This is a genomic window from Roseateles asaccharophilus, assembly GCF_004362405.1.
GTDB classification, from domain to species: domain Bacteria; phylum Pseudomonadota; class Gammaproteobacteria; order Burkholderiales; family Burkholderiaceae_C; genus Kinneretia; species Kinneretia asaccharophila.
Genome location: NZ_SNXE01000005.1, coordinates 1 through 55902 on the forward strand (window position 1 = coordinate 1; position 55902 = coordinate 55902).

At 68.0% G+C, this 55902-nt stretch carries 49 protein-coding genes and 1 riboswitch (1 of these 50 only partly in view); of the genes, 22 read left to right on the plus strand and 27 right to left on the minus strand.

The genetic code is table 11. From position 1 onward, the window contains the following. Positions 1-289: 289 nt before the first annotated feature. Positions 290-1375 (plus strand): integron integrase, encoded by a 1086-nt coding sequence (locus tag DFR39_RS11885; protein ID WP_133603794.1) that lies wholly within the window; start codon positions 290-292, stop codon positions 1373-1375. 139 nt (positions 1376-1514) lie between these two features. Here the strand turns inward: DFR39_RS11885 and glmS are convergent, their stop codons facing one another. Further along, positions 1515-3380, minus strand: coding sequence for a glutamine--fructose-6-phosphate transaminase (isomerizing) (gene glmS / locus DFR39_RS11890; protein WP_133603795.1), 1866 nt, complete (start codon positions 3378-3380; stop codon positions 1515-1517). A gap of 176 nt (positions 3381-3556) precedes the next feature. Between glmS and DFR39_RS11895 the strand changes: the two genes are divergently transcribed. Further along, on the plus strand, positions 3557-4045 hold the full coding sequence (locus DFR39_RS11895; RefSeq protein ID WP_133603796.1) for an Lrp/AsnC family transcriptional regulator: 489 nt from the start codon (positions 3557-3559) through the stop codon (positions 4043-4045). A 28-nt stretch (positions 4046-4073) separates the two neighbouring features. On the opposite strand, the gene DFR39_RS11900 is transcribed toward DFR39_RS11895, so the two are convergent. From DFR39_RS11900 to DFR39_RS11930, 7 genes are read right to left on the minus strand one after another with little or no spacing between them, the layout of a single operon-like run. Continuing rightward, entirely contained in the window at positions 4074-5258 is a 1185-nt protein-coding gene (locus DFR39_RS11900; RefSeq protein ID WP_133603797.1) for a class I SAM-dependent rRNA methyltransferase, read from the minus strand. 36 nt (positions 5259-5294) lie between these two features. Further along, on the minus strand, positions 5295-6854 hold the full coding sequence (locus DFR39_RS11905) for a hypothetical protein (protein WP_211343857.1): 1560 nt from the start codon (positions 6852-6854) through the stop codon (positions 5295-5297). Further along, positions 6854-7789 (minus strand): tyrosine recombinase XerC, encoded by a 936-nt coding sequence (locus DFR39_RS11910; protein ID WP_133603799.1) that lies wholly within the window; start codon positions 7787-7789, stop codon positions 6854-6856. The genes DFR39_RS11905 and DFR39_RS11910 overlap by 1 nt, the downstream gene beginning before the upstream one ends. Next, on the minus strand, positions 7770-8480 hold the full coding sequence (locus DFR39_RS11915; protein WP_133603800.1) for a DUF484 family protein: 711 nt from the start codon (positions 8478-8480) through the stop codon (positions 7770-7772). The genes DFR39_RS11910 and DFR39_RS11915 overlap by 20 nt, the downstream gene beginning before the upstream one ends. After that, positions 8477-9346, minus strand: coding sequence for a diaminopimelate epimerase (dapF, locus tag DFR39_RS11920; protein WP_133603801.1), 870 nt, complete (start codon positions 9344-9346; stop codon positions 8477-8479). Before dapF ends, DFR39_RS11915 begins: the two co-directional genes overlap by 4 nt. Positions 9347-9378: 32 nt before the next feature. Continuing rightward, entirely contained in the window at positions 9379-10266 is an 888-nt protein-coding gene (locus tag DFR39_RS11925; RefSeq protein WP_133603802.1) for a lysophospholipid acyltransferase family protein, read from the minus strand. Beyond that, positions 10266-11120 carry a lysophospholipid acyltransferase family protein gene (locus DFR39_RS11930; RefSeq protein WP_133603803.1) on the minus strand — a complete coding sequence of 285 codons (855 nt, stop codon included), beginning with the start codon at positions 11118-11120 and terminating at the stop codon, positions 10266-10268. Before DFR39_RS11930 ends, DFR39_RS11925 begins: the two co-directional genes overlap by 1 nt. 177 nt (positions 11121-11297) lie before the next feature. Between DFR39_RS11930 and metK the strand changes: the two genes are divergently transcribed. Beyond that, positions 11298-12479 (plus strand): methionine adenosyltransferase, encoded by a 1182-nt coding sequence (gene metK, locus DFR39_RS11935; protein ID WP_133603804.1) that lies wholly within the window; start codon positions 11298-11300, stop codon positions 12477-12479. Between the two features lie 144 nt (positions 12480-12623). On the opposite strand, the gene DFR39_RS11940 is transcribed toward metK, so the two are convergent. Continuing rightward, entirely contained in the window at positions 12624-12995 is a 372-nt protein-coding gene (locus DFR39_RS11940) for a response regulator (RefSeq protein WP_133603805.1), read from the minus strand. Positions 12996-13047: 52 nt separating this feature from the next. After that, positions 13048-14016, minus strand: a complete 969-nt coding sequence (locus DFR39_RS11945) for a chemotaxis protein CheX (RefSeq protein WP_162849507.1) — start codon at positions 14014-14016, stop codon at positions 13048-13050. Between the two features lie 181 nt (positions 14017-14197). On the opposite strand from DFR39_RS11945, the gene DFR39_RS11950 reads away from it, so the two are divergent. The 3 genes from DFR39_RS11950 (at position 14198) to DFR39_RS11960 (ending at position 17464) form a co-directional block, all read left to right on the plus strand. Next, on the plus strand, positions 14198-15214 hold the full coding sequence (locus DFR39_RS11950) for a GGDEF domain-containing response regulator (protein WP_133603807.1): 1017 nt from the start codon (positions 14198-14200) through the stop codon (positions 15212-15214). A 53-nt stretch (positions 15215-15267) separates the two neighbouring features. Continuing rightward, the gene (locus DFR39_RS11955; protein ID WP_133603808.1) at positions 15268-16284 is read left to right on the plus strand and encodes a GGDEF domain-containing response regulator; all 1017 of its coding nucleotides are present in this window, start codon (positions 15268-15270) and stop codon (positions 16282-16284) included. Between the two features lie 76 nt (positions 16285-16360). Then, complete coding sequence (locus tag DFR39_RS11960; protein ID WP_133603809.1) at positions 16361-17464, plus strand: DNA glycosylase AlkZ-like family protein; 1104 nt, start codon at positions 16361-16363, stop codon at positions 17462-17464. Here the strand turns inward: DFR39_RS11960 and DFR39_RS11965 are convergent. Further along, a complete protein-coding gene (locus DFR39_RS11965; RefSeq protein WP_133603810.1) occupies positions 17461-18252 on the minus strand; it encodes an HAD-IIB family hydrolase in 792 nt (263 codons plus the stop codon). The genes DFR39_RS11960 and DFR39_RS11965 overlap by 4 nt on opposite strands. Positions 18253-18334: 82 nt before the next feature. Beyond that, positions 18335-18424, plus strand: a riboswitch (S-adenosyl-L-homocysteine riboswitch). Between the two features lie 92 nt (positions 18425-18516). On the opposite strand from DFR39_RS11965, the gene ahcY reads away from it, so the two are divergent. The 4 genes from ahcY to DFR39_RS11985 all read left to right on the plus strand — a co-directional run bounded on the left by ahcY (position 18517) and on the right by DFR39_RS11985 (position 22418). After that, a complete protein-coding gene (gene ahcY / locus DFR39_RS11970; RefSeq protein WP_133603811.1) occupies positions 18517-19956 on the plus strand; it encodes an adenosylhomocysteinase in 1440 nt (479 codons plus the stop codon). Between the two features lie 139 nt (positions 19957-20095). Continuing rightward, entirely contained in the window at positions 20096-20830 is a 735-nt protein-coding gene (locus DFR39_RS11975) for a TlyA family RNA methyltransferase (protein ID WP_133603812.1), read from the plus strand. Next, complete coding sequence (gene metF, locus DFR39_RS11980) at positions 20827-21666, plus strand: methylenetetrahydrofolate reductase [NAD(P)H] (RefSeq protein WP_133603813.1); 840 nt, start codon at positions 20827-20829, stop codon at positions 21664-21666. The genes DFR39_RS11975 and metF overlap by 4 nt, the downstream gene beginning before the upstream one ends. Positions 21667-21800: 134 nt before the next feature. Continuing rightward, the gene (locus DFR39_RS11985) at positions 21801-22418 is read left to right on the plus strand and encodes an OmpW/AlkL family protein (RefSeq protein ID WP_133603814.1); all 618 of its coding nucleotides are present in this window, start codon (positions 21801-21803) and stop codon (positions 22416-22418) included. Positions 22419-22508: 90 nt separating this feature from the next. On the opposite strand, the gene pepQ is transcribed toward DFR39_RS11985, so the two are convergent. Genes pepQ through DFR39_RS12000 form a run of 3 tightly spaced genes read right to left on the minus strand, consistent with a single transcriptional unit; the run spans position 22509 to position 25064 of the window. Further along, entirely contained in the window at positions 22509-23876 is a 1368-nt protein-coding gene (gene pepQ, locus DFR39_RS11990; protein ID WP_133603815.1) for a Xaa-Pro dipeptidase, read from the minus strand. 51 nt (positions 23877-23927) lie between these two features. After that, positions 23928-24581, minus strand: coding sequence for a LysE/ArgO family amino acid transporter (locus tag DFR39_RS11995; RefSeq protein ID WP_133603816.1), 654 nt, complete (start codon positions 24579-24581; stop codon positions 23928-23930). Between the two features lie 48 nt (positions 24582-24629). Next, the gene (locus DFR39_RS12000) at positions 24630-25064 is read right to left on the minus strand and encodes a response regulator (RefSeq protein ID WP_133603817.1); all 435 of its coding nucleotides are present in this window, start codon (positions 25062-25064) and stop codon (positions 24630-24632) included. Positions 25065-25332: 268 nt separating this feature from the next. Between DFR39_RS12000 and DFR39_RS12005 the strand changes: the two genes are divergently transcribed. The 3 genes from DFR39_RS12005 to DFR39_RS12015 all read left to right on the plus strand — a co-directional run bounded on the left by DFR39_RS12005 (position 25333) and on the right by DFR39_RS12015 (position 27263). Continuing rightward, positions 25333-26292 (plus strand): fasciclin domain-containing protein, encoded by a 960-nt coding sequence (locus DFR39_RS12005; RefSeq protein WP_133603818.1) that lies wholly within the window; start codon positions 25333-25335, stop codon positions 26290-26292. 81 nt (positions 26293-26373) lie between these two features. Beyond that, the gene (locus DFR39_RS12010) at positions 26374-26835 is read left to right on the plus strand and encodes a fasciclin domain-containing protein (RefSeq protein WP_133603819.1); all 462 of its coding nucleotides are present in this window, start codon (positions 26374-26376) and stop codon (positions 26833-26835) included. Positions 26836-26981: 146 nt separating this feature from the next. Next, positions 26982-27263, plus strand: coding sequence for an HU family DNA-binding protein (locus tag DFR39_RS12015; protein WP_133603820.1), 282 nt, complete (start codon positions 26982-26984; stop codon positions 27261-27263). Between the two features lie 45 nt (positions 27264-27308). Here the strand turns inward: DFR39_RS12015 and DFR39_RS12020 are convergent, their stop codons facing one another. The 4 genes from DFR39_RS12020 to DFR39_RS12035 form a co-directional block, all read right to left on the minus strand. Continuing rightward, on the minus strand, positions 27309-29354 hold the full coding sequence (locus tag DFR39_RS12020) for a DEAD/DEAH box helicase (RefSeq protein ID WP_133603821.1): 2046 nt from the start codon (positions 29352-29354) through the stop codon (positions 27309-27311). Between the two features lie 72 nt (positions 29355-29426). Beyond that, a complete protein-coding gene (locus DFR39_RS12025; protein WP_133603822.1) occupies positions 29427-30908 on the minus strand; it encodes a PepSY domain-containing protein in 1482 nt (493 codons plus the stop codon). A gap of 2 nt (positions 30909-30910) precedes the next feature. Beyond that, positions 30911-33112 (minus strand): TonB-dependent receptor, encoded by a 2202-nt coding sequence (locus DFR39_RS12030; protein WP_133603823.1) that lies wholly within the window; start codon positions 33110-33112, stop codon positions 30911-30913. A gap of 154 nt (positions 33113-33266) precedes the next feature. Further along, positions 33267-33671 (minus strand): DUF2946 domain-containing protein, encoded by a 405-nt coding sequence (locus DFR39_RS12035; RefSeq protein WP_133603824.1) that lies wholly within the window; start codon positions 33669-33671, stop codon positions 33267-33269. 99 nt (positions 33672-33770) lie between these two features. Here DFR39_RS12035 and DFR39_RS12040 point away from each other — a divergent pair, with 99 nt between their 5' ends. Continuing rightward, entirely contained in the window at positions 33771-34382 is a 612-nt protein-coding gene (locus DFR39_RS12040) for a YitT family protein (protein WP_133603825.1), read from the plus strand. On the opposite strand, the gene fdhD is transcribed toward DFR39_RS12040, so the two are convergent. The 5 genes from fdhD to DFR39_RS12065 form a co-directional block, all read right to left on the minus strand. Continuing rightward, a complete protein-coding gene (gene fdhD, locus DFR39_RS12045) occupies positions 34367-35206 on the minus strand; it encodes a formate dehydrogenase accessory sulfurtransferase FdhD (protein WP_419789838.1) in 840 nt (279 codons plus the stop codon). The two genes, DFR39_RS12040 and fdhD, sit on opposite strands and share 16 nt — an antisense overlap. Positions 35207-35223: 17 nt before the next feature. Next, positions 35224-35532 carry a hypothetical protein gene (locus DFR39_RS12050; protein ID WP_246030808.1) on the minus strand — a complete coding sequence of 103 codons (309 nt, stop codon included), beginning with the start codon at positions 35530-35532 and terminating at the stop codon, positions 35224-35226. Further along, positions 35522-37876, minus strand: coding sequence for an FdhF/YdeP family oxidoreductase (locus tag DFR39_RS12055; protein ID WP_133603827.1), 2355 nt, complete (start codon positions 37874-37876; stop codon positions 35522-35524). Before DFR39_RS12055 ends, DFR39_RS12050 begins: the two co-directional genes overlap by 11 nt. A gap of 92 nt (positions 37877-37968) precedes the next feature. After that, positions 37969-40551: a cyanophycin synthetase gene (cphA, locus tag DFR39_RS12060; RefSeq protein WP_133603828.1), complete on the minus strand. Its 2583-nt coding sequence runs from the start codon at positions 40549-40551 to the stop codon at positions 37969-37971. 33 nt (positions 40552-40584) lie between these two features. Next, a complete protein-coding gene (locus DFR39_RS12065) occupies positions 40585-42756 on the minus strand; it encodes a cyanophycin synthetase (protein WP_133603829.1) in 2172 nt (723 codons plus the stop codon). A gap of 182 nt (positions 42757-42938) precedes the next feature. Between DFR39_RS12065 and DFR39_RS12070 the strand changes: the two genes are divergently transcribed. Both DFR39_RS12070 and DFR39_RS12075 read left to right on the plus strand, forming a co-directional pair. Beyond that, on the plus strand, positions 42939-45233 hold the full coding sequence (locus tag DFR39_RS12070; protein WP_133603830.1) for a cyanophycin metabolism-associated ABC transporter: 2295 nt from the start codon (positions 42939-42941) through the stop codon (positions 45231-45233). Next, positions 45233-45718, plus strand: a complete 486-nt coding sequence (locus DFR39_RS12075) for a cyanophycin metabolism-associated DUF1854 family protein (RefSeq protein ID WP_133603831.1) — start codon at positions 45233-45235, stop codon at positions 45716-45718. The genes DFR39_RS12070 and DFR39_RS12075 overlap by 1 nt, the downstream gene beginning before the upstream one ends. Here the strand turns inward: DFR39_RS12075 and DFR39_RS12080 are convergent, their stop codons facing one another. Next, the gene (locus DFR39_RS12080; RefSeq protein ID WP_133603832.1) at positions 45719-46138 is read right to left on the minus strand and encodes a PACE efflux transporter; all 420 of its coding nucleotides are present in this window, start codon (positions 46136-46138) and stop codon (positions 45719-45721) included. A 113-nt stretch (positions 46139-46251) separates the two neighbouring features. Here DFR39_RS12080 and DFR39_RS12085 point away from each other — a divergent pair, with 113 nt between their 5' ends. After that, entirely contained in the window at positions 46252-47133 is an 882-nt protein-coding gene (locus DFR39_RS12085; protein ID WP_133603833.1) for a LysR family transcriptional regulator, read from the plus strand. On the opposite strand, the gene DFR39_RS12090 is transcribed toward DFR39_RS12085, so the two are convergent. Next, the gene (locus DFR39_RS12090; protein WP_133603834.1) at positions 47099-48133 is read right to left on the minus strand and encodes a TerC family protein; all 1035 of its coding nucleotides are present in this window, start codon (positions 48131-48133) and stop codon (positions 47099-47101) included. The genes DFR39_RS12085 and DFR39_RS12090 overlap by 35 nt on opposite strands. Positions 48134-48385: 252 nt before the next feature. On the opposite strand from DFR39_RS12090, the gene DFR39_RS12095 reads away from it, so the two are divergent. Genes DFR39_RS12095 through DFR39_RS12110 form a run of 4 tightly spaced genes read left to right on the plus strand, consistent with a single transcriptional unit; the run spans position 48386 to position 53356 of the window. After that, positions 48386-49564, plus strand: coding sequence for an isovaleryl-CoA dehydrogenase (locus DFR39_RS12095; protein ID WP_133603835.1), 1179 nt, complete (start codon positions 48386-48388; stop codon positions 49562-49564). A gap of 49 nt (positions 49565-49613) precedes the next feature. After that, positions 49614-50273, plus strand: coding sequence for a carbonate dehydratase (can, locus tag DFR39_RS12100; protein ID WP_133603836.1), 660 nt, complete (start codon positions 49614-49616; stop codon positions 50271-50273). Between the two features lie 28 nt (positions 50274-50301). Then, positions 50302-52185 carry a bifunctional isocitrate dehydrogenase kinase/phosphatase gene (gene aceK, locus DFR39_RS12105; protein WP_133603837.1) on the plus strand — a complete coding sequence of 628 codons (1884 nt, stop codon included), beginning with the start codon at positions 50302-50304 and terminating at the stop codon, positions 52183-52185. Further along, positions 52175-53356 carry an acetyl-CoA C-acyltransferase gene (locus tag DFR39_RS12110; RefSeq protein WP_133603838.1) on the plus strand — a complete coding sequence of 394 codons (1182 nt, stop codon included), beginning with the start codon at positions 52175-52177 and terminating at the stop codon, positions 53354-53356. Before aceK ends, DFR39_RS12110 begins: the two co-directional genes overlap by 11 nt. A 234-nt stretch (positions 53357-53590) precedes the next feature. On the opposite strand, the gene DFR39_RS12115 is transcribed toward DFR39_RS12110, so the two are convergent. Together DFR39_RS12115 and DFR39_RS12120 are read right to left on the minus strand one after the other, a co-directional pair. Beyond that, on the minus strand, positions 53591-54235 hold the full coding sequence (locus DFR39_RS12115) for an MAE_28990/MAE_18760 family HEPN-like nuclease (protein ID WP_133603839.1): 645 nt from the start codon (positions 54233-54235) through the stop codon (positions 53591-53593). Beyond that, the gene (locus tag DFR39_RS12120; RefSeq protein WP_133603840.1) at positions 54232-55347 is read right to left on the minus strand and encodes a DUF262 domain-containing protein; all 1116 of its coding nucleotides are present in this window, start codon (positions 55345-55347) and stop codon (positions 54232-54234) included. The genes DFR39_RS12115 and DFR39_RS12120 overlap by 4 nt, the downstream gene beginning before the upstream one ends. A 312-nt stretch (positions 55348-55659) precedes the next feature. Between DFR39_RS12120 and DFR39_RS12125 the strand changes: the two genes are divergently transcribed. After that, positions 55660-55902, plus strand: the 5' portion of a protein-coding gene (locus tag DFR39_RS12125) for a nuclear transport factor 2 family protein (protein ID WP_246030810.1). Its footprint extends 330 nt past the window's final position; only the first 243 of its 573 coding nucleotides appear in the window; it begins with the start codon at positions 55660-55662; the stop codon falls past the right edge of the window.

Genomic DNA, 55902 nt, shown 5'->3' on the forward strand with positions numbered 1-55902 from the left:
GAGCTCTGGAAGTAAACAACGCTTACACCAGCGGCGACGAGTGGCGCCCACAACCACTGGAGAAGCGCGGCGAGATAGCCCATGAGTTTTAACGTGATATGGGGCGACAGGCGCTGCGCCCGAACGTCGGCGAGTGCTGCATAACGTCGGGCACGGGCGTGCCCCTAAGTGCTTGATGCAAAACGTTCCCCCTGGGTTTGACTGTATGTTCATACAGCACTAAATTTGCCTGCAAGTCCGGCAGCTTGTTACATCAGCCTTGGTGTTCGCCGGAGTGCAGGAGGGCCCTATGTTGCCATCAGTTCCTGGCCCTTTTCCAGCGCGCGGCACCCTGCGTCCGCCCGCGGCCGCGGGCTCCGCCTTCAAGCTGCCGCCGCTGCAGGCCGTTCGGCTGCTGGACCAGCTGCGCGAGCGCATACGCTATCTGCACTACAGCCGGCGCACCGAAGATGTCTACGTTTTCTGGTGCCGTGCCTTCATTCGCTGGCATGGCTTGCGCCACCCGGCCGAGATGGGCGGGCCGGAGGTGGAGGCCTTTCTGTCCTACCTGGCCGCCGAGCGCGGGCTGGCGCCGTCCACCCACAAGCAGGCGCTGTCGGCCCTGCTCTTTCTCTACGGCAAGGTGCTGGGCATCAACCTGCCCTGGATGCAGGAGATCGGCCGGCCGCGGGTCTCGCGGCGCCTGCCGGTGGTGCTGTCGGTCGAAGAGGTCACTCGGCTGCTGGCGCAGATACCGCCGGGTGAGCACCGCCTGCTGGCGCGCCTGCTCTATGGCACGGGGCTGCGTATCAGCGAGGCCCTGCAACTGCGGGTCAAGGATCTGGACTTTGCCCAGCGCGCACTCATCGTGCGGGCCGGCAAGGGCGGCAAGGACCGGGTGGTGATGCTGCCGCAGGCCCTGCTCACCGAGCTGCGTGAGCAGCTGGGGCGGGCTCGCCTTGTCTGGGCGGCCGATGTCGAGGCCGGCCAGGCCGGCGTGGAGATGCCCTATGCGCTGGAGCGCAAGTACCCGCGCGCCGGCAGTGCCTGGACCTGGTTCTGGGTCTTTCCGCAAGACCATCTCTCCACCGATCCGCGCAGCGGCCTCATCCGCCGCCACCATCTCTACGACCAGACCTTCCAGCGCACCTTCAAGCGGGCCCTGGCGGCGGCGGGCATTGCCAAGCCCGCCACGCCTCACACCCTGCGCCACTGCTTCGCCACCCACCTGCTGCAAAGCGGCAGCGACATCCGCACCGTGCAGGAGCTGCTGGGGCACTCAGACGTGGCCACCACCATGATCTACACCCATGTGCTCAAGCTGGGCGGCGGCGCCGTCAGGAGCCCCTTGGATTCCCTGCCTGGCGCCATGCCGCCGCAAAGCGGCTGTTGGTGAACTGCAGCTGTCAGCCTATTGCGGCCTCCGCTGCGATGCGTCAACAAACAAACAGGCTGGCCGTTACGGCGGCACGCGCTGCACCTCTTGAGTGCTGGACTTCAATCGCAAGAGACTGAAGACGGGGTCAGGTCTTGCCTCACTCCACCGTCACGCTCTTGGCCAGGTTGCGAGGCTTGTCCACGTCCGTGCCGCGGGCGCAGGCGGTGTGATAGGCCAGCAGCTGCAGGGGGATCACGTGCAGGATGGGGCTGAGCGCGCCGTAGTGCTCGGGCATGCGGATCACATGCAGGCCGGCTTCGCTTTCGATGGCGGTGTCGGCATCGGCAAACACGAAGAGCTGGCCGCCGCGGGCGCGCACTTCCTGCATATTGCTCTTGAGCTTCTCCAGCAGCGCGTCATTGGGCGCCACGGTCACCACGGGCATCTCGGCCGTCACCAGGGCCAGGGGGCCGTGCTTGAGCTCACCGGCTGGGTAGGCCTCGGCGTGGATGTAGCTGATCTCCTTGAGCTTGAGCGCGCCTTCCAGCGCGATCGGGTAGTGCAGGCCGCGGCCCAGGAAGAGGGCGTTCTCCTTGCGGGCGAATTCCTCGCTCCAGGCGATGACCTGGGGCTCCAGGGCCAGCACGGCCTGCACGGCCACGGGCAGGTGGCGCAGGGCCTTGAGGTGCTCGGCCTCCTGCTCGTCGCCGAGATGGCCACGGGTCTGGGCCAGGGCCAGGGTCAGCAGGAACAGACCCACCAGCTGGGTGGTGAAGGCCTTGGTAGAGGCCACGCCGATCTCGGCGCCGGCCCGGGTGATGTAGGCCAGCTTGCACTCGCGCACCATGGCGCTGGTGCTCACATTGCAGACCGTCAGCGTGTGCTCCATGCCCTGGGCGCGCGCGTGCTTGAGGGCGGCCAGGGTGTCGGCGGTCTCGCCGCTCTGGCTGATGGTGACGACCAGGGTGCGCGGATTGGGCACGCTGTCGCGGTAGCGGTACTCGCTGGCGATCTCCACGCTGGTGGGGATCTTGGCAATGCTCTCCAGCCAGTACTTGGCGGTGGAGCCGGCGTAGTAGCTGGTGCCGCAGGCCAGGATCAGCACCGAGTCCACCTCCTTGAAGATGCGATACGCGCCGTCGCCGAACAGCTCGGGGCTGATGCTGCTGATGGCTTCCAGCGTGTTGGCGATGGCCGTGGGCTGCTCGAAGATTTCCTTCTGCATGTAGTGGCGGTAGGGGCCCAGCTCCGCGGCGCCGCTGTGGGCGTGCACGGTCTTGACCTCGCGCTGCTGGGCCTCGAAGCGGCCGCTCTCGGCATGGAGGCGGCTGATCCAGTAGCGACCCAGCTGCAGGTCCACCACATCGCCTTCTTCCAGATAGACGATCTGGTCGGTCACGCCGGCCAGGGCCATGGCATCGGAGGCCACGAAGTTCTCGCCCTCGCCCACGCCCAGCACCAGGGGCGAGCCCTCGCGGGCCGCGATCACGCGGTGCGGTTCATCGCGGCAGAACACGGCGATGGCATAGGCGCCCTTGAGGCGGGGCAGGGCGGCCTGCACGGCGTCCAGCAGGTCGCCGCTGTAGAGGTGCTCCACCAGATGGGCAATCACCTCGGTGTCGGTCTGGCTGGTGAAGGCATAGCCCTTGGCCTTGAGCTCGGCGCGCAGTTCCTCGTGGTTCTCGATGATGCCGTTGTGCACCAGGGCAATGCGGCCGGCGCTGGCGCTGTTGGCCTCGGCACCGGGGCCGTGGGAGAAGTGCGGGTGGGCGTTGTGCACCGCCGGGGCGCCATGGGTGGCCCAGCGTGTGTGGGCGATGCCGGTGCCGGCGGCAATGCCGTCCTCATCCACCGCGGTGTTCAGCTCGGCCACGCGCGAGGTGCTGCGGGCGCGCTTGAGCTCGCCCGACTGGTGCACCGCCACGCCGCAGGAGTCGTAGCCGCGGTACTCCAGGCGCTTGAGGCCTTCGATCAGGATGGGGACGATATTGCGCTGACTGACCGCGCCGACGATGCCACACATGGTTTGCTGCTCCCTGCGATACCTTGAGCTTCAGAGGCCGGAGCAGCGGAGTGCCCCGGGAATGGCTCGCATCCTAGGCAGGGGGCAAAATCTTTTGCTTTCAAAATATTGCCGCCAATGAAATATTCTGTCGCCGTATGAGGTTTATGAAATAATATTTAGAAATACATTTAAAAATGAAACCGTCAATCGATCTTGATCCCACCGATTTGCGGGTGCTGGAGCTGCTGCAGCAGGACGCCGCGCTCAGCAACCAGGAGCTGGCGGCGCGCGCCCATGTCTCGCCGGCCACCTGCCTGCGGCGGGTGCGGCGTCTGGTGGAGGCGGGCGTGATCGAGCGGCGCGTGGCCCTGCTCTCGCCCGAGAAGCTGGGCGCGGGGCTGACCGCCATCGTGGAGATCACCCTGGACCGCCAGGGCGCCGAGCATCTGGCGGCCTTCGAGCAGAAGGTGCTGGCCGAGGGCGCGGTGCAGCAGTGCTACCGCGTCTCGCCCGGGCCGGACTTCGTGCTGCTGCTGCAGGTGCCGGACATGCCGGCCTACCAGGCCCTGGTGCTGCGCCTGTTCACGCAGGACGCGAACGTGCGCAACGTCAAGGCCTTCTTCAGCGTGCTGCGCAGCAAGTTCGACCCCAGCCTGGACCTGAGCCCGCTGGCGGCCCGCTGAGCCGGGCGCGAGCCGGGCTCTCCCAAGCTCAGCCCTGCTTGAGCAGCAGCAGGCCCTTGAGATAGTCACCCTCGGGGAAGTAGAGGGTTTGCGGATGGTCGGGCGCGGCGGCCACGCGCTCCAGGATGTAGGCATCCACCTGGGCGTCCATGCCGGCACCGGCCACGATCTTGTGGAAGAGCTCCGGCTCAACCCCGCCCGAGCACGAGAAAGTGAAGAGCAGGCCGCCGGGCGCCAGCAGCTTCAGGCCCAGGCGGTTGATGTCCTTGTAGGCGCGCGCGGCGCGCTCGGCGTGCGCCGAGGTGGGCGCCAGCTTGGGCGGGTCCAGCACGATGGCATCGAACTGCTCGCCCGCCGCGATCAGTGCGCGCAGGGTCTTGTTGACATCGGCATCCAGGGCCTCGTGGCGCGCGGCCTCGAAGCCGTTGAGCGCCACATGGGCGCTGGCGCGCGCCAGGGCCGGGCCCGAGGAGTCCACGCTGATCACGCGCTCGGCCCCGCCGGCCAGGGCCGCGACCGAGAAGCCGCCCGTGTAGCTGAAGCAGTTCAGCACCCGTTTGCAGCCATGCTGGCGCACCACTTCGGCAAAGCGGCGACGGTTGTCGCGCTGGTCCAGGTAGTAGCCGGTCTTGTGGCCGGTGGCGATGTCCAGGCTCAGGCGCCAGTCATGCTCGCGGATGGTCAGCTCGGTGGCGCCTTCGCCGGCCAGCCAGCCGGTCTGCTCGGGCAGGCCTTCCAGGGCGCGCACGCTGGCGTCGGAGCGCTCGTAGAAGCGCTTGAGCCCGGTCTGGCGCAGCAGGGCCTCGACGATCACCGTCTTCCAGCGCTCCACACCGGCCGTGCCGAACTGGGCCACCAGGGTGTCGCCATAGCGATCCACGATCAGGCCGGGCAGGCCGTCGGACTCGCCATGCACCAGGCGCACCGCGTCGGAGGGCACGTGCAGGCGCTCGCGCATGGCCAGGGCGCGGGCGATGCGGCGCTCGAAGAAGGCGGCGTCGATGCGCTCGGCGGCATCAAAGCTCCAGGCCCGCACGCGGATCTGCGAGGCGGGGCTGAAGGCGGCCCAGGCCAGGAACTCGCCCTCGGCGGACTCCACCCGCACCGTCTCCCCCGGATCGGCCCCGCCCTTGGCGATGGCGCTCTCGAAGACCCAGGGATGGCGGCGCTGCAGCGAGCGCTCACGGCCCGCGCGAAGACGTATGACTTTCATGCCCCGATTGTCTCAGGGCCCGGCGCCGCCGCGCCTTCAGCGCGAGACCGTGCCGAAGGCGTAGCCCAGGGAGACGTTGATCAGGGGCGTGCTCTGGGTCTGGCCGCGCAGGGAGCGCCACTGGCCCACGCCGGTGCGCAGGCGGATGCGCTCCTGCTGGCCGAACTCCCACTGCGCCCAGGCCTCGGTCTGGGCCGCCGCGCCGCCGGTGATGGCCACGCCGCCGCCGCCGGCCGCGCCCACCATCACTTCCGCGCCCACGCGCGGCCCGCGCGCCCAGGGCTTGGCCTGCAGGCCCAGGCCGAAGAGGCCGAAGGAGTAGGCGCCGGCGCTGCCAAAGGCCGCGCTGCCGGCCTGGGCCACGCCATAGACATGCTCGCTCAGGTCCCGGGTCATGACCATGGCCAGATGGCCCACGCTTTCCTGGCGGCCGTCCTTGAACTTCACCTTGTTCAGATGCTGCAGGCTGGCATACACCGTCTGGGTGCGCAGCACGCCCGGCGCCTCATTGGGCTGGCCAAAGCTGCCTGCGCCTTGGTCCAGGGGCATGCCCAAGGACAGGCGGGCATAGGTGGACTTGAAGCTGCCGGTCAGGGAGCCCATCACGCCCGCGTCCAGATGCAGGCTGGGGCCCCAGGGCGTTTTCCAGCGCAGGGTGGGGCCGCCCTTGACCAGCCAGCCATTGCCGGTGTCGATATCGCCGCCGCCGCCCAGGCCGGTGGCCACATGCCAGCCGGCGCGGAAATTCTTGCTGCCCAGGCCATAGTCCTGGCCCAGGGTGGCCAGCACCTCCATATAGCCGTCGGCGCCGCCCTGGGCGGCGCCCGCGGCTTCCAGGCCCCACCAGGCGCCCTCGGTCACATACTGGCGCAGCACCGCGCCGGCCTTGCCCATGCGCTTGGCGGGCGCGCCACTGCGGTTCTTGGCACCGGAGCGTGGGCTGTAGACGCCGGCACTCAGGCTGATCTCATCCAAACCCATGCCGCTGCGGCGCAGGGTCTCCACCCGGCGGCCCGAGGCCGTGGGCGCGTAGCTCACAAAGCCGTCCGAGTAGCCCAGCACAAAGCCCAGGGTGGTGTCGCGCACATTGCCGCGCCCGTTGGGGAAGTCCGTGTGCGCCAGGGCCAGGCCGCCGTACCAGTTGCCGAGCTCGCGCCGCAGCGAGAGCTCGGGGCGCAGCATCAGGCCGCCGCCAAAGCGCACCTTGTCCGAGCTCAGGCCGCCGCCCGCGCCGGCATAGAGGCTGGCCGCGGCATGCAGGTCCGGCCCCAGGCGCCAGCGCCGCTGGGCGGTGAAGCCCACGGTGAAGATGCCGCCGAAATTGCCCTTGGCCGCCCCGTAGAAACCGGGGCCTATGCCCCAGTCCTCGTTCATGGCCACCAGGTAGTTGGCGCCCAGCAGGGCGATGCGCTCCTGGGTGGGCATTTTCAGCGGGGTCCAGTTCAGCTCGATGGCGGCGGGCTGGGCCTGCAGAAAGCCCGGGCGGGGCAGGGGGGCGGCGGAGTCGGTCGTGCTCTGTGCCAGCGCTGGGGCGGCTAGGCAGAGCAGGGCCAAGAGCGGCAGGAGGGGGAAGGGCATGCGTCGCATCGGGTTCATCAGACGGGGCTTTTCTTCTTGGCGCGCGGATGGGCGGCGTCGTAGACCTTGGCCAGGTGCTGGAAGTCCAGCTTGGTATAGACCTGGGTGGTGGTGATATGGGCGTGGCCCAGCAGTTCCTGCACCGCACGCAGGTCGCCGCTGGACTGCAGCACATGGGAGGCGAAGGAGTGGCGCAGCATATGCGGATGCACATGGCTGGGCATGCCGGCGGCCAGGGCCCGGGCCTTGAGCATCTGGCGAATCTGGTCGGCACTCAGGCGGCCGCCGCGCCGGCCCACGAAGAGCGCGGGCTCCTCGGGCCGGGCCAGGGTCGGGCGCTGGGTCAGCCAGACCTGCAGGGCCAGGGCGGCGGCGCGGCCCAGGGGTAGGCTGCGGCGCTTCTCGCCCTTGCCCAGCACCTGGATCTCGCCGCCCGCCGCATCCACCCAGCCCCGCGCCGCGCGCGAGGCCTGGGCGTCCAGCCCCACCAGCTCACCCACGCGCAGGCCGCAGCCATAGAGCAGTTCCACGATGCAGGCGTCCCGGGCCTCCAGGCGCGGGTCCTGCTGGGCATCGGCATGTTCGGCCAGTTGCACGGCGGCGTCCACACCTAAGGCCTTGGGCAGGGGCTTGGCGGCCTTGGGTGCGCGCAGGCCGTCGATGGGGTTGTGGCTCACCAGGCGCTCGCCGCCCAGCCAGCGGTAGAGGCCGCGCCAGGCCGAGAGCTCCAGCGCCAGGCTGCGCGGCGAGAGGCCCTGGCCATGCAGGCGGGCCACCCAGCGCCGGGCCTGGGCCTGCTGCAGCTGCAGCAGCGCCACGCCATCCTGCTCGGCCAGGTCTTGCAGGCGTTGCAGCGCGTCCCGGTAGAGGCTCAGCGTGCGCGCGGCCAGGCGGCGCTGCACACGCGCATGCTCCAGATAGCGCTGCAGGGGATCAGTCAGCGCCGCCGCCATCGCGGAGCGCGTCCGGTGGCAGCAGGCGCACCAGGCCCGCGCTGGCCAGCTCGCCGATGCGAGCCAGAAACTCCGTGCCCATCTCCGCGGTGTAGCGGGTCGGGTCGGGCGAGCCCAGTACCAGCAGGCCAAAGGCCTGGGCCGGCTTGCCATGGCTCAGCGGGATCAGGGCCAGGGATGTGGCGCCATGACTCTGCTCGTCGGAGAGCCAGCGCGCGGCCTCGAAACCCGAGTTCACGCCGCAATAGGGCTGGTTCAGGCTCTTGGCGAAGCTTTTCACGTCCTGGCTCACCGGCTGGGCGAACTCGGACTGGGCATGGGCCGCATCCACGCCCCACAGCCGCAGGCCGGCCAAGGGAATCATGAACTCGTGGCGCAGTCGCTCCAGCAGCACCACGGGCACCTGGGCCGGGTCCTGGGTGCGCATCAGGGCCAGGGTCCAGCGGTGCAGGCGGTCGGCGATGGAGACATTCTCCTGGCCGTTGCGGATCATCTCCATGATCTTCTGCTCCAGGCCCTTGATCTTGTCGCGCAGCATCTCGGCCTGACGCTCCTGCAGCGAGACCGCGCGCTGGCCGTGGGGGTGGCTCAGCTGGACGCTGGCCAGCAGCTCGGCATGGCGCTCGAAGAAGCCCGGCGTGTTGGCCAGGAAGTCGGCGATGTCCTGCTCGGTAATGCCCTCAATGCTCACAGCGTGATCTCTCCATCAAAAACTCGCTCGGCCGGGCCCGTCATCAGCACCGGTGCCTGCAGGCCCTGGCTCAGGCCGGCCCACTCAATCGTCAGCAGGCCGCCCAGGGCCTGCACATCCACGCGCTCGTCCAGCCAGCCCAGGCGGATGCCGGCCACCACGGCCGCGCAGGCCCCGGTGCCACAGGCCAGGGTCTCGCCCGCGCCGCGCTCGAACACGCGCAGCTTCACATGGCTGCGGTCCAGAATCTGCATAAAGCCGGCGTTGACCCGGCGCGGGAAGGCCGCATGCGACTCCACGCGCGGGCCCAGGCTCAGCACCGGTGCCGTGTCCACATCGGCCACGCGCTGCACCGCATGCGGATTGCCCATGGACAGCACCGCCACCTCGCAGTCCAGACCGGGCAGGCCCCAGAGCTCGAAGCCGCCGGCCAAGCTGCCCTCGCGGCGCGCGCTCAGGCCCACGGGCTCGAAGGGCACGCGCGCCAGCTCGAACACCGGCGCGCCCATGTCCACCGTGACCCGGCCGTCCTCGCGCAGGCGCAGCTCCAGCAGGGCATTGACCGTCTCCACGCGGATGCTGCGCTTGTCGGAGAGGCCCTTGTCCGCCACATAGCGCACGAAGCAGCGCGCGCCATTGCCGCAGTGCTCCACCTCGTCGCCGTCGTTGTTGAAGATGCGGTAGCGGAAGTCCACGCCCGGGGTGGCGCTCTTCTCGATCACCAGGATCTGATCGCAGCCCACACCAAAGCGGCGGTCGCCCAGGCGGCGCAGCTGCGCGGCGTCCAGGCTCAGGGGCTGCTCGGTGGCGTCGATGACCACGAAGTCATTGCCCGCGCCCTGCATCTTGGTGAATCGCACTTTCATCGCTGAATTATCGCCCTGTGGCGAGCCTGGACTCAGTAGAGAGAAGCTTGGCCGTCGGGGCGCGTCTTGAAGCGCTTGTGCACCCACAGGTACTGGGCCGGCTGCTGCCGGATGCGCGTCTCCAGCCAGTGGTTCAGACGCAGGGCGTCGGCCTCGGCGTCGGCGCTGGGATAGTCCTCCCAGGGGGCCTCGAGCTCGACCTCGTAGCCCTGTCCGCCCGGCAGCATGGTGATCACCACCGGCTGGATCTTCATCTTGAGGCTGTAGGCCATGCGGCCCGGCGCCAGAAGGGTGCAGGCGGGGACGCCGAAGAAGGGGATGAAGGCCGAGTCCTTGGCGCCGAAGTCCATGTCCGGCAGGTTCACGAAGGCATAGCCTTGGCGGATCAGGCGCAGCACGGGGCGTATGCCGTCCTGGCGATCGAACAGGGCATTGGTGCCAAAGCGTGAGCGGCCTGCCAGCATGCGGGCGTCGAAAACCGGATTGCTCTGGGTCTGGTAGATGCTCACGCCGGGATTGCTCTGGTTGAGCATCAGGGCCGGGCTGACCCATTCCAGACCCACGAAATGAGGTGTCAGCCACATCACGGGCGCCTCGCTGCGCTCGGCGTAATGCACATCGCCCTTGATGCGCACCAGGCGCCGCAGCCGCTCGGGCGAGGCAAACCAGAGCAGGCCGCGTTCCAGCAGACTGCGCCCCAGCCAGGCAAAGTGTTCCCGCGCCAGGGCCTGGCGCTCCTCGGCACGCTTCTCGGGAAAGCAGAGCTCCAGATTGCGCAGGGCCACGCGGCGGCGAGATCCGGCCAGGCGCCAGAGCAGGGCGCCCAGGCCGCGGCCCAAGCAGGCCTGCCAGGACAGGGGCAGGAAATGCAGCAGCCAGATCAGGCCGATGAAGGCGTGGCTGGCGAGTCGGGCGGCCATCAAGCAGCTCCCCCGGTCTCGAGACCGCGCGGTTGCTTGTAGCGGTGATAGCCCCAGAGGTACTGCTGTGGCGCCTGGCGGATCAGACCCTCCATGGCCCGATTGATCAGGGTTGCCGCCTGCTCGGGCGAAGCCTCGGAGGGGATGGTCGGGCCGGCCTGCACATGAATCACATAGCCGCGACCCTGCGCGAGTCTTTCCCCCCAGAGCAGCATCAGGGGTGCCCCGCTTTGCACGGCGAGCTTGGCGGCCAGAGTCATGGTGTAGGCCGGACGGCCGAAGAAGGGGGCCCAGACGCCCAGGCCCTCCGGCGGGACTTGATCGGGCAGCAGTCCAATGGCCTGGCCCTGGCGCAGCGCGCGCAGCATCTGGCGCACGCCCGCCAGATTGGCCGGGGCGGTGGCCAGGTGTTCGCGTTCGCGAGCGCCCTCCATCAGCGCGCGCATCCAGGCCTTGCGAGCCGGGCGGAACAGCACGGTGATGGGCATGCGCCGCCCGAAGCGTTCCGCAAAGGCCCGGGCCGTGACCTCGAAGCAGCCCAGATGCGGGGTCAGCAAGACCATGCCCCGCCCTTCGGCCAGGCGGCTCTCGATGAGCTCGGCGCCCTGCCAGCGCACCAGCTCGCCGAGGGCTTGGTGGCGCTGCCAGAGCCAGGGCAGCTCGGTGACCATGCGTCCTGCCTGGGCAATGGCCGGGCGTGCTTGCGCCGCAGGCAGCCCCGCCTGGCGGACCTGGGCCTGGAAGCGCTGGCGATAGCTGGGTGAGAGGGCGTAGCTCAACCAGCCGGCGAGGCTGCCCAGGGCGTGCAAAAGCCACAATGGGCAGCGCGCCATCAAGCGGAAGACCAACAACATTTTTTCTATAATCGGGCGGTCGCCGAGTTAATTTGGACAACTTGCGGGGCGACGCGGCTGCTTATCGTTCATCGAGAGCCCGCCGGGCTGCCAAGCTCAACAAATGCCGCTAAAGCGTTCGCCGCGTCTCCTGACCCAGCCGGCAACGCCGATGGACCGACAACTAGGAGTGTAAAAGTGGCGAGCAGCGATTTTCTCTTTACTTCGGAATCCGTTTCCGAAGGACATCCCGACAAGGTGGCCGACCAGATTTCGGACGCCATCCTCGACGCCATCTTCCAGCAGGACCCGCGCTCGCGCGTGGCCGCCGAAACCCTGTGCAACACCGGTCTGGTGGTGCTGGCCGGCGAGATCACGACCAATGCGCATGTGGACTACATTCAGGTCGCGCGCGACACCATCAAGCGCATCGGCTACGACAACACCGAGTACGGCATCGACTACAAGGGTTGCGCCGTGCTGGTCGCCTACGACAAGCAGAGCAATGACATCGCCCAGGGCGTGGACCATGCCTCGGACGACCACCTGAACACCGGCGCCGGTGACCAGGGCCTGATGTTCGGCTATGCCTGCGACGAGACGCCCGAGCTGATGCCCGCGCCCATCTATTACGCCCACCGTCTGGTGGAGCGTCAGGCCCAGCTGCGCAAGGACGGCCGCCTGCCCTTCCTGCGCCCGGATGCCAAGAGCCAGGTCACCATGCGCTATGTGGACGGCAAGCCCCACAGCATCGACACCGTGGTGCTCTCCACCCAGCACGCCCCCGAGATGAGCCTGGGCGACAAGATGAAGCCCGAGTTCTACGAGGCCGTCATCGAGGAGATCATCAAGCCGGTGCTGCCCAAGGAATGGCTGCAGGACACCAAGTACCTGGTCAACCCGACCGGCCGCTTCGTCATCGGTGGCCCGCAGGGTGACTGCGGCCTGACCGGCCGCAAGATCATCGTGGACACCTACGGCGGCGCCTGCCCGCACGGCGGTGGCGCCTTCTCGGGCAAGGACCCGACCAAGGTGGACCGCTCGGCCGCCTACGCCGCCCGCTATGTGGCCAAGAACATCGTGGCCGCTGGCCTGGCCAAGCAGTGCCAGATCCAGGTGGCCTACGCCATCGGCGTGGCCCGCCCCATGAATGTGACCGTCTACACCGAGGGCACCGGCCTGATCTCCGACGAGAAGATCGCCGCCCTGGTGAACGAGCACTTCGACCTGCGTCCCAAGGGCATCATCCAGATGCTGGACCTGCTGCGCCCGATCTACAGCAAGACGGCGGCCTACGGCCACTTCGGCCGCGAAGAACCGGAGTTCACCTGGGAGCGCACGGACAAAGCGGCTGCGCTGCGGGCAGCGGCTGGCCTGTAAGTCCAGCGGCCGCCGCAGGCGGATCAGCCGCTTTGGGGCGTCGCTCATATCCGCGCAGCGGATGTGAGTGGAGACCACAAGGCAGCCCCCAGCAAAAACCAAAGCCGCCCTCGGGCGGCTTTTTCATGGCCGGGTGCTACCCGCTCACGTCATTCCGCACAGCTTCTTGAACGGCCCCAGCACCGCATTGCCGTTGAAGGGCTTGACGATCCAGCCGGTGACGCCGATCTCGCGGCCGCGGCTGCGCATCACCGCGTTGTCCTCGGTGGTGAGCATCACGATGCGCACCTCCTTGTTGCCCAGCTCGGTGCGGATTTTCTCGGCCATGGTCAGGCCGTCCATATTGGGCATATTGATGTCGCTGACCACCAGCCGGATGCCGGGATCGCGCCGCAGCTGATCCAGGCCGTCACGACCGTCGGTGGCCACGGCCACTTCGAAGCCGTTCTGCTTCAGAAAGGTGGCAACGATCTCGCGCATGGTGTTGGAGTCGTCGACGACCAGGACATTTGCCATATTCAAAGCTCCAGAGCGGGTTCCATGCCAGCCCGCGACGTTCATCGAGATATCAGAAGAATTCCAGTTCGCCCGTGCTGCTTCCCGAACTGCCGGACTTGCTCGAGAACTGGGCGAAATCTTCGGGCGACCAGTGCAGATTGAAGATGAAGCGCTGCACGATGGTCAGGGCCGACATGCCGGGGCGCGCCGCGTCGCTGAGCTGGTAGCGTATGCACAGCTGCGGATCGGGCGAGCCGAAGGAGATGTACTTGTGCGCATGGTTGATGACGATGGGCACCTGGGTCTGCTGCGTGGCAAAAGCCTCGGGCGGGATGTAGCGATTCTTGAAGGCGCCCCAGATCAGGTTGGTGGTCTCGCCCAGCATATTGTTGAGCTCGCGAAAGTTCAGGTCGCCGCCCACCCCTGCATAGCCGAAGCCCTGGATCAGGCCCTGGCGCAGGGCGCTCTCCTCGGTCTGCAGCATCATGTAGCCCCGGCACCAGGTGCTCTCGATCGGGATCAGGGTCGAGACCTCGCCGTGGATGATGCGGTCGTGCACCACATAGGGCGACTCGTTGCTGACGCCGGCATTGGGGAACATGGAGCGCAGCGCGTTGAGTGTGAGCTCCACAATGCCGTCCACCAGGGCGATGGGGTAACGCAGGCTGAAGATGCAGCGCCCAATATGGGTGCGCAGCTGCTCCATATCGCCGGTGCTCCAGGTGTACGCCACGGCGGATTGCTCGTTGGGGCTGAAGGGGCGTTGGCTGGTGCGCCGCAGGATGATGGGGAGTTCGGGGCGTTGCCGGTGGATGGCTTGGGCCAGGATCAGCGCATCACCGCTGTCGCAAGGCATGTCCTCGGCCAGCAGCACGCCAGCCAGATCCTTGTGCTGGGACAGGCTGGTCAGCGCGTCGTGGGCCGTGCGCAGCAGGGGCAGCAGGCCCGCCTCGGCACAGAACTCCGAGAGCTGGCGGCACTGCTCCGAGTCCTGGTCAAGCACCAGCACCTTGGCCTCAAGATGGGTCGTGTCGTTCATGCGTCTTCCGGGCGGAGCCCGGCCCTCGGCCGGCCGCACAAGCGGCCACTGAGCTGGAGTATCGGCACAAACGGGCTGAACTTGAGCCCCCAGGGGCATGGGGCTCGCAAAAACCGGGGGGTAGCCGCTATGCTGCGCTGATTGCCGGGCCCCGGGGCCCGGTGGCTGGAGTCCGCTGCCCATGTTGCCAACCCCCCTGCCTCCCTTGCGCGTGCTGGTGGTCGATGACCAGCGAAGCACGCGGCAGCTTCTGGCCGCGCAGCTGCGCGCCGCGGGGCATACCGTGCTCGAGTCCGATTCGGGGCCGGACGGCTTGCTGCAGTTCGGGCGGCACAAGCCCGATCTGGTGCTGCTGGATGTGGAGATGCCGGGCGAGGACGGTTACTGGGCGGCGCGCCAGATGCGTGCGGCCGAAGCCGGCGACTGGACGCCCATCATCTTCCTGTCCAGCCGCGATCAGGATCAGGATCTTTGGCAGGGCATCGAATCCGGCGGTGATGACTATCTGGTCCGACCTGTCTCGACCACGGTCTTGCATGCCAAGCTGCGCGCCATGCAAAGGCTGCGGCGCATGCAGTCGCGCCTGCTTGAACTCTCGGACGAGCTGCGCGCCAGCAATGAGCAGCTCTCCCGCCTGAGTCAGGAGGATGCGCTGACGGGCCTGATGAATCGGCGCGCCTTCGATGCCCGCTTGCAGCATGAGATCGCCAGCGCCCGGCGTGATCTGCAGCCCCTGACCCTGGTGCTCTGCGATGTCGATCACTTCAAGGGCTACAACGACAGCCTGGGCCATGTGGAAGGGGATTCCTGCCTCCAGCATGTGGCCCAGCTCCTGCGGCAGACCTGCCGGCGTCCCCGCGATTGCGCGGCGCGCTACGGCGGCGAGGAGTTCGCGCTCATCCTGCCCGGCACGCCGCGTTCCGGCGCCATGACCTTTGCCCGAGCGGTGCTGCGTACCTTTGCGCTCAGCGCCCGACCCCATCCCAACTCCGCTGCCGCCGCCCATGTGACTTTGTCCGGGGGCATCACGACCTGTGTGCCCGATGCCGGCACCACGGTAGAGGGCCTGCTGCAGCGGGCCGATGACGCGCTCTACAACGCCAAATCGCGCGGGCGCAACCGTTTTTTCAGCTTCGAGATGCAGATGGATACCCTGGAACAGCGGCACAGCAGTTGGGGAGGTTTGGACAAGATCTAAGCTTTTGCGGGAACCTTGGCTCAAGAATTCCGGCCAACAGCCGATGCGACAACATGTCTTCAGAAGTTCATCCCGGCAGTCCTGCCGCCCCTCTGACCATTCTTGTGGTCGACGACCAGAATGCCTCGCGTGTCGCCCTGAGCGCCGAGCTTGACCGTTGCGGTCACCGTGTGCTGGAGGCCGACAGCGCGGACTGGGCGCTGGAGCTGTTCCGGCGCCACCGACCCGATCTGGTGTTGCTGGACGTGGAGATGCCGGGCCACGACGGCTACTGGGCCGCGCGCGAGATGCGGGCCGCCGAGCCGGGCGGCTGGACCCCTATCATTTTTCTGTCCCAGCGCGATCAGGAGCGCGATATCTGGCAGGCCATCGAGGCTGGCGGTGACGACTATCTGATCAAGCCGGTGCTCGGCATGGTGCTGCATGCCAAGCTGCGCGCCATGCATCGCCTGGCGCAGATGCGCGAGCGCCTGGTGCTGCTGTCGGACGAGTTGCGCAGCGCCAATGCCCAGCTGCACGAGCTTTCCACCGTGGACGGGCTCACCGGGCTGATGAACCGTCGCGCCCTGGATGAGAGCCTGCACAGCGAGCTTGAGCTGGCGCGTCGCGAGCAGCAGCCGCTGACCCTGATGCTTTGCGATGTGGATCACTTCAAGCGCTTCAATGATCGCCAGGGACATGTCGAAGGGGATGCCTGCCTGCGCCAGGTGGCCCAGCTGCTGCGCGATACCTGCCGCCGCCCCGCTGATCGCGCGGCGCGCTATGGCGGAGAGGAGTTTGCGCTGCTGCTGCCGCGCACGCCGCGCTCCGGCGCCATGACCTATGCCCGAGCCCTGATGCGCCTGGTGGCCCAGCGCCAGATCCTGCACCCGGACTCACCGGTGGCGCCCCACATCACCTTGTCGGGCGGCATCACGACTTGCGTGCCGGATGCCAGCACCACGGCCGAGGGCCTGCTGCTGCGGGCCGATGATGCGCTCTACACGGCCAAGGCGCAGGGGCGCAATCGCTTCTTCAGCTACGAGATGCAGATGGACACCGAGGAGCAGCGCCCCCAGCTGCCCCGTTGAGGCCGGCGCATTCCCACTGACAGCCAGCGTCAGCAGGCCCGCCCTATGCTGAGGGCTTTGCGCAGGAGCCCACGCCTTGCCCAGTTCCGTGCTTCCGAGTCTTGAGGCGCTGCGTCGTTACGCGATTGCCCGCACGCTGTTCAAGCCCACCAGCCTGCCCCGGGCCATTGCGCGACTGGGCTTTGTACAGGCCGACCCCATGCGCGCGCCGGCGCGGGCCCAGGATCTGATCCTGATGCACCGGGTCAAGGGCTACCGGGCCGGCGAGCTGGAGCGGCGCTACCCCCGCCTGGCCGTGGAGGAAGACTGCCTGGTGAACTACGGCTTTGTGCCGCGCGCCAGCCTGGCCCTGCTGCACCCACGCCAGCCGCGCAAGCCATGGGACGCCAAGACCACGGCCCAGGCCCAGCAGCTGCTGGCCGTGGTGCGCGAGCGTGGCCCCACCCACCCCAAGCAGCTGCTGGAGGCCTTCGCCCACCATGGCCGCATGCCCGGCTACTGGGGCGGCACGCTCAATGTCTCCACCCAGCTGCTGGATGGCCTGCACTACCGCGGCCTGTTGCGCGTCAAGCGGCGCGACAAGGGAACCCGGGTCTACGAGGCAATTCAACACCCCGAGGTCGATGACAGCCCCGCCGCCCGCCGCGTCCGGGCCGAGGCCCTGCTGGACCAGGTGCTGGCGCTCTACGCGCCGCTACCCGCCGCCAGCTTCGGCTACCTCACCAGCCTGCTGGGCTATGGCGCGCCGCATCTGCGTGCCGAGACGCGTGCGGCCTTCAAGACCGCCAAGCAGCGCTACGCCCATGCCAGCCTCGAGGGCGAAACCTGGTTCTGGCCGGCCGACGAAAAGCCGCTGAGCCGCCGCCACCAGGCGCCGCCGGGTCTGCGCTTTCTGGCCCCCTTCGACCCCCTGGTCTGGGACCGGCGCCGCTTCGAGCGCTTCTGGGGCTGGACCTACAAGTTCGAGGCCTACACGCCGGCCGCCCAGCGCAGCATGGGCCACTACGCCCTGCCCCTGCTCTGGGGCGAGGCCATGATCGGCTGGGCCAATCTGCGCGTGGAGCAGGGCCGGCTGCGGCATGAGCTGGGCTTTGTCAGCGGGCGCCGTCCGGCCGGCGCCGCCTTCCGCCTGGCGCTGGATGAGGCGCTGGCGGGCATGAGCGAGTTTCTGGAGCTTTAGCCCGCAGCTCGCGCCGCCAACAAGGCGTCCGCCAGCTCGGCAAAGCCCTGGCCGCGCTCGCCGCGGGTCACATAGCGCGGCAGGGTGTGGAGCTGGGGCACGAAGCGCTCGATATTGGCCACGCCCACCGAGAGGGGCACGCGTTCGAACATCAGCTGGTCATTGGTGGAGTCGCCCACATAGGCCCAGTCCTGAGGCGCGAACTCGCGGCCCAGCAGGGTGGGCACGGCCCATTGCGCCGCACTCCACTTGCTGTGCTTGCCGATCCAGCCATTGATGTGGATGGAGCTCACGGTGGCGGTGAGCCCATGCTGGCGCATCACGGCGCACACGGCCTGGATCTGCGCCTCGTCTAGATGGGCGAACTCGCTGTGGTCCACCGCGATATCGGTCAGGCGGCCGGGGCTGTCGGTGGCCAGCGTGGCGCCGGGCACGCGCGCCAGCACATCGGCCGCGCAGGCCTGCAGGCGGGCGAAGTTGGCGCGGCGGGTGGGCTCGTCCTGGCTGAAGTCGCGCGCCAGGCTGCCGTCGGCCGCGCGGCGCAGCATCACCGAGCCGTTCTCGGCCACGATGGCCTGCACCGGCCAGGCCAGGGCGAAGGCTTCGCTCCAGCCGGCCGGGCGGCCGGTGATGGCGATCACGGGCAGGCCGGCCGCGTGCAGGCGCTGCAGGGCGGCCAGGGCCTCGGGCGCGATGGCGCCATCGGCGGTGAGGGTGTCGTCGATATCGGTCAGAACCCCGCTCAGCGCGCGCAGGTCGGCCGGCGGACAGGAAGAAAGAGGCTGCATGGCGGCGGATTGTCTCTGCGAATGTCGCTTCCTTCACAGGGTTTGACACCGCAGCGGGCGGCATGCGGCTAGAATCCGGGCTCATTCCGAGGAGCGTTGCAACCTCAGCTCCATGAGGCCAGGCTCGGAAGCCCCGACACGATCGGGCCCACTGCAACCGCGCTCACCCGCAAAGTTTGACGTGGGTGACCGTTTTCCGATTCGCGACTCCGAGCGCGTTTCCCACAGTCTTGCGTTGCGGCTTCATACCGAAGGAGCTTTGCAATGAATGCTGCTGTGCTGAAGAAGACGCTGACCGCCGACGATTTCAAGATCGCCGACATCTCCCTGGCCGCCTGGGGCCGCAAGGAACTCAAGATCGCCGAGAGCGAGATGCCCGCGCTGATGGCCATCCGCAAGGAATACGCCGCCAGCCAGCCGCTCAAGGGCGCGCGCATCACCGGCTCCCTGCATATGACCATTCAGACCGGCGTGCTGGTCGAGACCCTGCAAGCCCTGGGCGCCGAAGTGCGCTGGGCTTCGTGCAATATCTTCTCCACGCAAGACCACGCCGCCGCCGCCCTGGTTGCCGAAGGCACCCCGGTCTTCGCCTACAAGGGCGAGACCCTGGAGGACTACTGGGACTACACGCACCGCATTTTTGAGTTCGCCGGCAAGGGCGAGCCGGGCGAAGGCCCCAACATGATCCTGGATGACGGCGGCGATGCCACGCTGCTGATGCATCTGGGCCAGAAGGCCGAGAAGGATCTGTCGGTGCTGGACAAGCCCGGCAGCGAGGAAGAGCGCATCCTGTTCGCCGCCATCAAGGCCAAGATCGCGCAGGACCCCACCTGGTACACCCGCAAGAGCGCCGAGATCATCGGCGTGACGGAAGAGACCACCACGGGCGTGCACCGCCTCAAGGAAATGTCCGCCAAGGGCACCCTGCTGTTCCGCGCCATCAACGTGAACGACAGCGTCACCAAGAGCAAGTTCGACAACCTCTACGGCTGCCGTGAATCCCTGGTGGACGGCATCAAGCGTGCCACCGATGTGATGATCGCCGGCAAGATCGCCGTGGTGGCGGGCTATGGCGATGTGGGCAAGGGCTCGGCCCAGGCCCTGCGCGCTTTGTCGGCCCAGGTCTGGGTGACCGAGATCGACCCGATCTGCGCCTTGCAGGCCGCCATGGAAGGCTACCGCGTCGTGACCATGGAATACGCCGCCGACAAGGCCGATATCTTCGTCACCACCACCGGCAACAAGAGCGTGATCCGTCACGAGCACATGGCCGCGATGAAGAACAACGCCATCGTCTGCAATATCGGTCACTTCGACAACGAGATCGATGTCGCCTCGCTCGAGCAGTACGAGTGGGAAGAGATCAAGCCGCAGGTCGACCATGTGATCTTCCCGGACGGCAAGCGCATCATCCTGCTGGCCAAGGGCCGCTTGGTGAACCTGGGCTGCGGCACCGGCCACCCCAGCTATGTGATGAGCTCCAGCTTCGCCAACCAGACCATCGCCCAGATCGAGCTGTTCGCCCACAAGGACGCCTACGACATCGGCAAGGTCTATGTGCTGCCCAAGCACCTGGACGAGAAGGTCGCCCGCCTGCAGCTGACCACGCTCAACGCCCAGCTCAGCGAGCTGACGGATGAGCAGGCCGCGTACATCGGTGTGCCGAAGCAAGGCCCCTTCAAGCCCGACAGCTACCGTTACTGATAGGACGGCTACTGCGCGAAGCTCAGGCGTTGTTGGGCGGTGCTCGGAATCCTCAGGTACCTTCAAGTACCTTGCGGTTCCTGCGCGCCGTCCGCCTAGCCTGAGCTCCGCTCGCGACGCCGCGAATCCCCCCTGCCCCATGCGCGCTGACCAGCTCCTGCTTGCCCAGAAACTCGTCCCCACCCGATCCGCCGCCCAGCGTCTGATTGAGCGGGGGGCCGTGGAATGGGCGGCGCCCAAGGGCTGGTCGGTGCTGCGCAAAGCCGGCGAGGACCTGCCCGAGACGGCCCAGCTGCGCATCACCGATGATGCGGAGCTGCGCTATGTCTCGCGCGGCGGCCTCAAGCTCGAAGGCGCGCTGCAGCGCTGCGCGCTGGACGTCGCGGGCCTCACGGTGCTGGACATCGGCCAGAGCACCGGCGGCTTCAGCGACTGCCTGCTCAAGCAGGGCGCGGCCGCCATCACCGGCATCGATGTGGGCCACGGCCAGCTGCATCCCAGCCTGGCGGCCGACCCGCGCGTGCAAGCCATCGAGGGCATGCATGTGCGCCAATTCGAGCCCGGCCAGCGCTTCGCGCTCATCGTGGGCGATCTGAGCTTCATCTCCATGCTGGGCGAGCTGCCGCGCCTGGCCGCCTGGCTGGCGCCGCAGGGCCAGCTGCTGCTGCTGATCAAGCCGCAGTTCGAGCTGGGCCCCCAGGCCATCGGCAAGGGCGGTCTGGTGAAAGACCCCGAACTCCAGCACCCCCTGCTGGCCGAGCGTGCGCGCGCCGCCGCCGAAGCCGCCGGCCTGCGCTGGCGCGACTACTTTGAAAGCCCCATCGCCGGTGGCGATGGCAATACCGAATTCTTCCTCTGGGCCCAGCTGCCATGACGACCAAGACGCCCGTCAGTTTCGAGTTCTTCCCTCCCAACACCCCCGTCGGCGCCGAGAAGCTCAAGACCGTGGTGCAGGAGCTGGGCGCCCTGGCCCCGCAGTACTTCAGCGTGACCTATGGCGCCGGTGGCTCCACCCGCGAGAAGACCCTGGCCACGGTGACGGACATCGCCGCCAGCGGCTTCGAGGCCGCGCCTCACCTCTCCTGCGTGGGCGCCACGCGCGAGAACATCGCCGAGATCCTGGCCACCTACCGCGCCCAGAACATCCGCCGCATCGTGGCCCTGCGCGGTGACCTGCCCAGCGGCACGGCCACGGCCGGCGAGTTCCGCTACGCGGCCGAGCTGGTGCGCTTCATCCGCGAGACCCAGGGGCCGGACTGGAAGATCGAGGTGGCGGCCTATCCCGAGTACCACCCGCAGCAGCGCTACGCCGCCAAGGACCTGCAGCACTTCGCCGACAAGATGCGCGCCGGTGCCACCGCCGCCATCACCCAGTTCTTCTTCAACCCGGACGCCTACTTCCACTTCGTGGACTCGGCGCGCAAGCTGGGTGTGGACCAGCCCATCATCCCGGGCATCATGCCCTTCCACAACTACGCGCGCATCGCCCAGTTCGCGCAGCGCGACGGCATCGAGATCCCGCGCTGGGTGGCGCTCAAGATGGAAGGCTATATGGACGACACCGCCTCCATCCGCGCCTTCGGTCTGGACGTGATCGCCCAGCTCTGCGAGCGACTGGTCGCCGGTGGCGTGCCGGCCATCCACTTCTACACCCTGAACCAGTCCGCACTCACGCTGGAGTTGTGCCGACGCATCGGTCTGCACGCCTGATTTGTTCCAGGTCAAAGCCGCCGATGGCTCGTAGGCAGGGCCACGGCGACCTTGCGTCAGATCAAGGGTTAACCCCTGGCGCGATCTTCCAATGAGCTCATTCGGGATGTCCCCGCATCAATGGAGTGTTCTCAATGAGCAAGAAGATCCTCGCCTCGGCTCTGGCCGCTGCTGCCCTGGCTACCGTTCCCTTCGCCGCCCAGGCACAGGCAGAAGGCCCCTGGATGGTGCGCGCTCGCGCCGTCCATCTGGATTCCGCCAACAAGGACTCCACCGGCCTGGGTCTGTCGGTCAATAACAAGACCCTGCCGGAAGTGGACATCAGCTACTTCTTCACGCCGAATATCGCGGCCGAGCTGATCCTGACCTATCCGCAGAAGCACACCCTGTACTCCAATGGCGCCAAGATCGGCAGCCTGAAGCACCTGCCGCCCACGCTGAGCCTGCAGTACCACTTCGCGCCCAACGCCACCTTCCGTCCCTATGTGGGCGCGGGCCTGAACTACACCCGCTTCTCCAGCGTGAACTTTGAGCCGGCCGTGCAGACGGCTCTGGCCCCCAGCATCAAGAAGAACAGCTACGGCCTGTCCTTCCAGGTGGGCGCCGACATCGAGCTGTCCAAGAACCTGTTCCTGAACGTGGACATCAAGAAGGCTCAGATCGACACCGACGTCTACTCCAAGGGCAACAAGGCCGGTACCTTCAAGGTCGACCCGCTGCTGGTGGGCGTGGGTCTGGGCATGCGCTTCTAAGCCACGCGGTCTCGGCTGGGCCGAGATCCAGCGACTACAAGGGCCTCGCCGGTCAGACCGGCGAGGCCCTTTCTCTTGTCCGCCGGGGGCTCAGGCCCGGCCGCTCAGCGCGCCGGCAAAGGCATCGCGCGTCAGATTCTCTGGCGCCTCATGGGCGCCGCGGCAGACCACATCGTCCTCGATGCGTATGCCGCCAAAGCGCGCCAGATGCTCCACCGCGGCCCAGTCGATGCAGGCCGCGGCCGGCGTGGCGGCCAGCTTCTTCAGCAGGGTGGGAATGAAGTACAGACCCGGCTCGATGGTCACCACCATGCCCGGCTCCAGGCGCCGGGTCAGGCGCAGAAAGGGATGACCCTCGGGCTTGGCGGCGGGTGCGCCCGACTCGTCAGCCATGAAGCCGCCGATATCGTGCACCTGCAGACCCAGCAGATGGCCGATGCCATGCGGGAAGAAGCTGCTGGTCACGCGCTGCGCCAGCAAGGCCTCCTCGCTCACGCCGCGCGCAATGCCCTGCTCCAGCAGGATGCGCGCCACATGGCGGTGGGTGCTCAGATGAATGTCGCGGTAGTCGGTGCCGGCGCGCACCTCGTCCACCAGGGCCAGCTGGGCCGACTCCATGGCCGCCAGCAGGGCCGCAAAGCGCGCATCGCCCACGCGCAGCCAAGTGCGGGTGATGTCCGAGGCATAGCCGTTCACCGAGGCGCCCGCGTCAATCAGCAGGGTGCGCGACTCGGCCGGCGCCTGCGCGTCCTGGTACTGGTAGTGCAGCACCGCGGCATGCTCGTTGAGCGCCACGATATTGCTGTAGGGCAGGTCGCGGTCGCTGTGGCCGCTGGCCGCCAGATAGGCGCGGTGAATGTCCAGTTCCGAGGCGCCGGCCTCGAAGGCCGCCTTGGCGGCCAGATGTGCGGGCGCGGCGCGGCGCGAGGCGGCGCGCATCTGCAGCAGCTCGTACTCGCTCTTCACCGCGCGGCGGTAGTGCAGCAGATTCAGCAGCGCGGGTGGATTGTTGGGCAGCAGGCCGGGCAGGGCGGCATCGGCCTCGCCGATGATGGCCAGTCGGCCCTGGCTGGGCAGATGCTGCGCGGCCTCCTCGGGCGCGCCGATCAGGACCAGCTCGAAGTGCTCCACCCAGAAGCCTGCCGGGGCGCTGGGCGGCACATGCCAGTAGTCATCGGGCTGGTAGTAGACCAGGCGCGGCTTGTGGCCCGGCCGCACCAACAGCCAGCTGTGGGGATGCGCGCACAACGGCAGCCAATGCTTGAAATGCGGGTTGGGCTGAAACAGATAGGGCCTGTCGTCGAGAAAGGCGTATTTCTCGATACCCGAGGCGATCAGCAGGGCCTCATGACCGCAGCGGGCCAGCGCGGCCTCGGCCTGGCTTTGCAGGGCGGCCAGATGCTGGCGATAGAGCTCACCTTCGGTGGCGGCAGAGGACGGGGCGTGTTGGGTGTTCATGGCAGCGCATTCTCGCCCCTGTGCCGCCCCTGCGCTGCTCCTGTCTCGTGCCTAGGGGCCGTTCTGCACATGTCGCAGCAGGGCCAACGCCAGTCCCAGCATGGTCAGGCCGATCAGGGCGTCCAGCCATTGCCAGGCCCGGGGGCGGGCAAACAGCGGTGCCAGGCGGCGAGCGCCAAAGCCCAGCAGCGTGAACCACAGCAGGCTGGCCAGGCCGGCGCCGGCGATGAAGACAGGGCGCAAGGCGGCGGGCTGCTGCGCCCCCACACTGCCCACCAGCAGCACGGTGTCCAGGTACACATGGGGGTTCAGCAAGGTGAATGCGGCCGCCTGCGCCAGGGCCGCGCGAGCGCTCAGGCCGTCGCCACCGCTTGCCGCCTGCAGCTGCGAAGGCCGCCGCGCACGCTGCAGCGCCCGCCAGCCATACCAGGCCAGGAAGAGGGCACCGGCCAGCGCGAGCGCGCGCGCCAGCTGACGGTTCTCGCCCAGAGCCTGGGCCATGCCCAGCACCCCGGCCGTGATCAGCAAGGCGTCCGCCAGTGCACAAAACAGCACCACCGGGCCCACATGCTCGCGGCGCAGGCCCTGGCGCAGCACAAAGGCGTTCTGGGCACCGATGGCCACGATCAGGCCGAGGCTGAGCAGCAGCCCCTGGAAGAAGACCGCCAGCGCCGGGTCGGCCGGGACAAGTGAGGTGAGATTCATGGCCTCAGCGCAGGAGCAATAGGCTGGGGCTCGCGCCCCGGCCGGGGCTCATTCCACGAGGATGCCGCGATTGCGCAGCGCCATGTGGATCTTTTCGCCAATGGTCTGCTTGGTGAAGGGCTTGACCACATAGCCGGCCGCACCCAGCTGGGCGGCGCGAACGATGTCCTCCTTGCGGCCCTCGGCCGTGACCAGCAGCACCGGCATCTTGCGCAAGGGGTCGTTCTCGGGCTTGGCGTGCAGAGCCTCCAGCAGCTGGAAGCCGTTCATCACCGGCATATTGATGTCGCTGAGCACGAAGTGGATGGGCTCGTCCGAGGCCGCAGCCAGCTCCAGCGCCCGCAGTGCAACTTGGCCATCCTCAGCCTCCGCGATCTTGCGAAAGCCCAGCTCCCGCAGCAGGCCCGAGATGATGCGGCGCATGGTCGAGAAATCGTCCACCACCAGCAGAGAGAAGTCTTCGCGTTTGACTGTCGTGACCATGCCAACTCCTTGGCGTGAATCGTAGCGCTTGCCGAGCGCTCTCCAGCACCTGATCAGTGTGCAGGCCGGGTCGCGTTGCAAACACAAAAGCTGTTGAGTTGTCGCGCGACCGGTGGATACCCATGTTGCTGCAAGGCAATCAACTCTTCTGTTGAATTTGCCTACTTAACTGTCTACGATGAAAACTGTTCAGTCACACGCAAGACTGATCGGTATGTCCGGCCCGTGCGGGTCGGGCCGTGGTGAACAAACTCAGACGGAGCGAAACATGTACGACCGGCTCAAGCGTGCTTTTCTCGGAGTGGCGGTGGCAGGCCTTGCCCTGTCCCTGACCGCCTGTGGCGGCAGCGATGACGAAGACCATCTGCCCGCGACGGTGGTGGAGGTGGCCCAGACCAATGGCTTCAATGCCCTGCTGGCGGCGGCGACCAAGGCCGGGCTGGGCAGCGCCCTCAGCGACCCCAAGGCCAACCTGACGGTATTCGCGCCCACGGATGCAGCCTTCAACGCCCTGGCCACGCGTTTGGGCTTTGCCGACGCCACGGCGATGGTGAACGCCCTGCCGGCCTCGGCCCTGTCCAACATCCTCAGCTACCACGTGCTGGCCACTCGCCGTAGCGCCGCGGACCTGGGCACGGCAGGCAGCAGCCTGACCACCCTCTACCAGTTCGACGGCCGCGCAGCCACGCTGGCCCTGAGTACCTCGGGCGGCGTGAACCTGACGGATGCGGTGCTCACGGCGGCCAAGGTCAGCCAGGCGGATGTCAACGCCGGCAACGGCGTGGTGCATGTGATCGACAAGGTCCTGGTGCCGCCCGGCGTGCTGAACCTGGTGCAGATGGCCCAGGCCAACCCCGCCTTCAGCACCCTGGTCGGCGCCGTCAAACAGGCGGGCCTGGAGAGCACGCTGGCGGGCGCCGGGCCGCTGACGGTGTTCGCGCCCACCAATGAAGCTTTTGCGGCCATCAGCTCGACCGTGGCCGGTCTGAGCACGGCGCAGCTGAGCAAGGTGCTGACCTACCACGTGGTGGCCGGGCGTGTGCTGTCCAGCGACATCACCCTGGGCGCACCCGTGAACACGGTGGCCGGGCAGAGCTTTGTGGTGCAGGGCTCGCCGCTGCGCATCGTCGACACCACCAGCACCGCCGCGCCCATCGCCGCCACCGACGTGCGTGCCAGCAATGGCGTGATCCATGTGCTGGGCAAGGTGCTGATCCCCACCCTCTGATCCGTTCATTTGTCCCCGCTTCGCCCCGGTCCTGCCGGGGTGGAGATTTCCCCCGCTGACTTGTCTAAAGGAGTTGCAGACATGCTGTTCAAGAAGTGCTTCGCCGCCCTGAGCCTGGGCCTGCTGACCCTGGGCGCCGCCCAGGCCAAGGATCTGGTGGACACCGCCGTGGCCGCCGGCCAGTTCAAGACCCTGGCCACCGCCCTGCAGGCTGCCGGTCTGGTGGAGACGCTCAAGGGCCCGGGCCCCTTCACGGTGTTCGCGCCCACCGATGAAGCCTTTGCCAAGATTCCCAAGGCGCAGCTGGACGCCCTGCTCAAGGACAAGGCCAAGCTCACCGCCGTGCTGACCTATCACGTGGTGCCGGGCAAGGTCATGGCCAAGGATGTGAAGCCCGGCGCGGTGCGCACCGTGCAGGGGGGTGACATCACGGTCAGCACCCAGGGCGGCGTGAAGGTCAACCAGGCCCAGGTCGTGAAGACCGATATTCAGGCCGACAACGGCGTGATCCATGTGATCGATCAGGTCATCATGCCGCGCTGATCCCGGCCGGTCCCAGGGGCGCCTCGCACGGTCGAGGCGCCCTTTTGTACATCCTGTCACGGGGCCTGCCGTGCCCTGGTCTTGGCTTGCGTCGATAATCGCGCCCCCTTAGCCGCTTCTGGCAGGGATTGAATTACATCGACATCATGAACAAGACCGAACTGATCGAACGCATCGCCACCAAGGCCGACATCTCTCGCGCCGCCGCCGGCGTGGCCCTGGACGCCACCCTGGCCAGCCTGTCCGAAGCCCTGGTGGCCGGCGACTCGGTGTCCCTGGTGGGCTTCGGCACCTTCAAGGTCGGCGAGCGCGCCGCCCGCACCGGCAAGAACCCCGCCACCGGCGCCGCCCTGGAGATCCCGGCCTCCAAGAGCGCCCGCTTCACGCCCGGCAAGGCCCTGAAGGACGCGCTGAACGCCAAGGCCTGAACGGCCCGGTGACACCGCCCAGCGGCGCTCGACGGGGCGCCGCGGCTACGGCTTCTGGCCCGCCTTGGCGCGCCAGAACGCGGTATCGAAGAGCTGGGTGGCGCCGCTGCGCTCGTTGACGAGCCAGAACTGGCGCCCATCCGGGCTCACCCGCACGATTTCCCCCCGGTGGCGGCCCGCCATGACGCGCCGCCCCAAGGCATTGGCCGGAAAGTCCGGCTGCGCCGCCAGCCGCTCCAGCGGCAGGGCCTCGCGTGCATCCGCCGCCAGGCGCAGGCGCTGCACCAGGGGCGCCAGCAGCGGCTGCTCGGCATCGCGCCGCGAGAGATAGACCAGCACCTTGGCCTGGGCCCGGCTCAGCGCCACATTGAGCAGGCGCAGCGCGGCCTCGGTCTGCAGAAAAGGCTGGGCCGCATCGGCCGGGTCAAAGAAGACCACCGGCGCCTCGCTGCCCTGGGCGCGGTGCACCGTGCTCACCCGTAGGCCGCCCCCTTCGCCGTCCAGCGCCACGCCGCGCCGGCGCAGGCAGTGGCGGATCAGGGCGCGCTGGGCGCGAAACGGCGTCAGCACGATCAGCTCCTCGGCCCGCCAGTCGTCACTCTCCAGGGCCTGGGCCACGGCCTGGGCGATGGCCTCGGCCGACTCGCGCCGCAGCGGCCCGCGCTCCGTGGCCGACCAGGCGCCCTCGCTGCGCATCCATTGCAGCTGCACATGGGTTTCGGCCCCCACCTCGCCCAGGGCGCGGCGGCGTGCGGCCAGCCAGTCCGGGCGCTGGGCGCTGTCGCCCGCCACGCGCAGCGTGCCCTCGTAGAAGAGCTCGCTGACCAGCTCGCCAATGGGCGCGGCCATGCGCGACTGCTCGTCCAGCAGCACCACCGAGGGCGCGGCCGCGCCCCGCGGCATCTCGCCAAAGGCCGAGCGACCCAGCCAGCGCTGGGCGCCGCGCTCGCGGCTGCGCAGCACCGGGGCCAGCTGTTGCGGGTCGCCGGCAAACAGCCGGGCCCGCCCCAGCGGCATCAGGACCAGGGCCTGGGCCAGGCTGAGCTGGCTGGCCTCGTCGAAGACCATCAGATCAAAGGGCGGCTCGTCCGCGCTCTCAGGCCCGGCCAGCTCGCGCAGGCTGCGCAGGGTGAAGCAGGCACGGCTGGCCGTCATGCTCACCAGGCGGCTGCGCCGCAGCACCTGCAGCGAGGCGGCGCGCAGGGCCTCGCGCAGCTCGGCCACGCGGTCCGCCCAGGCCTTGAGCGCTGCGGCATCGCGGCCGGCCGGGCGCGCTGCCTCGGCGCGCGAGAGCCGCGCCAGCAGGGCCGCATCGGCGCTGGGGATCAGGTGCTCGCGCCCGGCATAGGCCGCGGCATTGAAGTGCGTGCCCAGGCGCTGCACCGTGGGGCGCAGGGCCTCGCGCCGGCCTTTTTGCAAGGCCTTGTCCACGGCCAGCGTGGCCAGGTCCACGGCGGCATTGGTGCTGGAGAGCAGGAGCACGCGCGCCTGGGGCCGGGCCTCCAGATACTCGGCCAGCATCACGCCCAGGGTGGTGGTCTTGCCCGTGCCCGGCGGGCCCCAGAGAAAGGCGCTGCTGTGGCGCGGCAGGGCCAGGGCGCGGCGCTGGCCCTCGCGCAGCCAGCGAAAGGGCGCGCCGCTGAGCTGCAGGCCTTCGTCCACCGTCTCGGGCGCGGCCAGATCCGGCAGGCAGTCCCAGGCGCGCGGCGCCCAGCCGGCGTCCCACCATGCCTCGGCCAGGGGCTTGAGAAAGCGCGGCGGGTACAGACGGATCAGATGACCCGCGCCCGGCGGCGGGGCGCTGGCGTTCTGCAGCAGCAGCTGGTCGGCCTCGGGCAGCAGGGCCAGCACGCTGGCGGCGCCGCGCTGCGGCGCGCCCCACCAGGCGGAGGCGCCGTCCAGGCTGTCGTCCAGCAGGGCCTGGGCCGCGGCCAGGCCCGGGGGCTGGCCCTCGGCAAAGATATAGCCGGGCTCCAGGCTGATGCGCCAGAGCGCGCCCTCGGGCTCGCTGTGCAGCACCTTGAAGTCGTAGAACTCGGGGGTGGCGGCCAGCTCGGCCTCCAGGGCCGCGCGCAGCTCGGCAAGACTCATGGGGAAGGCGGGCGGCCGGGGCGAAGAGGGCGGCACTATAGCCGCTCTCACACGCCGCCGCCTGCTGCCAGCCTACTGGCGTCGCGACAGCCGCCGCCAGCCCATCACCACGCCGCTCAGGCTCAGCGCCAGACCGGCCAGACTGAAGCTCAGCATCCACCCGTCCCAGAGCGGCCGCGTGTTGAGGAACACCGGCAGATCGAAGCTGTGCAGGAAGGCGAACAGCCAGCGCTCGACGCGCTGGTGGCTGTTGTTCAGCTGCACGATGGCGCCGGTCGCCGGATCCAGCACCACCTGGTGTCGCTGCGCGTCGTCGAGCTCCAGGCGCAACGCCGGCAGGGGACGCTCCCGCTGGCCGGTCATGGTGTGGGCCTCGCGGCTGTAGTAGTAGGCGTCATAGGTGCTGAGCCATTCGGCGTGCACCACGCGGGCACCGGGCAGCAGGCGCTCGGCGGCGGCCCGCAGCGCGGCTTCCGACAGCGGTTCCAGGCGCTGGCCGCGGGCATCCAGCAGCAAGACGCCGTGGCTGGTGTAAGCCAGCAGGCGCATTTCGCCGTCCACCCGCCGCCATTCCAGCTGGCGCGCGGACTGGCCCTGGGCCTGCAGCGCCGCCAGTACCTGGGCGGCTTCGGGCGCGCCCTCGGCGCTGAGCCGACCGCCGGCAAAGGCAGTGCGGTCGGGCCGCGGCCCAGGCGCCTCGAAGACCTTCCAAGGGTTCATCGAGAACAGGCCGCTCAGCACCCAGGTCAGTGCCAGGGTGCCGCCCAGCAGGCCCAGGAGATGATGCCAGCGGGCCATGGTCTCGCGGTAGGGCGAGCGCGAGCCGCTCTTGTAGCGGCCGCGAAAGCGCCAGCGCCAGACCCCCACCACCAAGCCGCTCAAGCCCAGCACGCCGCCCGCCACCGAAAGCCAGATCACGATATCGGTCCAGGCGTTGTTGAGGGCCCCGCCGCGGAAGATGTAGAGCCAGTGCAGCCAGGCGCCCAGCCAGCCCCAGCTGCGCTCGGTGAAGCTCGCGTCGCGAACGACCTCGCCCGTGACACCGCTGACATAGAGCCAGCGGCGCTGCTCATCGTCCACCGCCACGCGCAGCAGCGGCCGGTGGGCGTCGAGCGCACGCGAGTGGGTCCAGGCATCCTCGAGCACGCTGCCCATGAACTGCGCCGGCGCCCCGTGCGCAAAGTGGCTGGCGGCGGCCAGGGCCTGGGCTTCGCCGACGGCGCCGATGCGCTGCCCGCTGCTCGCGTCCACGGCCACGGCGGTCTTGCGGCCGTCGCTGAAGACATAGCGCGGCTGGCCGGCCACCGAGCTAAGCCGCCACTGACTGGCCGCAGGCTGGCCCGCGGCCGCCAGGGCCTGGGCCAAGGGCACGCAGCAGCCCTCGGCCGGCAGTGAGGGCAGGCCCTCCATCTGCTCGGCTGGCGTGAGCTTGGGATAGCCCACATAGAGCATCACCATGCCCGACAGGAACCACAGCGCCATCACCAGGCACAGCGCGATGCCGGCCCAGCGATGCAGCAGATAGAGCCAGCGCTTGAACGTCGCGGCCCTCATGCTCAGAACTGCCAGTCGAGCGAGCCGCTGATGCTGCGCGGCGCGCCCAGATAAGGCAAGGTGTCGCTCAGGCTGGCCACGTAGCGCTCATCGCCCAGGTTGTCGATGCGGGCCCGGGCCGTGATCTGTGGCGTGATGCGCAGCGTCGCGCTCAGGCCGACCAGCTGGTAGGCGCGGTCCCAGATCGTGTTGGCGGTGTTGGCATAGCGCTTGCCGACATGGCGCCAGTCCGCGCCCAGGGTGAGCGCGTCGTTGGCCTTCCAGTCGGCGCTCAGGCCCGCCACCACGGCAGGCACATTGGCGGGGGTATTGCCCGCGCGCGAAACGGTGGTTTCGCGCGCGGTCTCGACGAATTTCTTGTAGCGCGCGCGGGTGTAGCTCCAATGGCCGGCCACCTCCCAGGCCGCGGTTGGGCGCCATTGCGCGGCCAGCTCCAGGCCGCGGCTGCCCTGCTCACCCACTGGGATGACCCGGCTGACGTCGGTCGGGTCGGTGATCGAGAGGTTCTTGCGCGTGATGTCGTAGACCGCCACGGTGGCCGCGCCGCGGCCAGCATCGAAGCCGAACTTGCTGCCCAGCTCGAACTGGCGGCCCTTGGTCAGGTCGAAGTCGCGCAGCGCGCTGAAGCCCGCGGTGGCGAGCACGCCGGAGGGGGGATCGGCCGCCGTGCTGGCCTGGGCATAGACCTGCCAGTCCTTGGACAGGTCCTTCACCAGACCGAGCCGTCCGGTGAGCGGTGTGAAGTCCGTGGGGAACATGGGCGGGTTGGTGTCGCTCACCGTGCGATGGTTGCGCACATCCAGGGCGATGCGGTCGGCGCGCAGCGCGCTCACCACCGACCAGCCCGCGCCCAGCTCGGTGCGGTTCTCGGCGAAGAGCGCAAAGCTGCGCAGCAGGTTGGTCGCCCCAGGGGTGTAGCTCTTGCTGACGCCGGGCAGTTGCAGGAACTGGCCGACCACGGGCGCATAAGGGTCGACCAGACCGAAGGGGACGCGCAACGACAGCGGGAAGCGGGTCTGCTTGTTGAAGCTCCAGTCCCAGCCGAAGACAAAGTCCGAGCGCAGGCCGGCGATGCGCCTGCCATGGCTCAGCTCGGCACGGCTGCCCCAGACCTGTTGGTCATGGCGCTGCAGCAGCACATTGGAGCGCTCCACCCGGCTGTTGTTGTTCCGGAAGGTGTAGGTCTCGAGGTTGTCGTAGTCGCGCAGGGCGTCGTAGTGGTAGAGCGTGTGCGTCAGACGTGTGGCGGGTTCCAGCTGCCACTCGAGAATGGAGCGGGCCCAGGTGACGTCCTGCTCGTAGCGGCCGTCCACGACGTTGTAGTTCACGCCATAGGTGCCGCGGTCGAACTCCAGCTGCCCGTTCGGCACATTGCCGTCGGCGCTGCGCAGCATGGGCGTGCCCCAGTAGGGTTGCGTGACCTTTTCGTGCTGGCGTTCAAGCGCCAGGGTGTGAACCAGTCCGGCCGTCAGCGGCGCGCGCCAGGAAGCAGCGACCTGCCAAGCGCTGCGATCCCGGCCCTGGGTCCAGAGGGCGCCTTCGCTGCGATTGAGTTCCAGGCGCAGGACCTGTCCGCTGTCTCCCAGGCTGCGCTGCAGGCTGGTCGCCAGCTGGGCCCGGTCGCCCAGGCCGACCAAGAAGCGGCTGATGTCGCCACTGGTGTCGGCGATCTTGGTGATGGTGTTGAGCGTGCCGCCCACGGCACCGGAGCCGTTCAGGAAGCTGGAGGGGCCGCCGATGGCCTCGACCCGGTCCACGATCCAGCTGTCCACCGGGCGCGCGGCGATGGCGTCGTACTGCACGCTGATGCCGTTGTAGAGCTGGGCCAGCGATCCTGCACCGAAGCCGCGGTAGGACACGCTGCCGGCCGAGCCCGGCGGGTCGGCAAAGCTGACGCCGGGGACGCCTTTCAGGATGTCCTGGGTGTTGGCGGCGCCGCGTGCCTCGATGGCGTTGCGCTCAACCACGGTGACGCTGGCGGGGGTTTCTTTCAGGCTCAGACCCAGGCGCGAGCTGCTACCTGCGCTGGCTTCCAGTGGCGCGGCGGCGCTGGCGGCATCGACGGTGACGCGTTCCAGCTGGCGGGTGCTGAGGGGGGCCGCCTGGGCGAGGGCGGCGGTGGGGAGCCCGGCCAGCAGGGCCGGCAGGGCGAGCATGAGGCGCTTGGGCGCGAAACGGGAGAGGGGCTTGGACTTGGAGCGCATGTCAGGTCGGTCGTGTATGGACACGGTTGCGCGCTGGCGCCGGATCGAGGCGGACAGCGGCACGATGTCGAAAGGAGGGGGCGGACAGCGGCAGCGCACGCGTCATGGCCTGGAGCCATGCAGTGCCTGCGGCGGACGCCGGTTCAGCGACGGATCAGGACAGCGCGGGCGGCGCGCGCGCTTGCGAAGGCGCCCAGGCGAATAGCGGGCGCGGTGCGAGCAGGAAGAGCCGGGGAAGCTCGAACTTCAGGGCGTTCGGCGGCTGCCACTGTAGGGCAGGGGGCGGCAGCAGCGGCAGGCTGCTGTGCAGATGGCAGTAGCTGCAGTCCATGCCTGCCTTGGCCGTGGCCGGTGCATCGCGGCTGGTGCCGCCATCGGTCCCCGCCATATCCACACGCACGAACTTGGCACCGGTGGCGGTACAGACCTCGGTCCAGGCGGACGAGTCTTGCGCCAGTGCCAGATGCGATAGCAGCGGCATGAGCGCCGCCAGCAGGAACGTGAAGCACACGAACCAGCACAGACGGAGCTTGGCCGATGGACGCAGCTGAAGGCGCATGGGGCGCGATTCTATGCGCGACTCGGCAGCGTCCAGACGGAGCCTGCGCCTTGCTCTGTGTCAAGGACGGCGGATCGGGCTGAGCTCACACTCTTGCCCATGTCCGCCCCGACCGCGCCCGGCCCCGCACACAGCCTCCTGGATGATTTGCAGGCGGGCTTTACTGCCATGCTGCTGCTCTCCCTGGGCCTGACCCTGCTGGGCAGCGCCGGCCTGGTCAGCGGCGGCGCACCGGGCCTGGCCTTTTTGCTGGCCTATGCCAGCGGGCTGCCCCTGGGCCTGTGCCTGGTGCTGGTGAATCTGCCCTTTTACGTGCTGGGCTGGAAGATGCTGGGCCCCCGCATCACCTTGCGCAGTCTGGCGGCCGTCATCTGTCTGGCGCTGGCGGTGGAGCTGGCCCGCTCCCTGATCAAGATCCAGGTGGACACGGCCTTTGCGGCCCTGGCCGGCGGTGTTTTGCTGGGCACGGGTCTGTTGGTCATGTTCCGGCATGGCGCCAGCCTGGGTGGCGTGGGCCTGCTGGCCATCTACTTGCACCGGCGTCGCGGCTGGTCGGTGGGCTGGGTCCAGCTGGGCCTGGACCTGCTGATCTTGCTGGCCTCCCTGCGCCTGCTGGACTGGGCCCAGCTGGCCTGGTCGGTGCTGGCCGCGATGGCGCTCAACGCCGTGCTGGCCTGGAACCACAAACCCGGGCGCTACCTGGCGGGCTGAGCCTGGGCCGGAGCGCCGGCATAGAAGGTGGCCCGGCCTTCCCGCACAAAGCCGGCCAGGGCCAGTCCGGCGGCCTGGGCCTGGCGTATGGCCAGATGGGTGGGGGCGGAGACGGCGGCCAGCAGGCCGATGCCGGCCTGGGCGGTTTTCTGCACCATCTCGAAGCTGGCGCGGCTGGTGACGGCCACAAAGCCGGCCTGCGGCTCATGGCCGAGCTGGCGGGCCAGGGCGCCGACCAGCTTGTCCAGCGCGTTGTGGCGGCCCACGTCTTCGCGCACCAGCTGCAGGGCGCCCTCGGTGTTGCACCAGGCCGCGGCATGCACGCCGCCGCTGCGGCGCTGCAGGGGCTGGGCCTGGGCCAGCTCGCGCATGGCGCGGGCCAGGGCCTCCAGGCTCACGGCCGGAGGGCTGACCCGCTGCGCCAGGGGGCGGAAGACCTGGTCCAGGCTGTCGGTGCCGCACAGGCCGCAGCCGGTGCGCCCGGCCAGGCTGCGGCGCCGTTCCTTGAGCCGCATCTCGCAGCGCGCGGTCACGGTCAGGCGCAGGGCCAGGCCCTGGCACTGGGGTTGCAACTCCAGGTCCAGCAGATCGGCGGGCGAGTCCAGCAGGCCCTCGCTGAGCGCAAAGCCCAGGGCGAAGTCTTCCAGGTCCAGCGGCGTGGCCAGCATCACGGCATGCGAGAGGCCGTTGAACTCCAGGGCGATGGGCACTTCCTCGGCCACCCACTCCCCGGCGTCGGCGTCGGCCTGGCGGCCGCCCGTGCCCAGGCGCAGCGGGTGCACCTCCACCACGGCGGCCGGCAGGGCCTGCTCGGATGTGTCCAGCGCGATGCGTTTCATGGTCAGACCTTCTTGTCCAAGGGCTCGGGTTCTCCGCGGCCGGCGGCCGTGATCCAGGCGCGCCAGCGGCCCGCATCGTCGCACACGAGGCGCACCCAGCCCGGGCCGCGCTCCTCGCCCAGCCTGGCCTCGCTCATCAGGGTGTAGAGGCGCAGCAGCACGCTGACCCGCAGGCCCAGGCGCTTGGCCAGGCGGGGCAGGGACACGCCCTGCCCCTGGTCCAGCTCGGCCAGGGCGCGCAGCGCGGCCTCGGCCAGGGCCTCGGGGCTTGCGGGGCTCTCGGAGCTGTGGGTGCCGTCCTCAGGCCTCATGCGCGGCAGTGTCCTCCACGCTGCGGGCCTGGGCCAGGGGCGGGTCCTGGGGACGCAGGCTCAGCACCACGGGGATGGACTTGGAGGTGGGCGTGCCCGCGCCGACGGCCACGCTGTGCAGGGGCACCAGGGCATTGGTCTCGGGGAAGTAGCTGGCCAGGCAGCCGCGCGGGATGTCGTACTCGATCAGCACGAACTTCTCGGCGCGGCGCTGCTGGCCGTCGGACCAGAGGCTGGTGATGTCCACCCAGTCGCCGGCCTTCATGCCTATGGCCTTGAGGTCCTCGCGGTGGATGAAGACCACGCGGCGATGGCCCCAGACGCCGCGGTAGCGGTCGTCCATGCCGTAGATGGTGGTGTTGTACTGATCGTGCGAGCGCACGGTGGCCAGGGTGAAGACCACGGTGTCGCGCGCCTGACGCTGGGCCTGCCGCAGCGGCGTGTCGCTGGGCAGCTTGAAGGGGATGAAGTTGGCCTTGCCCGTGGGCGTGGTCCAGATCCGCTCCGAGGGCGTGTTGCGCAGGCGGAAGCCCCCGGGCTGGCGCACGCGCTCGTTGAAGTCGTGGAAGTCGGGCAGCACGGCGGCGATCTTGTCGCGGATGCGCGCATAGTCTTCCACCAGCCAGAGCCAGGGAGTCTTGCTGCGGCCCTTGAGCGTGGCGGCGGCCAGGCGCGCCACGATCATGGGCTCGGAGAGCAGGTGCTCGGAGGCCGGTGCGTTCATGCCGCTGGACAGGTGCACCATGCTCATGGAGTCTTCCACCGTGATGCTCTGCGGGCCGCTGGCCTGCAGGTCGATCTCGGTGCGGCCCAGGCAGGGCAGGACCAGGGCCTGGCGGCCATGGATGGTGTGGCTGCGGTTGAACTTGGTCGTGACGTGCACGGTCAGCTCGCAGTTGCGCAGCGCGCGCCAGGTGGCGGCGGTGTCGGGCGTGGCGGCCGCGAAATTGCCGCCCAGGGCGAAGAAGACCTTGCCCTGGCCGTCCAGCATGGCCTGGATGGCTTCCACCGTGCCGTAGCCGTGCTTGCGCGGCGGCTCGAAGCCGAAGACCTCGCCCAGCTTGTCCAGGAAGGCGGCCGGGGGCTTCTCGTAGATGCCCATGGTGCGGTCGCCCTGCACATTGCTGTGGCCGCGCACGGGGCAGGCCCCCGCGCCGGGGCGTCCCAAATTGCCGCGCAGCATCAGCAGGCCGGCCATCTGCTGGATGGTGGCCACCGAGTGCTGGTGCTGGGTGATGCCCATGCCCCAGCAGAGGATGCTGCTCTTGGCCTGGGCGTAGAGATCGGCGGCGGCAAAGAGCTGCTCGCGGCTGAGGCCCGAGGCCTCGATCAGGTCTTCCCAGCGCTCGGCGCGTAGATCGGCCTCGTACTCGGCAAAGCCCTGGGTGTGCTCGGCGATGAAGTCCACGTCCAGCACGCGCGGCTGGCCGGCGGCGCGCGCGGCATCGTCCAGCTCGAGCAGGCGCTTGGCCATGGCCTTGACGGCGGCCAGGTCGCCACCGATGCGCAGCTGGAAGTAATGGGTGGAGATGGGCGTGGAGCCCAGCGTGGCCATCTCCAGCTTGTCCTGCGGGTCGGCAAAGCGCTCCAGGCCGCGCTCGCGCAACGGGTTGAAGCTGACGATGCGGGCGCCGCGCTTGGACGCGGCGCGCAGCTCACCCAGCATGCGCGGATGGTTGGTGCCGGGGTTCTGGCCGAAGATGAAGATGGCCTCGGCCTGCTCGAAGTCGTCCAGCGTGACCGTGCCTTTGCCGATGCCGATGGTGGGCTTCAGCCCCTGGCCACTGGGCTCGTGGCACATGTTCGAGCAGTCGGGGAAGTTGTTGGTGCCGAACTCGCGCACGAAGAGCTGGTACAGGAAGGCCGCTTCGTTGCTGGCCCGGCCCGAGGTGTAGAAGATGGCCTCGTCCGGCGTGGCCAGGGCATTGAGCTGGGCGGCGATCAGCTCGAAGGCCTGGTCCCAGGCAATGGGCTGGTAGCGGTCGCTCGCCGCGTCGTAGACCAGGGGATGGGTGATGCGCCCCAGGTTCTCGAGGTAGAAGTCGCTCTGCTCGGCCAGCCAGGACACGGTGTGCGCGCCCAGCAGCTCGGGCGTGGCGCGGTGGGCGGTGGCCTCGGCGGCCACGGCCTTGGCGCCGTTCTCGCAGAACTCGAAGGTGGAGCGGTGGTCGCGGTCGGGCCAGGCGCAGCCGGGGCAGTCAAAGCCGTCGGCCTGGTTGGCGGACAGCAGGGTCTTGGCGCCCTTGAGCGCGATGCCCTGGGCCTGCAGATGCTGGGCCACGCTCTTCAGCGCGCCCCAGCCGCCGGCCGGGCCCTTGTAGAAATGGATCTTCTGGTCGCTCATGATGGGCGCGCCCGGGCATCAGGCCTTGCGCGCCCCGGCATGCTAACCCCAGGCCCGGGCGTCTGCAGGCAGCGGCCCGGCCCGGCGCGGCCTCAGCCGCCCGCGATGCGCTGGCTCAGATGGGCCAGTGCCTCCTCCACCTGGTCCACCAGGACCAGGCAGAGATCGCCCGGCTGCAGACGCTCCAGGGCGCGGTCGATGGCCGCGAACTCGCCGCGGATCTCTTCCACATGGCTGGTGCGGCTGGCACCTTCCAGACCCTGGCGCAGCAGGGCCAGCACCTCGCCGTCCTCGCGGCCGCGTTGGCAGGCGTCCTGGAACAGCAGCACCTCGTCAAAGGCGGCGCCCAGGATGCGGGTCTGGATGCGGATGTCCTCGTCGCGGCGGTCACCGGCGCCCGAGATCACCACCGAGCGGCGCTTGGCGGGCATGACCTCCACCGCCTGCACCAGGGCGCGCATGGCATCGCCGTTGTGGCCGTAGTCGGCCACCACGGTGGCGCCGCGGTAGTCCATCACATTGAAGCGGCCCGGCACATTGTCGGCATCGTTGCTGAAGCTGGCCACGCCGCGGCGGATGGTGTCCCAGTCCAGACCCACGCCCCAGCCGGCGGCCACCGAGGCCATGGCGTTCTCCACCTGGAAGGGGATGCTGCCACCGCGGGTGAAGGGAATGTCGCGCAGCGGAATGGTCTCGCGCCAGCTGCCCTGGGCGGCCACCAGCTGGTCGCCGTCCACATAGACGCAGCGCTTGCCCTGGGAGCGGTGGGCGGCCATCAGCGGATGGTGGCGGTCGGCGGCGAAGAAGATGATCTGGCCGGGGCAGACCGCGGCCATATTCGCAACCACCGGGTCGGCGGCATTGAGCACGGCATAGCCGCTGGGGGCCACGTTCTGCACGATGACGCGCTTGACCAGGGCCAGCTCTTCCACGGTGTTGAGGAAGTTCATGCCCAGGTGGTCGCCCTCGCCCAGATTGGTGACCACGGCCACCTGGCAGCGGTCGAAGCCCAGACCCTCGCGCAGGATGCCGCCGCGCGCGGTCTCAAACACCGCGGCCTCCACATCGGGGTGCATCAGCACATTGCGGGCGCTCTTGGGGCCGGAGCAGTCGCCGCTGTCGATCTGGCGGCCGTCCACATAGACGCCGTCGGTATTGGTCATGCCCACCTTGAGGCCGCAGGTGGCGAACAGGTGCGCGATCAGGCGCGAGGTCGTGGTCTTGCCATTGGTGCCGGTGACGGCCACCACGGGGATGCGGCCGTCCTCGCTCTTGTGACCGCTGCCATAGAGGTGGCCGATGATGGCCTCGCCCACATTGCGGCCCTTGCCGTAGCTGGGCGAGAGGTGCATGCGCAGGCCCGGCGCGGCATTGACCTCAACGATGCCGCCACTCACCTCTTCGAGCGGGCGCATCACGCTTTCGGCCACCACGTCCACGCCGCAGACATGCAGACCCACGACCTGAGCCGCCGCAATCGCGCGAGCGGCCACGTCGGGATGCACATCGTCGGTCACATCGGTGGCGGTGCCGCCGGTGGAGAGATTGGCGTTGTTGCGCAGGATCACGCGACGGCCCTTCTCGGGCACGTCCGAGGGGGTCAGGCCTTGCAGGGCCAGACGCGCCACCGCGATATCGTCGAAGCGGATCTTGGTGAGGGAGGTGGCGTGACCGTCACCGCGCTTGGGGTCGGCATTGACCTTGTCCACCAGCTGCTTGACGGTCAGCTCGCCATCGCCGATCACATGCGGCGGATCGCGGCGCGCGGCGGCCACCAGCTTGTCGCCCACCACCAGCAGGCGGTAGTCGCTGCCGGGCAGGAACTTCTCGACCATGACCTGGCCGATCTCGGCCGCGGCCTTGTAGGCCACTTCCAAATGCTCGCGCGAGGCCACATTGACCGTCACGCCCTTGCCCTGGTTGCCGTCCTGGGGCTTGACCACCACGGGCAGGCCCACTTCCAGCGCGGCTTCCCAGGCGTCGTCCACCGTGTCCACCGGGCGGCCGATGGGCACGGGCACGCCGGCCGACTGCAGCAGGCGCTTGGTCAGATCCTTGTCCTGGGCAATGGACTCGGAGACGGCGCTGGTGTTGTCCACCTCGGCCGCCCAGATGCGGCGCTGCTTGGCGCCCCAGCCGAACTGCACCAGGCTGCCCTGGGTCAGACGGCGGTAGGGCACGCCGCGGGCCACGGCGGCGTCCACGATGGAGCCGGTGGAGGGGCCAAGCCGCACGTCTTCGTCGAGCTCGCGCAGGCTGGACAGGGTGGCGTCGATGTCAAAGCTGCCGCCCTCGGTCTGGGCGGCGCGCAGCAGTGCCACGGCGGCCTCGAAGGCCTGGCGACCCACGTCTTCCTCGCTGTACTCGACCACCACCTGATAGGTGCCGGCCTCGCTGGTGACATGGGTGTGGCTGAAGGTGACCGGGCAGCCGGCCTGGGCCTGCAGGGCCAGGGCGGCCTGCTCCAGCACATGGGCCAGGGAGACCGGCAGGCGCTGGGCGCTGGCCGGACGCAGGGCGCCGATGCCCGGGAAGAGGGCGCGCAGCCGGCTCTCGAAACCCGGCATCTCGGCCAGGTTGAGCTCATTGGCCTGACAGCTGACCACGGCCTCGATCGCCGTGTGGCGGCTCCACATATTGGGACCGCGCAGGGCTCGGATGCGAGAGACTTCCATGATGTTGTTTCTTCTTGGCGGGTGGCGTCGAGTTCAGTCCTGCAGGGGCTGGAAGGTGTCCAGACCGGCGGAGATGAGCTCGGGCGGAATGTTCAGGGCCCAGGCGGTGGCCACGGCGGCCAGCACGGTGTCGGCGCTCAGACCGCTGACGCCGGCCGCAGCGTAGCGGGCCAGCACCGTGTCGACCTGGGCGCCGGGCATCTCGGAGCTGCCCTGGGCCAGCATGGCCATGCCGCCTTGCAGGAAGACGGCGCGGCCGCCCTTCTCGCGGTGGGCGGCCAGCAGGGCCGGGTCGGCGGCGTAGAACAGCACCTCGCCGTCGGAGAGCTCGGCCATCTCGACCAGGGCCGGCACGGCGGCATTCAGCACGGCCACGCCCTCGGGCAGGACCACATCCACCTGGGTGCGCAGCACCTTGTAGAGCTGTTCCTCGCTGCGGATATCGTGGGCGTCCAGCTGGCCCAGGCTGCCCATATCGGTGACCACGCCCACCAGGCAGCGGTCATAGGCCAGGCCGTCGCTGAGGATGGCGCTGGCGCCGTTCTCGGCCACCACGGCATCCACGCCGCGGTTCATCAGCAGGCGATGCGCCGGCGCCCAGCCGGCGCTGTTCTTCTTCTCCACACGGCGGTTGCCCAGGAACAGGCCCTCGCCGCAGGCCAGGCCCACGGCGCGGCCGTTCAGGTGCAGCAGCCAGGCCACCAGGCGCGCCACCTGGGCGCTGCCCTGGGAACCGGCAATGCCGACGATGGGGATGCGGCCGCTCTCGTCGGCGGCGAACAGATGATCGATGATGGCCTGGCCCACCGGGCGGGGCATGCCCTCGGCGGGCTTGAGGTGCATCAGCAGGCCCGGGCCGGCATTGACCTCGACGACGGCGCCGCCGGTCTCGCTCAGGGGTTTGGAGATGTCGGAGCACACCAGATCGATGCCGGCGATGTCCAGCCCCACGGTGCGTGCGGCCAGGGACACGGCATGGGCCACCTCGGGGTGGACCAGATCGGTGCAGTCATTCGAGGAGGTGCCGGTGCGCTGCACCATCACGCGCTGGCCGGCCGGGGGCACGGACTCGGGCGGGAAGCCCTGGCGCTGCAGGTCCAGCGCGATCACGGGCTCGTCTTCCAGCACGATCAGGCTGAGCGGGAACTCCTCGGCCACGCCGCGGCGCGGATCGGTGTTGAGCTGCAGATCGATCAGCTGGCGCACGCTGTGCTGGCCGTCGCCGGTGATCCAGAACTCCTCGCCGCGCGCGGCCGCCACCAGCTGGCCGCCCACCACCAGCAGGCGGTGTTCGACGCCGGGGATGAAGCGCTCCACCAGCACCTCGGAGCCTTCCTTCTCGGCCACCTCGAAGGCGGCCAGGATGTCTTCCTTCTTGCGCAGGTCCAGGGTCACGCCGCGGGCATGGTTGCCGTCGCTGGGCTTGACCACCACGGGCAGACCGATGTCCTGGGCGGCTTCCCAGGCCTGCTCGGCGGTTTCCACGGCCTGGCCCTCGGGCACGGGCACGCCCACGGCCTTGAGCAGGGTCTTGGTCAGGTCCTTGTCGCCGGCAATGCTTTCGGCGATGGCGCTGGTCATGTCCGTCTCGGCGGTCCAGATCCGGCGCTGGCGGGCGCCATGGCCCAGCTGCACCAGATTGCCCTCGTTGAGCCGGATGTGCGGGATGCGGCGGTCGGTGGCCGCGCCCACGATGGCGGCGGTGGAGGGGCCCAGATAGCAGGCGTCCACCTTGTCGCGCAGCCGGGTCACGGCGGCGGTCACATCGAAGGGTTCGTCATTGATGGTGGCCATCAGCAGGGCATGTCCCTCGGCCAGGGCGGCACGGGCCACCTGCTCGTCGCGGGCCCGGAAGACCATGCGGTAGACGCCGTGCTGGCTGGTCGAGCGGGTCTGGCCGAAGCCGGTGGGCATGCCCGAGAGATTGAGCAGCTCGATGACGATGTGCTCCAGCACATGGCCCATCCAGGTGCCGCCTTCCAGGCGCTGCAGAAAGCCCCCGCGCTCGCCCACGCCGCAGTGGTGCTCGATCAGGGCTGGCAGGCGCTCGGTCAGCCGGGCATTGAAGCCGGGCAGGGTGTTGGAGGGGTGATCCTCCAGCTTGCCGAGGTCCAGCCAGGTTTCCAGCACCGGGCGGTAGGTCCACATATTGGGGCCGCGCAGGTAGTTGATGCGCAACAGCTTGATGTCTTCGTATCTGCTCATGGAGGGGAGGGCAGGAATTTCGGCAATAGGCCGACATTGTGCGCGTTCTGGCGCCAGGTCTGTAGACGGGGCTCGAAGCGACTGTTTCACCGGCCGGGCCGGGATGGGGGAAAATCGCGGCCCGGCAGGGGTCCCAAGGGACTCGGCCGCCGGCCCAGGCCCTCATCACAGAACAAACAACAATGCAGCATCACGATTCCGATCAAGCGCCAGACCAGCATCCGCAAATGGCGACAGCCCTGGGACGCCTGGCGAAAGACGAGAACGTGCTGGGCAGCCTGGAGGTTGACCTGGACTCCCAGCTGCGTTTTGGCCACGGCCTGCTGTTGCTCACCCGCCAGCGCCTGCTGGCCTATGACCCGGCCGGGGGTGGCAGCTGGCAGGAATGGGCCCTGCATCCGGGCCTGCAGCTGCGCCTGTCGGACCATGCTGGTCTGGGCTGCCTGGAACTGCAGGACGAAACTCAACGCCTGGCCCTGTGGCGCTTCACCCTGCAGATCAATCTGCAGGTGCAGCGCTTTCAGGAGCTGTTCGAAAAGCGCGACGAACCCGCCCAGGCCGGCGCCGAGGAGCTGGAGTTCTGCCCCAGCTGCAAGGCGCCCCTGCCTCCGCGCAGCGAGGAGGGCGACGATGAATGCCCCACCTGCGCCCGCGAGCTGCACACCCCGCCCTCCACCTGGGTGCTGCTGCGCCTGTGGCGCTTTGCCAAGCCCTACCAGGGCCAGCTCTTGCTGGGCTTCTTGCTGATGCTGGGGGCCACTGGCGCCACCCTGGTGCCGCCGTATCTGACCCTGCCCCTGATGGACAAGGTGCTGATCCCCTTCCAGAACGGGCAGCAGATCGATCCCTGGCTGGTGGGCCTGTACCTGAGCGGTCTGCTGGGCGCGGCCCTGCTATCCTGGCTGCTGGGCTGGGCCAAGACCTATATCCTGGCCCTGGTGTCCGAGCGCATCGCGGCGGACCTGCGTACCGCCACCTTCGAGCACCTGCTGAGCCTCTCGCTAGAGTATTTCGGCTCCAAGCGCACCGGTGACCTGATGGCGCGCATCGGCTCCGAGACCGACCGCATCAGCGTCTTCCTGTCCCTGCACGCCCTGGACTTCATCACCGATGTGCTGATGCTGGTGATGACCTCCATCATCCTCTTCTCCATCAACCCCTGGCTGGCCCTGGCCACCCTGGTGCCCCTGCCCTTCATCGCCTGGATGATCCACATGGTGCGGGATCGCCTGCGCACCGGCTTCGAGAAGATCGACCGGGTCTGGGGCGAGGTCACCAGCGTGCTGGCCGACACCATTCCGGGCATCCGGGTGGTCAAGGCCTTTGCCCAGGAAAAGCGCGAGGCCACCCGCTTTCGCGAGGCCAACAAGCACAATCTGGCGGTCAACGACAAGCTCAACAAGACCTGGAGCCTGTTCACCCCCACCGTGGCCCTGCTCACCGAGATCGGCCTGCTGGTGGTCTGGGCCTTCGGCATCTGGCTGGTCGCCGGCGGCAATATCACGGTGGGTGTGCTCACCGCCTTCATCGCCTATATCGGTCGCTTCTACGGCCGCCTGGACTCGATGAGCCGCATCGTCTCGGTGACGCAAAAGGCCGCGGCCGGCGCCAAGCGCATCTTCGACATCCTGGACCACCAGAGCAATGTGCCCGAGCCCAGCAACCCGGTGAAGCTGGACAAGGTGCAGGGCGGCCTGCAGCTGCAGGACATTGGTTTTCGCTACGGCAACCGCGCGGTGATCCGCGGCCTCAGCCTGGACATCCAGCCCGGCGAGATGATCGGCCTGGTGGGCCACAGCGGCTCGGGCAAGAGCACCCTGGTGAACCTGATCTGCCGCTTCTACGACGTGACCGAGGGTTCCATCCGCATCGACGGCACCGATCTGCGCCGCATCGGCGTCTCGGACTTCCGCCGCCATATCGGTCTGGTGCTGCAGGAGCCCTTCCTCTTCTTCGGCACCATTGCCGAGAACATCGCCTACGGCAAGCCGGACGCCACGCGCGAGGAGATCGTGGCCGCCGCCCGTGCCGCCCATGCGCACGAGTTCATCCTGCGCCTGCCCCATGGTTACGACTCCCTGGTGGGTGAGCGCGGCCAGGGCCTCTCGGGCGGCGAGCGCCAGCGCATCTCCATCGCCCGCGCCCTGCTGATCGACCCGCGCCTGCTGATCCTGGACGAGGCCACCTCGGCCGTGGACACCGAGACCGAGAAGGAAATCCAGAAGGCCCTGGACAACCTGGTCAAGGGCCGCACCACCATCGCCATCGCCCACCGCCTGTCCACCCTGCGCAAGGCCGACCGCCTGGTGGTCATGGACCGCGGCCAGATCGTCGAGGTGGGCCCGCACGAGGAGCTGATGGCCAAGCATGGCGCCTACTGGCGGCTCTACGAGGCCCAGGCCCGCCGCGTCGATGCCGAGGAGGAAATGCCCCTGCTGCCGCCCAATCTGAATGCCCACACGGCGGAGGTCGCCTGATGTCTGCCCTGTCTTCTGCCGCCCCTTACCGCAGCCTGCTGCGCAATGCCTTCGGCCGCCTGATCCTGATCGATTCGGAGGGCCGCGAGCATGAGGGCGTGACGCCTGTGCGTGCCCACCCCATCAGCGCCCCGGACGAGGGCATCTCCCTGGTCGGTGTCGATGGCCATGAGCTGGTCTGGATCGCCCGGCTCTCGGACCTGCCGCCCGCCGACCGCGAGCTGCTGGAGGCCGAGTTCGCGGTGCGCGAGTTCATGCCCCAGGTGCGCGCCATCCTGGAAGTCTCGACCTTCTCCACGCCCAGCCAGTGGACCGTGGACACCGAGCGCGGCGCCGCCCGCTTCATCCTCAAGAGCGAAGAGGACATCCGCCGCCTGGGCGAGGGCCGGCTGCTGATCACCAGCAGCCATGGCCTTCAGTTCATCGTGCCCGACCGCTTTGCGCTGGACCGCGCCTCCAAGCGCATCCTGGAGCGCTTTTTGTAATCAGGCCGCCGAGGCCGGCAGGCCGAACAGGCGGTCGAACGCCAGGTTGAACACAAAGGTGTAGACCAGGAAAAACACGATCAGGCCGAAGTCCAGCAGCAGGGCCTGCCACAGGCTGATGTCCAGCCACCAGGCGAAGAGCGGCACCAGCATCACGATCAGGCCGCCCTCGAAGCCCACCGCATGGGCCACGCGCCGGCGCAGGCTGCGGCCGCGGGTGGCCTGGCGAGCCTCCCAGGCCTCGAAGAGATGGGTGTAGACCAGGTTCCAGAGCAGGGCGATGGCCGAGGAGGCCACGGCCGCCACCCCAGCATGGCCCGGCGAGCTGCCCGCCAGCAGGGTCAGGCCGGCACTGGTCAACCCCACGGCAAAGAGCTCGTACAGAGAGACATAGACCAGCTTGCGTTTCAGACCTTGCATGGGGAGTGGGGCGCGGCCCGGGGCCGGCTTGAACTGCGTATGCCCGGCATGGTAGGCAGTGTTTTCTGATAGCCAAAGTCGACAGTTATCAATTTCTCTGACAAATTGCGCCCATGGCTTTGAACAGCGATCAGCTCCAGCTCTTTCTGGCCGTGCTGGACCAGGGTTCCTTCTCGGCCGCGGCGCGGGCCCTGGGACGTGTGCCCTCGGCCGTGAGCATGGCCGTGGCCCAGATGGAGGCGGAGCTGGACCTGCAGCTCTTCGAGCGCAGCACCCGGGAGCTGCGGCCCACCGAGGTGGCGCGTGCCCTGGAGCCCCAGGCCCGCCAGCTCGTGGGCCAGCTGGGGCGGCTACAAGCCCATGCCCTGGCCCTGCACCAGGGCCTGGAGCGGCGCCTGACCCTGGCCATTGCGCCCGAGCTGCTGGCCGTGCCCTGGGCCGAGGCCCTGGCCGCCCTGGCCCAGGAGTTTCCGGGCCTGGAGGTGGAGCTGCGTAGCGCGCCCCAGGCCGAGGTGCTGCGCCTGCTGCATGCCGGCAGCGTGGACCTGGCCCTGGTCTTCGAGCGGGTGGGCTTTGACGAGCGCGAGAGCTTCGAGGAGCTGGGCAGCGAGCTGCTGCGCGCGGTGATCGCGCCGCGCCATCCCTTGGCCGGTCAGGCCCTGCGTCAGGAGCAGTGGGTCGAGCTGCGCCAGATCGTGGTGGCGCGGGGCGAGGCGGCGGCCGAGGACCCGCGGGTGCTGGTCTCGCGCCAGGTCTGGCGCACCGACAGCCATCTGGCCAGCCTCAGCCTGGTGCAGGCCGGGCTGGGCTGGGCCTTTTTGCCGCAGCGCCTGGTGGCGCCCCTGCTGGCCAGCGGCCAGCTGCTGCTGGTGGAGCTGGAGAACATGAGCAATGAGCTGCGGCTGTGGGTGGATGTGGTCTGGCGTCACGACCGCCCCCTGGGTCTGGGGGCGCGTCGCTTCATCGAGCTGATGCGTCGCCAGGTCGGCCGCTGATCACACCCGCCGGGCCGGCCTGCTTGGGGTCTTCACGCGTCTTCCACAGCGAGACGATCACGCCACCCGCGATCAGCAGACCGGTCACCGAGAGACTGATCGAGGGCGGGATCTTGCCGATGATGTTCACCAGGAAGATCTTGGAGCCGATGAAGACCAGCACCAGGGCCAGGGCGTACTTCAGGTAGCGGAAGCGGTGGATCATGGCCGCCAGCGCGAAGTACAGGGCGCGCAGACCCAGGATGGCGAAGATATTGCTCGTGTAGACGATGAAGGGGTCGGTGGTGATCGCAAAGATCGCCGGCACCGAGTCCACGGCGAAGACCAGGTCGGCAAATTCCACCAGGCACAGGGCCAGGAAAAGCGGGGTGGCCCAGACCACGGGGCGGCCATGCTCGGGGTGGGGGGCCTTCACAAAGAAGGCCCGGCCATGCAGCTGGGGCGTCACGCGCATCAGGCGGCGCAGCAGCTTGAGGATGCCGTTGTTCTCCAGATCCGTGGCCTCTTCCTTGGCCAGCAGCATCTTCACGCCCGTCAGCACCAGGAAGGCGCCGAAGAGGTAGAGCACCCAGCTGAACTCGCTGACCAGGGCGGCGCCCAGGCCGATCATGATGGCGCGCATCACGATCACGCCCAGAATGCCCCAGAACAGCACCCGGTGCTGCAGCTCGCGCGGCACGGCGAAGTAGCCAAAGATCAGCGCGATCACGAAGACGTTGTCCATCGAGAGCGATTTCTCGATCACGAAGCCCGTCAGGTACTCCATGCCGCTCTGCGCGCCCAGATGCCACCAGACCCAGGCCCCGAAGATCAGGGCCACGCTGATATAGCCGGCCGACAGCCACAGGCTCTCGCGGATGCCGATCTCGCGCTCCTTGCGGTGCAGCACGCCCAGGTCCAGGGCCAGCAGGGTGGTGACGATGCCCAGAAACATCAGCCATAGCCACATGGCATGGCCCAGGAAGGGGGTGTGCAGGCTTTCGATCAGCGGTGTGAGCATGGTCGACTCGAAGCTGTGGTGAGGAGGCGCCAGCCTAGGGCCGGCCTCCAGGCCGACACAGAAGGCATTTCTGGACCGCCGCTTCGGAAAAACGGCAGTGCGCGCCGCCGGGTGGGCGCCACGGGCCGGCCTCTGGTTAGAATTGACGTTTACGTAAACGTAAGTCAAACCTCATAAGTCGACAGGGCATCGCGCCATGCCTAGCATGCGGCAGCGCTGTTCCGAATCGATCCTCAGCACCAGGAGACATGCATGAACCTGCCCGGCCTGAACTTCCAACTCGGTGAAGACATCGACGCCCTGCGCGATGCGGTGCGCGAGTTCGCGCAAGCCGAGATCGCCCCGCGCGCGGCCGAGATCGACCGCAGCGACCAGTTCCCCATGGACCTGTGGCGCAAGATGGGCGAGCTGGGCGTGCTGGGCATCACCGTTGGCGAGGAGTACGGCGGCGCCAATATGGGCTATCTCGCCCATATGGTGGCCATGGAGGAAATCAGCCGCGCCAGCGCCTCGGTGGGCCTCTCCTACGGCGCGCACAGCAATCTGTGCGTGAACCAGATCAAGCGCAACGGCAACGAGGCCCAGCGCGCCAAGTACCTGCCCAAGCTGATCAGCGGCGAGCATGTGGGCGCCCTGGCCATGAGCGAGCCGGGCGCGGGCTCGGACGTGATCAGCATGAAGCTGCGCGCCGAGGACAAGGGCGGCTACTACCTGCTCAACGGCTCCAAGATGTGGATCACCAACGGCCCCGATGCCGACACCCTGGTGGTCTATGCCAAGACCGAGCCCGAGCTGGGCGCCCGCGGCGTCACCGCCTTCCTGATCGAGAAGGGCATGCCGGGCTTCAGCATCGCGCAGAAGCTGGACAAGCTGGGCATGCGCGGTAGCCACACCGGCGAGCTGGTGTTCCAGAACGTGGAAGTGCCGGCCGAGAACGTGCTGGGCGGCCTGAATATGGGCGCCAAGGTGCTGATGTCGGGCCTGGACTATGAGCGCGCCGTGCTCACCGGCGGCCCGCTGGGCATCATGCAGAGCGTGATGGACAACATCATTCCCTACATCCACGACCGCAAGCAGTTCGGCCAGAGCATCGGCGAGTTCCAGCTGATCCAGGGCAAGGTGGCGGACATGTACACCGTGCTGCAGGCTGCCCGCAGCTTTGCCTACACCGTGGCCAAGAACCTGGACATGCTGGGCACCGAGCATGTGCGCCAGGTGCGCAAGGACTGCGCCTCCGTCATCCTCTGGACGGCCGAGAAGGCCACCTGGATGGCCGGCGAGGGCATCCAGATCTTCGGCGGCAACGGCTATATCAACGAGTACCCGCTGGGCCGCCTGTGGCGCGATGCCAAGCTCTACGAGATCGGTGCCGGCACCTCCGAGATCCGCCGCATGCTGATCGGCCGCGAGCTCTTCGCCGAGACCATGTAACCGGCCCAACGCAGGCGGCCGATCTTTTGTGCACTGCGACAATGACCGCATGAGCACCGAACTTCAAGAGCTGCTGGACAGCAACCGGCAGTGGGCCGCCGAGACCGAGACGCGGGAGCCCGGCTTCTTCTCGCGTCTGCTCAAGCAGCAGACGCCCCAGTACCTCTGGATCGGCTGTGCCGACAGCCGCGTGCCGGCCAATGAGCTGGTGAACCTGCTGCCGGGCGAGCTCTTCGTGCATCGCAATGTGGCCAATGTGGTGGTGCACTCGGACCTGAACTGCCTGTCGGTGATGCAGTTCGCGGTGGACCAGCTCAAGGTGCGGCACATCATCGTCGTGGGCCACAGCAACTGCGGCGGCGTGAAGGCGGCGCTGATGGACAGCCGCGTGGGCCTGGTGGACAACTGGCTGCGCCATGTGCAGGACGTGCGGCATCTGCACCAGGACTGGCTGGACGGCCTGCCGGCCGAGCAGCGCGTGAATGCGCTGTGCGAGCTCAATGTGCTGGAGCAGGCCCGCAACGCCTGCCACACCACCGTGGTGCGCGATGCCTGGGTCCGCGGCCAGGAGGTGGTGGTGCATGGCTGGGTCTACGGCCTGCACAACGGCCTGCTGGAAGACCTGCAGATCACGGCCGACCGCGCCGAGTCGGTGGACCCGGCCTACCGGCGCGCCCTGGCGCGCGTCAAGCAGCGCTACGCGCACTAGGCCCGGCGTCCCGCTGGCGACCCGTCCCATGTTCCCGCAGAAGCTCACCGACCCGCGCGCCTTCGAGATCGCCCAGGCGCTGCTGGGGGGCTTCAACCGTCACTACCGGCTCTTCCGGGCCACCACGGCCGCGGCCAAGCAGCGCTTCGAGGCGGCCGACTGGCCCGGCCAGCAGCGCGCGCAGCGCGAGCGCATCGAGTTCTACGAGCAGCGCGTGGACGAGGCGGTGCAGCTGCTGGAGCAGCGCTACCAGGCCGGCGAGCTGCCCATGGAGGTCTGGCAGCAGGTCAAGCTGCACTACATCGGCCTGCTCACCAACCATCTGCAGCCCGAGCTGGCCGAGACCTTTTTCAATTCGGTCAGCACCCGCATCCTGCACCACGGCTACTTTCGCAACGACTTCATCTTCGTGCGGCCGGCCATCTCCACCGAGTACATCGAGAACCTGGAGCCCGCCGCCCAGCCCACCTACCGCGCCTACTACCCCAGCCCCGAGACCCTGCGCGAGACCCTGATGCGCATCATCTGGAACTTCCAGCTGGAGCGCGAGTTCAGCGATCTGGGCCGCGATGTGGACCTGGTGCTGGAGGCCGTGCAGCGCCAGCTGGGCGACTTCCGCTGGCGCACCAATTTCCAGATCCAGGTCCTGTCCAGCCTGTTCTACCGCAACAAGGGCGCCTATGTGGTGGGCAAGATCATCAACGGCTTTCACGAGACGCCGTTCGCCCTGCCCATCCTGCATGACGAGCCGGCGTCGGGCCGCCCCAAGCCGGCTCAGCACCCCTCGGGGGGCGACGCCGAAGGCGTCTCGGGGTCAACAGAGTCGGCGCCGGGCCGCCTGCACATCGACACCGCCCTCTTCGGCGAGGACGATCTGCTCCTGCTCTTCAGCTTTGCGCGCGCCTACTTCATGGTGGACATGGACGTGCCCAGCGCTTATGTGCAGTTCCTGCGCTCGCTCATGCCGCGCAAGCCCCGGGCCGAGATCTACTCCGCCCTGGGCCTGCAAAAGCACGGCAAGAATCTGTTCTACCGCGACTTCTTGCAGCACCTGCGGCACTCCTCCGACAAGTTCCGCATCGCGCCCGGCATCAAGGGCCTGGTGATGCTGGTCTTTGACCTGCCCAGCTACCCCTTTGTCTTCAAGCTCATCAAGGATTTCTTCCCGGCGCAGAAGGAGCACACCACGCGCGAGCTGGTGCAGGGCAAGTACCAGCTGGTCAAGCACCACGACCGCGTGGGCCGCATGGCCGACACCCTGGAATACAGCAATGTGGCCTTCCCGCGCTGGCGCTTTGACGAGGCGCTGATCAAGGAGCTCAAGCACTTCTGCGGCAGCCTGATCGAAGAGCGCGGCGAGGACTTGATCATCCGCCACCTGTATATCGAGCGCCGCATGGTGCCGCTCAATCTCTATCTGCAGGAGGCCAGCCCGGCCCAGCTGCGCCACGCGGTGATCGAGTACGGCCAGGCCATCAAGGACCTGGTGGCCGCCAATATCTTTCCCGGCGACATGCTGTGGAAGAACTTCGGCATCACCCGCCACGGCAAGGTCGTGTTCTACGACTACGACGAGATCGAGTACCTCAGCGACTGCCAGTTCCGCGCCGTGCCCGCCCCGCGCACCGAAGAGGAGGAGCTCTCGGGCGAGGTCTGGTGGCAGGTCGGGCCGCGCGATGTGTTTCCCGAGACCTTCGCGCCCTTTCTGCTGGGCCATCCCGGCGTGCGCGAGGTCTTTATGCAGCACCATGCCGAGCTGCTGGACCCCGCCTTCTGGCAGGCCCACCAGGCCCGCATTCGCGCGGGCTATGTGCACGATGTCTTTCCCTACGAGGCGCACAAGCGCTTCGTCCACCGTCTGAATTCAATCCCCCCAAGCCGTGATCAAGAAGGAGTCTTTCATGTCTGCTGATCCCATCGTCATCGTCTCCGCCGCCCGCACCCCCATCGGCGGCCTGCTCGGCGACTTCGCCGGCCTCTCCGCCTGGGAGCTGGGCGCCGTGGCCATCAAGGCCGCCGTGGAGCGCGCCGGCGTGCCCGGCGACGCCATCCAGGAAGCCTTCATGGGCAACTGCCTGATGGCCGGCCAGGGCCAGGCCCCCGCCCGCCAGGCCGTGCTCAAGGCCGGTCTGCCCCAGTCGGTGGGCGCCGTGACCCTGTCCAAGATGTGCGGCGCCGGCATGCGCGCCGTCATGTTCGCCCACGACACGCTCAAGGCCGAGAGCGCCGACATCCTGATCGCTGGCGGCATGGAGAGCATGACCAATGCCCCGCACCTGATGTTCGCGCGCAAGGGCGTGAAGTACGGCGCCGCCCAGATGTACGACCACATGGCCCTGGACGGCCTGGAAGACGCCTACGAGCGCGGCAAGGCCATGGGCGTGTTCGCCGAGCAGTGCGTGAGCAAGTACAGCTTCAGCCGCGAAGCCCAGGACGCCTTCGCCATCGCCTCCACCGAGCGCAGCAAGAAGGCCAATGAAGACGGCAGCTTCGACTGGGAAATCGCCCCCGTCACCCTGGCCGGCAAGGGCGGTGATGTGGTCATCAGCCGCGACGAGCAGCCCTTCAAGGCCAAGCTGGACAAGATCCCCGGCTTGAAGCCCGCCTTCAAGAAGGACGGCACCATCACCGCCGCCACCTCGTCCTCCATCAGCGACGGCGCCGCCGCCCTGGTGCTGATGCGCGAAAGCCATGCCGCCAAGCTGGGCCTCACGCCCGTGGCCCGCATCGTGGGCACGGCCGTGCACGCCAACGCGCCCGAGTGGTTCACCACCGCCCCGGTGGGCGCCATCGAGAAGCTGCTCAAGAAGAACGGCTGGGACGCCAAGAGCGTCGATCTGTGGGAAGTGAACGAAGCCTTTGCCGCCGTCACCATGGCCGCCATGGCCGAGTTCAAGCTGCCCCACGAGATCGTCAACGTCAACGGCGGCGCCGTCGCCCTGGGCCACCCCATCGGCGCCTCCGGCGCCCGCATCCTGGTCACCCTGCTGGGCGCGCTCAAGAAGCGCGGCGGCAAGCGCGGCGTGGCGGCGCTGTGCATTGGCGGCGGCGAGGCCACGGCTGTGGGCGTGGAACTGATCTGATGTGTTGTTGCGGCGGCTCGTGAGGGCTGCCGGTGGGGAGGGTTGAGCGAGTAAAGCTCAGCGCCTCTCGAAAAATAGAAGCCAGCTGCCTGGGAGGGGAGCTGGCTTTTTGTTTGGGCTGTGGGTGTCTGTAGTCTCTGAAGAACTATGGTGCGGCCTGCACGGTAAGTAGGCCTCAACGCCGCCCCAAGGCTTGTCGGCCGGTGTCTCAGTTGGCCGCATCGTCGTGTGCAACTAAAGCTTGTAGGTTTGCAAGACGACGTGATTTTCCAGTGTGTCTCCAAACGTGCGCATCATGCCGATGGTGTCGTTGCTGAGCTCATCCAAATCGCCAACGGCCACGAAAGTATCTTCGCCGTGCGCAATGGCATTCCTTCGCTTAAGAAGCACAACATCGATGAACGTGGCCTTATCTGCCAAAGCCTCCGGTGGCACACCGCACACAATGCAAATATCGACAAAAACTTCAAAATTCAAATTTGCCTTTGTATTGACCAAGTCATCGTTAACGCGGCTGAAGCGAGCAGTTTCTGAGTTCAAAATCTCATCGACGAGCGCGCAGCGGTCAGCAATGCTGGCTCTTGACGTGGATAGTGCTGCGAGGCGGGGTAAGAAGTTGTTCCTATAGAACTGCGGATTAAGTTCACGGTATTGGAATCGTCGCATTGCAACGTGCTCCAGGTACTTCTTGGCAGAAAACCGGACGTAGCCTTCCCAGTGCGCGTAGCAAAGAGTGACAAGCGCCCTGAGTAGAACCCGTCGCAAGCCTTCGTCGGCGCGCTTGATTGCTGACTTGAGGTCCGAGATCTCTTTGATGCGCCAAGTACGATCTTGGACGATTTGAGCAGAGAAGTCAGCGCCGGTGTACGGCTTGCTCATGGACGAAACCATTCCTCGCCGAACGGCACTGTGCGTTGGATGCGTATGGTTCCCCGGAGGCCGGGAGACGTGAAAGTTGCTGTTCGCGGATCTGACCAAAACTGCCTTGTCCGCGCTTCAACAAAGGTCCGCGCTGCTCCCGGCCCGAGATCAACGATCGCGTCAATGTTCTTCCCTACTCCGACGGCAATGCCCTCAAGGCCGACGAGGCCTGTTTTGCCGACATAGCCGCCGTCTTGGAATCGCCGGAGGACGTTGCTACCGGCAACCTCGTCCAACAGCCCGAATGTCTTGTTGATCAGGTCGGTTGCCCTGGCGATATCTCCCGCACGCGCCAGTTGCACAATTCCTTCGTCGATGTACTCCTCCACATCAAGGAGGCCGTCGTATGGCACGCATACGTGGACAAGAAAGCGCGCCGCCATCTCCAAGTGGCGCTGCCTTTCCGTCTGCTCATCGGTGACAGATATCACTCTCTTGAAGGCTGCTTGCTCTGCGCTGACCTTGATCGCACGGAAATACTCGGCGTTCACCATCAACATAATGCAGTTCCGGAGTTCCTGCGGGTTCGCCTGCGTGCCGCCTGCATTCAGTCGTTGGAATAGGTCGTACTTTGTATTCTCGTCACTGGGTCGCTTCAGGATCTCGACACCTAGTCGACCTCTTCGAATTGCGAGCTGCTGTGCTTTGTCAATGGCCCGCTGTTCACCGACGGGGGGGTCGATGATGTTCTCGGAGGCCTCCCATACGGAGTTGTGCAGCGACGGCAAGTATTTGGTCGCCTCAAGAACTGATGGTGGCTCAAGGTTCCCGTTTGGCCCGCGCAAGCGCCCCATGAATTCGATGATGGTCGAGACGCGCTGAAGCCCGTCGACCAGTTCCCAAGCTCCGTCCTCCCTTTCGAATACGAATATCGAGGGTAACGGGATCCCGAGTAGCAATGACTCGATTAGCTTTGACTTCTGGCCGATGCTCCATCGGAATAGTCGCTGGAACTCGGGATCAATGACTAGTTCCCTGTTTTCATACATGCCAACGATCTCGCCGACGGACATTTGGTATGCATCCGTCCGGACAAGACGCTGAGCTAGTTCGATTTCGTCAGAGAGCATGTTGCGGGCCCTTCGTAATGTGCGCTTCACCGAGACAGTAGCATGAAGGTACTGCTGATTCAGAGTCTTCAGCAGACATAGCCTGAAGAGCCGTCGAATAAAGGAAACGTGTCGATAGTCGCCCGTGGCGATGCTGGAAGAGAACGGCAGCAATAAGTTTGATCCTGCCACCGCCCACCCGTCTCAATCTGCATCCCAGCACATCCCCCTGGCGCCCAGCCCATGCGCCACCGACGATGTCGCCCACCCCTCGCTGTGCGATCTCAGGCCCCTCGCGCCCGGGCCAGCAAGGCACACGGACCGGGAGCCACCATGTTGATGATGAGGAGCAAGAAGAAGATGCAGCCGAAGCGAACCCCGCGGCCCGCTGCGCTGCTGCCCGCGCTGGCCTTGGCCAGCCTCACCGCAGGCTGCGCATCGCAGCCGCCACCGCCGCCCGCCGCGGCGCCCGCCAACGCCCAGGAAGCCGCGCCAGAGAAATCAGGCCCTTTGTATGACCAACTGGCCCAGCTGGACACCCACCTGTTCGACGCGTTCAACCGCTGCGAGCAGCCC

Coding starts and splice junctions, on each gene's coding strand:
- dapF (WP_133603801.1), bottom strand. CDS start 9,346: ATGAAAGTGCGATTCACCAAGATGCAGGGCGCGGGCAATGACTTCGTG.
- DFR39_RS12075 (WP_133603831.1), top strand. CDS start 45,233: ATGTCTGCCCTGTCTTCTGCCGCCCCTTACCGCAGCCTGCTGCGCAAT.
- DFR39_RS12010 (WP_133603819.1), top strand. CDS start 26,374: ATGCTGTTCAAGAAGTGCTTCGCCGCCCTGAGCCTGGGCCTGCTGACC.
- DFR39_RS11940 (WP_133603805.1), bottom strand. CDS start 12,995: ATGGCAAATGTCCTGGTCGTCGACGACTCCAACACCATGCGCGAGATC.
- aceK (WP_133603837.1), top strand. CDS start 50,302: ATGTTCCCGCAGAAGCTCACCGACCCGCGCGCCTTCGAGATCGCCCAG.
- DFR39_RS12115 (WP_133603839.1), bottom strand. CDS start 54,235: ATGAGCAAGCCGTACACCGGCGCTGACTTCTCTGCTCAAATCGTCCAA.
- DFR39_RS12030 (WP_133603823.1), bottom strand. CDS start 33,112: ATGCGCTCCAAGTCCAAGCCCCTCTCCCGTTTCGCGCCCAAGCGCCTC.
- cphA (WP_133603828.1), bottom strand. CDS start 40,551: ATGGAAGTCTCTCGCATCCGAGCCCTGCGCGGTCCCAATATGTGGAGC.
- DFR39_RS12040 (WP_133603825.1), top strand. CDS start 33,771: ATGTCCGCCCCGACCGCGCCCGGCCCCGCACACAGCCTCCTGGATGAT.
- DFR39_RS11925 (WP_133603802.1), bottom strand. CDS start 10,266: ATGGCCGCCCGACTCGCCAGCCACGCCTTCATCGGCCTGATCTGGCTG.
- DFR39_RS12070 (WP_133603830.1), top strand. CDS start 42,939: ATGCAGCATCACGATTCCGATCAAGCGCCAGACCAGCATCCGCAAATG.
- DFR39_RS12120 (WP_133603840.1), bottom strand. CDS start 55,347: ATGCTCTCTGACGAAATCGAACTAGCTCAGCGTCTTGTCCGGACGGAT.
- DFR39_RS11885 (WP_133603794.1), top strand. CDS start 290: ATGTTGCCATCAGTTCCTGGCCCTTTTCCAGCGCGCGGCACCCTGCGT.
- DFR39_RS12050 (WP_246030808.1), bottom strand. CDS start 35,532: ATGAGGCCTGAGGACGGCACCCACAGCTCCGAGAGCCCCGCAAGCCCC.
- DFR39_RS11975 (WP_133603812.1), top strand. CDS start 20,096: ATGCGCGCTGACCAGCTCCTGCTTGCCCAGAAACTCGTCCCCACCCGA.
- DFR39_RS11950 (WP_133603807.1), top strand. CDS start 14,198: ATGTTGCCAACCCCCCTGCCTCCCTTGCGCGTGCTGGTGGTCGATGAC.
- can (WP_133603836.1), top strand. CDS start 49,614: ATGAGCACCGAACTTCAAGAGCTGCTGGACAGCAACCGGCAGTGGGCC.
- DFR39_RS11965 (WP_133603810.1), bottom strand. CDS start 18,252: ATGCAGCCTCTTTCTTCCTGTCCGCCGGCCGACCTGCGCGCGCTGAGC.
- DFR39_RS12055 (WP_133603827.1), bottom strand. CDS start 37,876: ATGAGCGACCAGAAGATCCATTTCTACAAGGGCCCGGCCGGCGGCTGG.
- DFR39_RS12015 (WP_133603820.1), top strand. CDS start 26,982: ATGAACAAGACCGAACTGATCGAACGCATCGCCACCAAGGCCGACATC.
- DFR39_RS12020 (WP_133603821.1), bottom strand. CDS start 29,354: ATGAGTCTTGCCGAGCTGCGCGCGGCCCTGGAGGCCGAGCTGGCCGCC.
- glmS (WP_133603795.1), bottom strand. CDS start 3,380: ATGTGTGGCATCGTCGGCGCGGTCAGTCAGCGCAATATCGTCCCCATC.
- DFR39_RS12095 (WP_133603835.1), top strand. CDS start 48,386: ATGAACCTGCCCGGCCTGAACTTCCAACTCGGTGAAGACATCGACGCC.
- DFR39_RS12005 (WP_133603818.1), top strand. CDS start 25,333: ATGTACGACCGGCTCAAGCGTGCTTTTCTCGGAGTGGCGGTGGCAGGC.
- DFR39_RS11995 (WP_133603816.1), bottom strand. CDS start 24,581: ATGAATCTCACCTCACTTGTCCCGGCCGACCCGGCGCTGGCGGTCTTC.
- DFR39_RS12080 (WP_133603832.1), bottom strand. CDS start 46,138: ATGCAAGGTCTGAAACGCAAGCTGGTCTATGTCTCTCTGTACGAGCTC.
- DFR39_RS11955 (WP_133603808.1), top strand. CDS start 15,268: ATGTCTTCAGAAGTTCATCCCGGCAGTCCTGCCGCCCCTCTGACCATT.
- DFR39_RS11905 (WP_211343857.1), bottom strand. CDS start 6,854: ATGAACCCGATGCGACGCATGCCCTTCCCCCTCCTGCCGCTCTTGGCC.
- metF (WP_133603813.1), top strand. CDS start 20,827: ATGACGACCAAGACGCCCGTCAGTTTCGAGTTCTTCCCTCCCAACACC.
- ahcY (WP_133603811.1), top strand. CDS start 18,517: ATGAATGCTGCTGTGCTGAAGAAGACGCTGACCGCCGACGATTTCAAG.
- DFR39_RS12090 (WP_133603834.1), bottom strand. CDS start 48,133: ATGCTCACACCGCTGATCGAAAGCCTGCACACCCCCTTCCTGGGCCAT.
- DFR39_RS12035 (WP_133603824.1), bottom strand. CDS start 33,671: ATGCGCCTTCAGCTGCGTCCATCGGCCAAGCTCCGTCTGTGCTGGTTC.
- DFR39_RS11910 (WP_133603799.1), bottom strand. CDS start 7,789: ATGGCGGCGGCGCTGACTGATCCCCTGCAGCGCTATCTGGAGCATGCG.
- DFR39_RS12085 (WP_133603833.1), top strand. CDS start 46,252: ATGGCTTTGAACAGCGATCAGCTCCAGCTCTTTCTGGCCGTGCTGGAC.
- DFR39_RS11930 (WP_133603803.1), bottom strand. CDS start 11,120: ATGTTGTTGGTCTTCCGCTTGATGGCGCGCTGCCCATTGTGGCTTTTG.
- DFR39_RS12025 (WP_133603822.1), bottom strand. CDS start 30,908: ATGAGGGCCGCGACGTTCAAGCGCTGGCTCTATCTGCTGCATCGCTGG.
- DFR39_RS11900 (WP_133603797.1), bottom strand. CDS start 5,258: ATGAAAGTCATACGTCTTCGCGCGGGCCGTGAGCGCTCGCTGCAGCGC.
- DFR39_RS12110 (WP_133603838.1), top strand. CDS start 52,175: ATGTCTGCTGATCCCATCGTCATCGTCTCCGCCGCCCGCACCCCCATC.
- DFR39_RS11985 (WP_133603814.1), top strand. CDS start 21,801: ATGAGCAAGAAGATCCTCGCCTCGGCTCTGGCCGCTGCTGCCCTGGCT.
- DFR39_RS11895 (WP_133603796.1), top strand. CDS start 3,557: ATGAAACCGTCAATCGATCTTGATCCCACCGATTTGCGGGTGCTGGAG.
- pepQ (WP_133603815.1), bottom strand. CDS start 23,876: ATGAACACCCAACACGCCCCGTCCTCTGCCGCCACCGAAGGTGAGCTC.
- DFR39_RS11945 (WP_162849507.1), bottom strand. CDS start 14,016: ATGAACGACACGACCCATCTTGAGGCCAAGGTGCTGGTGCTTGACCAG.
- DFR39_RS12065 (WP_133603829.1), bottom strand. CDS start 42,756: ATGAGCAGATACGAAGACATCAAGCTGTTGCGCATCAACTACCTGCGC.
- DFR39_RS12000 (WP_133603817.1), bottom strand. CDS start 25,064: ATGGTCACGACAGTCAAACGCGAAGACTTCTCTCTGCTGGTGGTGGAC.